Origin of the sequence: Thioclava sediminum (assembly GCF_002020355.1) — a bacterium.
Classification (GTDB): Bacteria; Pseudomonadota; Alphaproteobacteria; order Rhodobacterales; family Rhodobacteraceae; genus Thioclava; species Thioclava sediminum.
This window is the reverse complement of record NZ_MPZV01000001.1, coordinates 393,528-449,231: the sequence shown is the minus strand read 5'-3', so window position 1 is coordinate 449,231 and position 55,704 is coordinate 393,528. Positions and strand designations below refer to the sequence as shown.

Below are 55,704 nucleotides of genomic sequence, written 5' to 3'. Positions count from 1 at the left end.
CTTCGGGCTGAGCCTCGGCCGTCTTGGGGGTCTGCTCCTCCTGCTGCTCCTGCGGCGCGGCGCTTTGCGGCTGCTGCGTCTCTTCGCTGCGCTGGTCGCGTTTCGACCCACGCCCGCCACGATCCCGGCTGCGTCCGCCGCGCGAACGACCGCCCTTGGCGTCTTCGCGCTTGCGCGCCGGTTGCTTCGCACCTTCGGACAGCTCGAAATCTTCCGGCGGCTCGGCGCGCGGGATTTCCTGTTCGACGAGGCTTTCGATCTGGCCAAGGAACTTCTCGTCCGACGGCACAGCGATCGAGATCGCCGTGCCCTTGCGGCCCGCGCGACCCGTGCGGCCGATCCGGTGGACGTAATCCTCGGCATGCATCGGCAGGTCGTAGTTGAAGACGTGGCTCACCGAAGGCACGTCGAGACCGCGCGCCGCCACGTCGGAGGCGATCAGCAGCTTGAGCTTGCCATCGCGGAAATTCTCGAGCGTGCGCGTGCGCTGGCTCTGGTCGAGGTCGCCATGGATCGGGGCGGCGTCGAAGCCGTATTTCTGCAGGCTCTTGGCGACGATATCGACATCGACCTTGCGGTTACAGAAGACGATCGCATTGGTGCAGGCCTCGCCCTCGGCCGAGATCACCGCGCGCAGCAATTCGCGCTTGGCCTTGGCCGTCTGGTCGCGGCGCGCCGGTTCGATCTGGATCAGCTTCTGGGTGATGTTCGCACCGGTGGTCGCCTGACGCGCAACTTCGACCCGCGTCGGCGCATGCAGGAAGGTGTTGGTGATCCGCTCGATCTCAGGGGCCATCGTGGCCGAGAAGAACAGCGTCTGGCGCGTGAAGGGCGTCAGCTGGAAGATGCGCTCGATATCCGGGATGAAGCCCATGTCGAGCATCCGGTCGGCCTCGTCCACCACCATGACCTTCACATCGGTCAGGATCAGTTTGCCACGCTCGAAATGGTCGAGCAGGCGGCCCGGCGTCGCGATCAGCACGTCGACGCCCTTGTCGATCAGCTTGTCCTGCTCGCCGAACGACACGCCGCCGATCAGCAGAGCGCGGGTCAGCTTGGTGTTCTTGGCGTAGAGGTCGAAGTTCTCGGCGACCTGGGCTGCCAGTTCGCGCGTCGGGCAGAGCACGAGCGAGCGCGGCATCCGGGCGCGGGCGCGGCCCCGACGCAGTAGCGTCAGCATCGGCAGGGTGAAGCTGGCGGTCTTGCCGGTCCCGGTCTGCGCGATGCCGAGCACGTCCTTGCCTTCGAGCGCGGGCGGAATGGCGCCAGCCTGAATGGGCGTGGGCTCTTCGTAGCCAGCGTCGACAACGGCGGAAAGGACTTTCGGGTCCAGCTTCAGATCGGTGAATTTAGTCATGGGTTTCCTTGGTTTACCTTTGATCGCGTCCTGTCGCGACCCGCATCGGGCGGGGCCGCTGTCGGGCGCTTTAGGAACCGGGCGCCCAGGAGAAGCTCCGCCGGATTACGGAGCTTGACTGCGCCCTACCGGATTGCGACGCAAAGGTCAATCTTTTCAGGGGGTGACCCGGGGCTGCGCGCGGAACTGCGCGATATTCGGCCTCTTGCAAAAGGGCACGGAACCTGACCTCCTGAACGGGGTTTGATCCGGAAGCGTGACGAGGGACAGGTATGGCAGTTGCGGAATCGGCGGGTCTCGGCCCGGTATTGGCCTTTGCGCTGGTGGGTGTGTGCGGTGTCGGGGCGCAATGGCTGGCCTGGCGCCTGCGCCTGCCCGCCATCGTGATCATGCTGGTAGCCGGGCTCATCGCCGGGCCCGCGACGGGGCTTCTGAACCCGAGCCGGGATTTTGGCGACTTGCTCAGTCCGTTGATCGCGCTCGCCGTGGCGGTGATCCTGTTCGAGGGGGGCTTTTCTCTAGATTTCCACCGCTTGGGCGACGCTAAAACTGGCGTACGGCGGCTGGTCTTCATCGGCGCACCTCTGGGTTGGTTCCTATCGGTGCTCGCGCTTGTTTGGGGCGCGGGGCTCAGCTGGGAAAGCGCGGCTGTTTTCGGCGGCATCATGGTCGTCACCGGCCCCACGGTGATCGCGCCGCTTCTGCGCACGGCGAAACTTGCCCGCCGCCCCGCACGGCTGCTGCAATGGGAAGCGATCGTGAACGATCCGATCGGCGCGCTGGCGGCGGTTCTGGCCTTCGAGGTGGTGTTCACGCTGCGCTCCAATCTGCCGATGGGCGAGGCGGTGTGGCATCTCGCGCTCGGTATCGGGTTTGCGGCCGCGATCGGTGGCGCGGTCGGCTGGGGCATCGCGCGCAGCTTCTCGCGCGGCTGGGTGCCGGAATTCATGAAGGTGCCGGTGCTCTTCGCGACGCTTCTGGGCACCTTCGCGGTGACGGATCACGTGCTGCATGAAAGCGGGCTGCTGGCGGTCACCGTGATGGGGCTGGTGATCGGCAATGCCGACCTGCCGTCCTACGAGGAACTGCGCCGTTTCAAGGAACATGCGACGGTCTTGCTGGTCTCGGGCGTGTTCATCCTGCTCGCCGCGAATATCGAGATCGACCAGCTTGCCGCCCTCGATTGGCACGCGCTCCTCTTCGTTATTCTCGTGGTGCTGGTGGCGCGGCCGCTGACGGTGCTGATCTCGCTGATCGGCACAGCACTGCCGCGCAACGAACGGCTGCTGATCGCCTTTACCGGCCCGCGGGGGGTGGTGCTGGTCGCGGTGGCGGGCCTCTTCGGGCAGCGTCTGGCCGAGATCGGCGTCGCGGACGGGTTGCGGATCGGGCCGCTGGCCTTCGTGCTGGTGCTGGTGACGGTGATCGTGCACGGCTTCACGCTGGCGCCGCTCGCGCGGAAGCTGGGGCTCGCCAATGCCGACAAGCCGGGCCTGCTGATCGTGGGCGGCTCGCGCTTCACCACGGCGCTGGCCGAGACGCTGAACAAGGCCGAGGTGCCGGTGCTGATCACCGACCCGAACCACGCCCATTTGATCCGCCCGCGCGCCAATGGGCTCAAGACCTTCTACGGCGACATTCTGGGCGAGGCGGCGGAGGACAAGGTCGAGCTGATGGCCTATTCGACCCTGCTCGCCGCCACAGATAACGACGCCTACAACACGCTCGTCGCGACCGATCTCGCGCCCGAGCTGGGCCGCGACAAGGTCTGGCAGGTGCCGCGCCAGAAGGACGACCGCGAGCGTCACGCGCTGCCGACGCAACTGGGCGGGCGGCGCTTTGGCGAGGGGCGGACGCTGGAGAATTGGGAGAAGCTGCTATCCGAGGGATGGCGTTTCCGCGTCACCCGGATCACCGAGGAATACACGCTGACCCAGTGGCGTGAGAAACGGCCCAAGGCGAAGCCCGTGATGGTCGTGGCGAAAAGCGGCGATCTGCGCTTCGTGATCGATCCGGCCGAAATGAAGGTCGAGCCGGGCGGGCGGTTGATTTCGCTCCTGCCGCCCGAGGCCTTCGAGGAAGAGACCACGCAGAAGGCCAAGGCCGGGGAGAAGCCCTCGGGTCAGCCGGGGCCTGCCGCGCGGATTCCGTGAGGGCTAGTCGATCCGGGCGGTGAGGGTTCGACGGGCGATCACCGCGCCGTCGCGGCTGAGCGTGATCTGGCCGTCGTAGCGCCCCTTCGGCCATCCGCCCGGCGGGGCTTTCTTGCCGACATAGCGGAAGAACCGGGCTTTTGACGCGTCGACCTCGCTGGTCGTCCTGATGCTGATCCCGTCCGGGCCGGTGATCTCGAACCCGATCGTGTCCCCAGTTCGCAGGCCGAAGCCGTAGCCCCACAAGATAAGCGCGGGTGCGGTGTCGCGGGGCGGGGGCAGGGGAGCGCCGGCCAAGACTGCCTCGAAGCGTGGCACGGTGGCGGTGAGCCCGGCGTCGAGCCATCCGCTCGGCCGATAGGTGATGGGTGCGGACCAAAGTGTCTGAGTTGCATTGGTGGCGCAGGCGTCCTGTAGGTCAGGGGCGAACGGATCGATCACCATGTCGTCGTGGCGCAGCGAGAGATGCAGATGCGGGAATTCCGCTTGGCCCGATTGTCCGACGAGGCCGAGCGGTTCGCCGGCTTTTACCCGGTCGCCCCGGTTCACGGAAATGGAGCCTTCGCGCAGGTGGCAATATTGGGTCTGCCAGCCGTGTCCGAGATCGATGGTGATCCCGTTTCCGCATTCCTTGCCGGAAACCGTTAGCCCGCTGGCATAAGCCCCGTCGGGTTCCCCGTCGCGGGTGGCGATCACCCGGCCCGGGGCGGCGGCGATCACCTGCACGCCCGCCTGCATCTGCGCTTCGGTCAGCAGTGCGAAATCGGTGCCCTTGTGTCCGTCATAGGTCAGCCCGCCGCAGCCCGCATCGCGCACACCGGAGCCGGGGTCGCGGTCGACGTAGTTCTGGATGTAGCAGTCCTGGCCAAGCGTGCACTCGACAGGCATCTCCAACTTCGGCGCATCGGATAGAAAAGTCCCGGCCATGCAGGGCACGGCCGGGACGAGTAGGCTTATCAATACCGCGCGGAGCACGGTCTAGATCATTCGGCGGTCAGCAGGCGCGGCTTGGAGCCGGAAATCCGCTTCTTGCCCGGTTCCTCGACCTTGATGACGATCTTGTCGTCCTTGACCGAGACCTTGGCGACGCCGCCCTTGGTGAGCTTCCCGAAGAGCAGCTCTTCGGCGAGCGGCTTCTTGATATGCTCCTGAATGACCCGGCCAAGCGGACGCGCGCCCATCTTGTCGTCGTAGCCCTTCTCGGCGAGCCAGTTCGCGGCGGCCGGGGTGAGCTCAATATGGACGTTGCGGTCGATCAGCTGCGCTTCGAGTTGCAGCACGAACTTGTCGACCACCTGCAAGATCACCTCGCGCGGCAGCGGCGCGAAGCTGACCACCGCATCCAGACGGTTGCGGAACTCGGGCGTGAAGGTCCGCTCGATCGCGGCCGTATCCTCGCCCTCGCGCCGGTCGCGCCCGAAGCCGATTGCGGTCTTCGCCTGCTCGGCGGCGCCCGCATTCGAGGTCATGATCAGGATCACATTGCGGAAGTCGACGGTCCGGCCGTTATGGTCGGTGAGCTTCCCGTGATCCATCACCTGCAGCAGGATGTTGTAGACATCCGGGTGGGCCTTTTCGATCTCGTCGAGCAGCAGTACGCAATGCGGGTGCTGGTCGACGCTGTCGGTCAGCATGCCGCCCTGATCGAAGCCGACATAGCCCGGAGGCGCACCGATCAGACGCGAGACCGCGTGCTTCTCCATGTATTCCGACATGTCGAAGCGCATCAGTTCCACGCCGAGCGTATCGGCGAGCTGCTTGGCGACCTCGGTCTTGCCGACGCCGGTCGGCCCCGCGAAGAGGTAGTTGCCGATCGGCTTCTCCGGCTCGCGCAGACCCGCACGGGCCAGCTTGATCGCGGAGGACAGCGTCTCGATCGCCTTGTCCTGACCGAACACGACGCGCTTGAGGGACTTCTCGAGATCCTTGAGCACCTCGGCATCGTCCTTCGAGACCGATTTCGGCGGGATCCGCGCGATCTTGGCGACGACCGCCTCGATCTCTTTCGGGCCGATGGTCTTGCGCCGCTTGCTTTCGGCCACGAGATGCTGGGCGGCGCCCGCCTCGTCGATCACGTCGATCGCCTTGTCGGGCAGCTTGCGGTCATGGACATAGCGCGCCGACAGCTCCACCGCCGTCTTGATGGCGTCGTTGGTGTAGCGAATGTCGTGGTGCTTCTCGAAATAGGGCTTCAGACCCATCAGGATCTTGATGGAATCCGGCACCGACGGCTCGTTCACGTCGATCTTCTGGAACCGGCGGCTCAGCGCGCGGTCCTTCTCGAAGTGCTGGCGGAACTCCTTGTAGGTGGTGGAGCCCATGGTGCGCAGCTTGCCGCCCTGAAGCGCGGGCTTCAGGAGGTTGGACGCGTCCATCGCGCCACCCGAGGTCGCGCCAGCCCCGATCACGGTGTGAATCTCGTCGATGAAGAGGATCGCGTCGCGATGCTCTTCAAGCTCCTTCACGACAGCCTTCAGACGCTCCTCGAAGTCGCCGCGATAACGGGTGCCCGCGAGCAAAGCGCCCATGTCGAGCGAGTAGATCGTCGAATTGGCGAGGATCTCCGGGGTTTCGCCGCGCGTGATCTTCAGTGCGAGACCTTCCGCGATCGCGGTCTTGCCCACGCCGGGATCGCCCACCAGAAGCGGGTTGTTCTTGCGACGGCGGCACAGCACCTGAATGCAGCGCTCCACCTCGTGTTCGCGCCCGATCAGCGGGTCGACATCGCCCTTCTCGGATTTCGCATTGAGGTTCACGCAGTATTTCTCGAGCGCGGAATCCTTGGCTTCGGCCTGGGTCGCCCCTTCGGCCTTGGCCTCTTCCTCGGCCCCCGACACCGGGCGGGTTTCGCCGAACTCGGGGTCCTTCGCCACGCCATGCGCGATGAAGTTCACCGCGTCGTAGCGGGTCATATCCTGCTCTTGCAGGAAATAGGCGGCGTTGCTTTCGCGCTCTGCGAAGATCGCGACGAGCACATTGGCCCCGGTCACTTCCGAGCGGCCCGAGCTTTGGACATGGATGGCCGCGCGCTGGATCACGCGCTGGAAGGCGGCGGTCGGCACAGCTTCCGAGCCTTCGATTTCGGTCACGAGGGTGGACAGCTCATCGTCGATGAACTCCACCAAGGTCTGGCGCAATTCGTCGGTATCGACGGCGCAGGCCTTCATCACCCGCGCGGCGTCCGGCTCGTCGATCAAGGCGAGGAGCAGGTGTTCTAGCGTCGCGAGTTCATGCTTTCGGGCATTGGCGAGCGCCAGCGCCCCGTGGATTGCCTGTTCGAGCGTATTGGAAAACGACGGCATTATCTGCTCCTTTCCTCGGAGGGCGGCGCGGGAGGATACCCAGCCTAGTGTTGCCCTATAAGATTAAAGTTCGGTGGAAATCGCCGCGCTTCAAGTCTTTTCATGCCCAAAATCCGACCGGACTCCGATTCGTGCGGAAAAAACGGTCATTTAACGGGCGCGACGGTGCAGGGATACCGATGAGGCGCGCAATATCTTGGGGGGTTGCGTGTGACCTCTCCCATATGGGGAGGGTTTTCGCGCGTTCAAGCGTATTGCCGGTTACTTGGGCGACTCGCCGCGGCTTTCAGCGGTGTCGTGTTGCGTGTCCTCAAAGACCGGCGGACGGCGCGCGGTGCTTTGGTGCAATTCCGCCGCCAGTTCGGCCTCTTCAGGGTCGGTGTTGCCCGCGCGCGCAGGCGTGTCTTCGGCGCTCGCGGCGGGTGTCGATTTGGACGAGGGCTCCTCTGCGGAGGTGTCATCCTCTTCGTCGTCGTAGACTTCCTCGTCGAGCTCCGCCTCGCTATGGGCTGCGGGTGAATGTTCCAGCAGCAGCGCCATGATGTCGGTTCGGGTCAGAATGCCCACGAGCCGTCCGCTTTCGGTCACGGGGACGACGCGCGCCTCGCGCCGGGCCAGCCGTTCGAGCAATTCGCCCACCGGCGTGTCGCCCTCGACCGTCTCGATATCGGTATGGAAGATCGCGCGGACTTCTGCCTCGGGCGGGGCCGCGCGAAAGCGCAGCGGGCGGCGCAGGATGTCGAATTCCTTGAACAGTTCCTCGAGCGCGTCGTGCTGATCGACCACGCCGAGGTAATAGCCGGAATTATCGACCACCGGCAGCGTGTGCACGTTAAGCGCGGTCATCTTGCGCACAATCTCGGACAACGGCGCTTCAGGGCTGACGGTGACGGGGTTCTGCGTCATCAGATCGCGCACATGCGTATCGGCGAGAAGGGACTCGGCGGCGCGGTGTTCGGCCACCGCCATCAGCCGCGCCAGATCTGCCGGGTCCATATTGGCCGATTGGTTGAACTCGACCAGCAGGTTCGACAGGTCGCGCTGGCTCAGCGAGCGGGCGGGGCCGCGGGCACGTCCGACATGGGCCGGGGAATAAGCAAGCGGGCGCGTCGGATAGGAGATACCGAACAGCCGGTTCCAGATCATCGCGAACCCGATCATCAGCACGGTCATCACCGCGATCGGGAAGATTGCGAAATCGAAGCCGAGCCGTCGCCCGGCCTCATGTTCCAGCACCACCAGCAGCGCGATCCCCGCCGCTGGCGGGTGCAGAGCGCGCGCGGCCATCATCGCCGCGATCGACCCGCCCACCGCGAGCCCGTCCGCATAGGGCGGCGGCGTCACCATCAGTACCGCGACCGGCACCACGGCGGAGATCATCATCCCCATCATCGCGGACCACGGCTGTGCCAGCGGCGAATTTGGCAGAACGAACAAGAGCACGGCCATCGAGGCGAAGCTGGAGACGAGGTAGATCCCGGCCTGTCGCGAATGGGGCAGGGTGGCCACGATGAAGGTCACGACGAGGATCGCCACCCCTGCACCGACCGCGCCGCGCAGAATGTCGACCGCGGGCCTGCGCCCCATGGAGGGGCCGAAGCGGCGCAACTGGCGGCGGACATTCTTGGGCAGGTGTGAGATCGGCATCGGTTCGCTGGGTTGAAAAAGGTGCGACAGGTATCGCGCCTGCCACGCGCGGATGCAAGCGCGGGGGCGGTGAGAGGGCATGGCGGTTGATGGTCGGACGGCACCGCAAGGGCGTCTGACATCTTGCCATCATGCGCGGTGCCTCTATGGTGCGGCGCGACTTTACAGGCGGGACGCAAAACGGGGAGAGCGCGATGGCCGGACCGATAGACAAGACGCTGCGCGCGGCGAAGGCCCATGCGAAAAGCGGAGCCTTTGCCGAGGCCGAGGCGCTCTATCGCGAGGTGCTGGCGCGGTTTCCCGGCAACAAGCGCGCGCAGGCCGGGCTGGTCGAGATCGCGCAGACCCGCGCCTCCACCCGTCCGATGAACCCACCGCGCCCGGTGATCGACCAGCTCTTCGGCCTTAAGAAGTCGGGCCGTGACCGCGAGGCCGCCGAGGCCGCCGCCCGTGTCCTCAAGCAATTCCCGCGGGCTCCGGCTGCGATGGAAGTCCGTGCAGCGGCGCTCTCGGCGCTGGACGATCACGAGGGCGCGGCGGCGCTTTATCGCGAACTGGTGGGCATGTTTCCTGACGCGCCCGACGCGCATGGCAGCTACGGCAACGAGTTGATGGCGCTGAACCGCGACGACGAGGCCGTGGCCGAGTTCGAGCGCGTGTTGGAATTACGGCCCGGCGATCCGGTTTCGCTCAATAACATCGGCAATGCGAAACGCCGGGCGGGTGACGACAAGACCGCGCGCAAACTTTATCACGCCGCCCATGAGGCTGCGCCCGATTTCGCCGAGGCACAGCTGAATCTGGGGAATATGCTGGCGAAAGATGGAGAGCTGGAGGAGGCGGAATTCCACCTCAAGGCCTTCTTGCACAAAGTGCCCGATCACTATCTGACCCTGTCTTCGCTGGGAGATATTTATCTCGCAAAAGGCGACAAGCAATCGGCGCGCGAGAGCTACGAGCGCGCTTTGCACTACCGGCCCGGCTTCCCCGATGCGCTCGCCGGGCTCGCCCATATCCAGCGCGCCACGGCGGACGATCCGCTTTTCGATGCGCTCACGGCTTCGCTCGCGCAGCCGGGCCATAGCGCGAAGCAACGTGCGGGGCTCGAATTCGCGCTTGGCAAGCTGCGCGAGGAGTCGGGCGAGACCGAGGCCGCTTTCGGTCATTACACGCGCGGCAATGCGCTGCGCAAAGAGGCTCAGGGCTACACCATTGCGCGCGACGTCGAGCGTTTCGCTCAGATCAAACAGGCGTTTCCCGCTCCGCCCGCCGAAATTCCCGAAACCGCGCCTGATGGCCCCGAGCCGATCTTCATCGTCGGGCTGCCGCGCTCGGGCACGACCCTGACCGAGCAGATCATCTCGGCGCATCCGCAGGTCGCACCGGGCGGAGAGCTGACCGAGCTGAGCCAACAGTTCAACGAGTTCGACTGGACCGATCCCGATCTGCTGGCGCAGAAAGCACCCGAGATCCGCGCCGAGTATTGCGAGAAACTGCGCAAGCTCGGGCAGGGCGCGCCCTTCGTGACCGACAAGATGCCGCTCAATTTCCGTTGGTTGGGCGCGATCCGGGCGATCTTCCCGCAGGCGAAGATCGTCCACACCAACCGCGATCCGCGTGCGGTGATCTGGTCGATCTTCCGGCTCAATTTCAGCTCCGATGGCAATGATTACGCCTATGATCTGGATGATCTCGTTGCCTATCATGGCCTCTATCGCGACCTGATGGCGCATTGGCGCACGCTGTTCGGCGCGACGCTTTACGATCTCGATTACGAACAGCTGACCGCGACGCCGGAGCCGGTGATCCGCGACATGCTGGCCTATCTCGAACTGCCTTTCGACGAGGCGTGTCTTCGCCCGCAGGACAATACGCGCATCGCGCGCACCGCGTCGCGCGATCAGGTTACGAAACCGATCTACAAGGGCAGCTCGCAGGCGTGGGAGAAATTCGCGCCCCATCTGGAGGCAGCTTTCGCCAAGCTCGATTAAGCCTGGGCTTGTCCTCTGAAGACCCCGCCGATTCAGTCGGGCCTTGAGCCATGTCGCTGCGACCGGCTCTTGGCGGCGCTTGTCATCGTCCGGGTGCTCGCTATGGTCGGGACGATTTTGCGAAGGAGAGCCAATGGCCGGGTCCGTTGACAAGATTCTGCTTGCCGCGCGTGGTCATGCAAAGCGCGGGGAGATCGCGCAGGCCGAGGCGCTTTACCGCGAAGTGCTCGGGCGCTTTCCCGGCAACAAGCGCGCGAAAGCGGGACTTGAGGCACTGGGGCAGGCCAGTAAGGCGAAACCCGCCGCGGGGCCGCCGCGCGCGCTGATTCAGCAGTTGATGGGGCTGATGCAGACGGGGCGCAATCGCGAGCTGGTCGACCAGGCGAACCGCGCGCTGCGGATCCATCCTGACACCATACTGTTGCTCGAATTCCGCGCGGCGGGGCAGGGGGCGCTGGGCGATCATGCCGGGGCGGCCGAGACCTATCGCCGCCTGATCGCCTTGCGCCCGGATCATGCCGATACGCACGGCAATCTGGGCAATGAGCTGATGGAGCTGGGCCAGCACGAAGACGCGATCGCTCAGTTCGAGCGCGTGTTGGCGCTGCGTCCACGCGATCCGGTCGCGCTCAACAATCTGGGCAATGCGCTGCTCGCGCTCGGGCGCGAGGCCGAGGCGCGCACACGGTTCGAGGCCGCGCTCGAGGTCGCGCCGAATGATGTGCATATGCTCAATAATCTGGGCAATCTGCTGCTGAACGAGGGGGATTTCACCGGGGCGCGGCTCCGGTTGGAAAAGGGGCTGTCGCTCGATCCGCGCCATGTGTTGCTGTTGAACAATCTTGGCATCGTGCTTCTCGCACAGGGCGACATCGCGGGGGCGCAGGCACGGTTCGAGGCGGCGCTGGCTGCTGACCCGAGTTATGCCGAGGCCTGGTGGAACCTCTCGCCCCTGCATCGCTTCGTGCCGGATGAGCCGCTGCTTTGGCAACTCGAGACACAGGTCGCGGCGGAAGGGCATTCGGAGCATGACCGGATGCTGCTCGAATTCGCGCTGGCCAAGGCGCAGCATGATGTGGGCAGGACCGAGCGGGCCTTCGCGCTCTGGCACTCGGCCAATGCGCGGCGCAAGGCCGAGCTGGGCTATGACATCGCGCAGGACCGCACGCTGTTTGCGCAGCTTCGCGACCGGTTCGCCGAAGCTCATCCGCGGATCCCCGAGACCGAGGCCGACCGCGCTGCCCAGGTGCCGATCTTCCTGCTGGGTCTGCCGCGCTCGGGCACGACGCTGGTCGAGCAGATCGTCACCCAGCACAGTCAGGTTGCGCCGGGCGATGAGATCGCCACGCTCGATCGCGAGATGAGCGCGATCGACTGGAGCGACCCGGAGGCCCTGACCCGGGAGGCGGGGCGCATCCGCGCCGCCTATTACGAGACGCTCGCCGGGCTGGCCGATGGCAAGCCCTTCGTGACCGACAAGATGCCGCTCAATTTTCGCTGGATCGGCGCGATCCGGGCGCTGTTTCCGCGCGCGCTCATCGTGCATGTCCATCGTGATCCGCGCGCGACGCTCTGGTCGATCTATCGCAACTTCTTTTCCAGCGCGGGGAATGGCTACGCGCATGATCTCGACGATCTCGTAGCCTATCACGGGCTCTATCGCGATCTGATGGCGCATTGGGCGACGCAGCCCGGCACGATCGTCGATTGCGACTACGAGGCGCTGACGGAAGACCCTGAGGCGCGCAGCCGTGCGTTGATCGAGGCGCTCGGGCTGCCTTGGGAGGATGCCTGCCTGCGCCCTCAGGACAACGCCCGCACGGTTGCGACCACGTCGAACACGCAGGTGCGCAAGCCGATCTACAAAGGCAGTTCGCAGGCATGGGAGAAATACGCGCCCCATCTCGAGGCCGCTTTCGCAAATCTTGATTGAGCGCGGGCTTGCGGCGCGCAGGAGCCGCTTTAATCTGCACGGACCACTGAGAGAGCCCTCCGATGCCCGACCTGTCCCATATCCTCGCCTTCGGTGCCGTGGCGCTGGCCATGGTGCTGAGCCCCGGTCCGAACATGATCTATCTGGTCTCGCGCACGATCTGTCAGGGGCGCGGCGCGGGGATGATCTCACTCGGTGGGGTGGCGCTGGGTTTCGTCTTCTACATGCTCTGTGCGGCCTTCGGGATCACTGCGATCGTGCTCGCCGTGCCCTATGCCTATGACGCGCTGCGAATGGCCGGGGCGCTCTATCTGCTTTGGCTGGCATGGCAGGCCGTGCGACCGGGCGGGCGCTCGGCCTTCGAGACCCGCGAGTTGCCGGTCGACGGGCCGCGCAAGCTGTTCGTGATGGGCTTCGTCACCAACCTGCTCAATCCGAAGATCGCGGTGATGTATCTGTCGCTGCTGCCGCAATTCATCGACCCTGCGGCGGGATCTGTGCTGGCGCAGTCACTGGCGCTGGGCGCGGTGCAAATCGTTATCTCGGTGGGCGTGAATGCTGCAATCGTGCTGGGCGCAGGCGCAATGGCCCGGTTCCTCGCAGCGCGCCCGCTCTGGATGCGGGTGCAGCGCTGGGCGATGGGGACGGTTCTCGCCGCGCTGGCGCTGAGTGTGTTACGCGACGCGCGGCGGTGAGGCTTAGAACCGGTCCTTGCGGGCGCGCGCTTCGGTGAAAACCTCGACCGGCGTCGCGCTTTCGGGCAGGCCGAGGGCGTCACGCAGCTTCGGATCGTCGCCGCGCAGGAACGGGTTGGTCGCCTTCTCGAGACCCAGTTCGACCGGGACCGTGGGGCGGGCCTGAGCGCGAATGGCGCGGACATTCTCCATCCGGTCGATGAGGTTCGGGTTCTCCGGTTCGATCGAGAGCGCGAAGCGACCATTTGCCTCAGTATATTCATGCCCCGAACAGACCAACGTCTCGTCGGGCAACTCGCTGAACCGCGTCAGCGTATCGTACATCTGCTGCGCCGAGCCCTCGAAGAGACGTCCGCAGCCCCAGCTCATCAGGCTGTCGCCGGAAAACAGCAGACCGCCCTCGGGGAAGTAATAGGCGATATGGCCGACCGTATGCCCATCGGCGGGCAGAACCTCGACATGCTCCATCCCGATCGCGAGCTTTTCGCCGGGGCTGACCTCCTGATCGAGCTTGGGCAGACGATGCGCGTCCGCTTTGGCCCCGACGATTTTGGCCCCCGTTGCCGCCGACAGCGCCTGAACGCCATCGATGTGATCGGCATGGTGATGCGTCAGCAGGATCAGATTCGCTTTCCAGCCCCGTTCGTTCAGCGCCTTCAGGATCGGCGGCGCTTCGGGGACGTCGATCACGGTGGTTGTGTCCGTCGCCGCCTCGTGCACGACATAAGCATAGTTGTCGGCGAGACAGGGAATGATGAGAAGCTCAACGGCCATGGTGTTTTCTACCGCTTTGATTATCTTGCAACATAGGTAAGCCGAAGGAAGCGAAAGGCGCAATGCATCTCGACGTACTCGACCTGCGGAATTTCTACTACCGGACCCAGCTAGGCCGTGCGGCGCAGCGGGCAATCCGGGATCGCGTTGTTTCGATGTGGCCCGCGACGGGGCCGCAGATGGCGGGGCAGACGGTGGCGGGCTACGGCTTCGCGGTGCCGCTGTTGCGCCCGTACCTCGAGCCTGCGCGCCGGGTGATCGGGTTGATGCCGGCCGAGCAGGGCGTAATGCCTTGGCCTGCGGGGATGCCCAATGTCTCGGTCCTGTGCGATGAGGCGCGCTGGCCGCTGGAGACGGGCCGGGTGGATCGGCTGATCGTGATGCACGGGCTCGAGACCTCCGACAATTCCGAGGCCTTGATGCAGGAATGCTGGCGGGTGCTGGGGCCGGGGGGCAGGGCGCTGTTCATCGTGCCGAACCGCGCCGGGCTCTGGGCGCCGCGCGAAACCACACCCTTCGGGTTCGGCAAGCCCTACACGCTGGGGCAGCTCGATCAGCTCGCACGCCGGTCCGGCTTCGTGCCCGAGCGCCATACCGGTGCGCTCTACATCCCGCCGAGCCATCGCCGCTTCTGGCTGCGCTCGGCCGCGATGTGGGAACGGCTGGGCACCAAGGCGGCGGGCGTTCTGGCGGCGGGCGTCGTGATGCTCGAAGTCTCCAAGCAGGTCCATGCGCGCCATGATTCCGGCCTCGGCGCGCGGGTCCGCAAACCGCTGTCGATTCTCGAAGGGGCGGTGAAACCGGCGACGGACCCGGCCTGACACGGAGTTAATGCCTCCCGCGGGAAAAACAGTCGAGACGCAACAATCACGTTCGCGTACCGCCCGTCGCGCAACTCTCATGTGTTCCGTCGCGGGAGGCGGATAATTATCGAACTGCCAACGCGTATTGAGGTGAATCACCCCCGCGCGGCGTTCCGTGACCAACCGGTCCAAATTCCTGTTAGCGCCCACAAAATCCTCCCCTCCCTGTCACCTTCCCGCGACGAAGGGCAGATTGGAGGCCTTCTGCTCACATTCTCGTGCTCAAGATGGTTGCGAGGGGGGGATTGCTCTGCTAGTGACCTCCCCGATAAGCGGCGCGGAGGGCATGTCTCAAGCGCGCCGGGGGAGCGCCCCATGGCCTGTTCCGGGTCGGGGCAAAACGCATCGGAAGGGTGGACGTGTCCGAACCAGCTTCGATTTCCGCAAGCATCGCCGGCCGCTATGCGCTGGCCATTTTTGAACTCTCGCGCGAAGCAAATGCCCTCGCCGCGCTCGAAGCCGATGTCTCCGCGCTGTCGGAGGCGCTGGCTGGCTCTGACGAGCTGCGTGAGGTGATTGCATCGCCGGTCTACACGCGCGACCAGCAGGCAGCTGCAATCGGCGCTCTGGCAGCCAAGATGGGTCTGTCGGACCCGATGAAGAACGGCCTGCAGCTGATGGGCGCCAAGCGTCGTCTCTTCGTGCTGCCGCAGCTGCTCAAGGCGCTGTCGGATCTGATCGCGGACGAGAAGGGCGAAGTGACCGCAGATGTCACCTCGGCCAGCAAGCTCAGCGCCGCACAGGCCAAGAAGCTCGCCGAAGTGCTGAAGAACCAGACGGGCAAGACCGTCAAACTGAACACCGCCGTCGATGAAAGCCTCATCGGTGGCATGATCGTAAAGCTGGGCTCGCGCATGGTCGACACGTCGATCCGTTCGAAGCTCGCTTCTCTCAAGAACGCCATGAAAGAGGTCGGATAAATGGGCATCCAAGCAGCTGAGATTTCTGCGATCCTCAAGGAGCAGATCAAGAATTTCGGGCAGGACGCCCAAGTGGCCGAAGTCGGTCGCGTGCTGTCGGTTGGCGACGGTATCGCGCGCGTCTACGGGCTCGACAACGTCCAGGCCGGTGAGATGGTTGAATTCCCCGGTGGTATCCGCGGGATGGCGCTGAACCTCGAGACCGACAACGTTGGTGTCGTGATCTTCGGTTCGGACCAAGACATTAAAGAAGGCGACACCGTCAAGCGCACGAACTCGATCGTGGACGTGCCGGTCGGTGAAGCGCTGCTCGGCCGCGTGGTCGACGGTCTCGGCAACGCACTCGACGGCAAAGGCGCCATCGAAGCGAAAGAGCGTCGCGTCGCCGACGTGAAAGCTCCGGGCATCATCCCGCGTAAATCGGTTCACGAGCCGATGGCGACCGGCCTCAAGTCGGTTGACGCGATGATCCCGATCGGCCGTGGCCAGCGCGAGCTGATCATTGGCGACCGTCAGACCGGTAAGACCGCAATCGCGCTCGACACCATTCTGAACCAGAAGTCGTATAACGACGCTGATCCGTCCAACAAGCTGCACTGCTTCTACGTCGCGATCGGCCAGAAGCGCTCGACCGTGGCGCAGCTGGTGAAGAAGCTCGAAGAGACCGGTGCGATCGAATACACCACCGTGATCGCCGCGACCGCTTCGGACCCCGCGCCGATGCAGTACCTCGCGCCCTACACCGCGACCGCGATGGCGGAATATTTCCGCGACAACGGCATGCACGCGCTGATCATCTATGATGACCTCTCGAAGCAGGCTGTCGCGTATCGTCAGATGTCGCTGCTGCTGCGTCGCCCGCCGGGCCGCGAAGCATATCCGGGCGACGTGTTCTACCTGCACTCCCGCCTGCTGGAGCGTTCGGCGAAGCTGAACGAAGACTTCGGCGCAGGTTCGCTGACCGCTCTGCCGGTCATCGAAACCCAGGGCGGCGACGTGTCGGCCTTCATCCCGACCAACGTGATCTCGATCACCGACGGTCAGATCTTCCTCGAGACGGAACTGTTCTACCAAGGTATCCGTCCCGCCGTGAACACCGGTCTGTCGGTGTCGCGCGTTGGCTCGTCGGCTCAGACGAACTCGATGAAGACCGTGGCAGGCCCGGTTAAGCTGGAACTGGCACAGTATCGCGAAATGGCGGCCTTCGCTCAGTTCGGCTCGGATCTCGACGCCGCAACTCAGAAGCTGCTGAACCGTGGTGCGCGCCTGACCGAGCTGATGAAGCAGCCGCAGTATTCGCCGCTCACCAACGCGGAAATCGTGGCCGTCATCTTCGCCGGCACCAACGGCTTCCTCGATAGCATCCCGGTTTCCGAGGTCGGCAAGTTCGAACAGGGTCTGCTGGATTACCTGCGCAACTCGCGCAAGGACATCCTCGACTGGCTCACGAACGAGGATCCGAAGATCAAGGGTGACGCGGCCGACAAGCTGAAAGCCGCTATCGACGAATTCGCCAAGACCTACGCGTGATTGGCCTGAAAGGACAGGGACATGCCCAGCCTTAAGGACCTTAAAAACCGGATCGGAAGCGTCAAGAACACGCGGAAGATCACCAAGGCGATGCAAATGGTCGCCGCCGCAAAGTTGCGCCGCGCTCAAGAAGCGGCCGAAGCTGCGCGCCCCTATGCCGAGCGGATGCACTCCGTGATGGCGGGGCTCGCAAGTTCGGTCCAGGGCCGGGACAACGCGCCGCGCCTGCTTTCGGGCACCGGTTCGGACAAGGTGCAGCTTTTGGTGGTCATGACCGCCGAACGCGGCCTGTGCGGTGGCTTCAACGCCAATATTGCGAAGCTCGCGCGCCAGACGGCTGACAAGCTGCTGGCCGAGGGCAAAGAGGTGAAGATCCTCACCGTCGGCAAGAAAGGCCGCGATGCACTGCGCCGCGAATACGGTCAGTACTTCATCGGCCACGTCGATCTGAGCGACGTCAAACGCCTGAGCTATGACGACGCGCAGAAGATCGCCCGCGATCTGATCGGTCGCTTCGACAAGGGTGAATTCGACGTCGCGACGATCTTCTTCTCGATCTTCGAGAGCGTGATCGCGCAACGGCCGACCGCGAAGCAGATCATCCCCGCTTCCTATGAACCGGAAGAGGGCGAAGAAACGCCGAGCGTCAATTACGACTACGAACCCAGCGAGACGCAAATCCTTGAGGATCTGCTGCCGCGCGGGGTCGCCACGCAGATCTTCACGGCTCTGCTGGAAAACGGTGCCTCGGAACAAGGTGCGCGGATGTCAGCGATGGACTCTGCGACGCGCAATGCGGGCGATATGATCGACAAGCTGACGATCGAATATAACCGCACGCGCCAGGCCGCGATCACCAAGGAACTCATCGAAATCATTTCGGGCGCCGAGGCGCTCTGACGGAACCGGAGAAAGACAGACATGGCAAGCAATGGTAAAGTGACCCAGGTCATCGGCGCCGTCGTCGACGTGCAGTTCGACGGCGAGCTGCCTGCGATCCTCAACGCGCTGGAAACCGAGAACAACGGCAAGCGCCTCGTTCTCGAAGTGGCTCAGCACCTCGGCGAAAACTCGGTGCGGACCATCGCAATGGACGCGACCGAAGGTCTCGTGCGCGGCGCCGGCGTGAAAGACACCGGCAAGCCGATCTCGGTGCCGGTCGGCAACGCGACCCTCGGCCGCATCCTGAACGTGATCGGCGAGCCCGTGGACGAGAAAGGCCCCGTGGAAGCGGAAGAAACCCGCGCCATCCACCAGCCCGCGCCGAACTTCGAGAGCCAGGCGACCGCTTCGGAAATCCTCGTGACCGGCATCAAGGTCATCGACCTGCTCGCACCCTACTCCAAGGGTGGTAAGATCGGCCTGTTCGGCGGCGCTGGCGTCGGCAAGACCGTTCTGATCATGGAGCTGATCAACAACATCGCGAAGGTGCACTCGGGTTACTCCGTGTTCGCCGGTGTGGGCGAGCGGACCCGTGAAGGGAACGACCTCTACCACGAGATGATCGAATCCAACGTCATCAAGCCCGACGATCTGTCGAGCTCGCAGGTGGCTCTGGTCTACGGCCAGATGAACGAGCCTCCGGGTGCGCGTGCGCGTGTCGCTCTGACCGGTCTGACCCTGGCCGAGCAGTTCCGCGACCAGTCGGGCACCGACGTTCTGTTCTTCGTGGACAACATCTTCCGCTTCACGCAGGCGGGTTCCGAGGTGTCGGCACTTCTGGGCCGTATCCCCTCGGCAGTGGGCTACCAGCCGACGCTGGCCACCGACATGGGCGCGATGCAGGAACGCATCACCTCGACGAAAGCTGGTTCGATCACCTCGATCCAGGCCGTCTACGTGCCCGCGGATGACCTTACCGACCCGGCTCCGGCCACCACCTTCGCCCACCTTGACGCCACGACCGTTCTGTCGCGTGCGATCTCGGAACTCGGCATCTACCCGGCTGTGGACCCGCTGGACTCGTCCTCGCGTATCCTCGATCCGGGCATCGTCGGCGAAGAGCACTACAAGGTCGCCCGTCAGGTGCAGGAGATCCTCCAGCGCTACAAGGCTCTGCAAGACATCATCGCCATCCTCGGCATGGACGAACTGTCCGAAGAGGATAAGCTGACCGTGGCACGTGCTCGTAAGATCCAGCGTTTCCTCTCGCAGCCCTTCGACGTTGCGAAAGTGTTCACCGGTTCGGACGGCGTTCAGGTTCCGCTCGAAGACACCATCGAGTCGTTCAAGGCGGTTGTTGCAGGCGAATACGATCACCTGCCCGAAGCAGCCTTCTACATGGTTGGCGGCATCGAGGACGTGAAAGCGAAAGCCGAGAAACTCGCCGCTGCGGCGTAAGGAGGCATTATGGCCGACACGATGCAATTCGATCTCGTTGCGCCCGAGCGCAAGCTGGCCTCGGAAGAGGCGGCGGTCGAGGTCATGGTGCCTGGTGCGGATGGTGACCTCACGGTCATGCCCGGCCACGCGCCGATGCTGACCACGCTGCGTCCCGGCAAGCTGACGATGGTGACGCGGTCGGAAACCCAGAGCTACGCGGTAACGGGTGGCTTCGCCGAGATCACCCCCGAGGGGATCACGGTTCTGGCCGAGCGTTCGCTGCCCGCGGAAGAGTTCACCAAGGAGGTCCACGATCGCCTGATCGAGGAAGCCCGCCGCGTCCATGACGAGGCGCATCCTTCGGTGGCCGACATGACCGCGAAGCTGCTGGCTGACATGGAGGCCCTCGGCTCGCATATGCTGAGCTGAGACCTCTCGAGAAAAGATTTAGGAAGCCCCGGATTTTCCGGGGCTTTTTATTGTCCGCAGTTGCGGTAAGCTCTGCCTCAGGTTGAAAGAAAGAGGCCCTCTCGCGATGATCACGATCGAAAGCCACCGTCTGGGGATGCAACGCGGCTCGCTCGTGCTGTTCTCCGACTATCAGGATGGCGGCGCCATGTGGACGGGCGAGGGGCCGCGCGAGTTGCGCAAGAAGGTTGCCTTCCCCGAGCCGTTCCGCGCGACGCCGATGGTGCAGGTCTCGCTGTCGATGTGGGACGTCGACGGCAAGCACAATTCGCGGATGGATATCTCCAGCGACGGCGTCACGCCCGAGGGCTTCGTGATCGTCTTCCGCACCTGGGGCGACAGCCGTGTGGCGCGGGTGCGTGCGGATTGGCTGGCACTGGGCGGCGTCTCGCATGAGGATGACTGGGACATCGACTGAAGCGCGCCGACCTTCCCATGAAAAACGCCCCGTCCATCGGCGGGGCGTTTTCTTATGCGTGGGGAAGGGCGGTTCGCAAACCGCCTCACCGTAAGATCAGTCGAGCGCCTTGAAGTTCAGTGCCGCGCCTTCGTCCTTGATGCCCGAGAACCAACGCGCCGTGACGGTCTTGGTTTTGGTGTAGAAGCGGAAGGCGTCCGGGCCGTACTGGTTGAGGTCGCCGAAGGCCGACTTCTTCCAGCCGCCGAAGGTGTAGTAGCTCAGCGGAACCGGGATCGGGAAGTTGATGCCGACCATGCCGACATTGACGTTCGCCGCGAAGTCGCGTGCCACATCGCCATCGGCGGTGTAAATCGCGGTGCCGTTGCCGTAGGGGCTGTCGATGACCAGATCGAGCGCTTCGTCATAGGACTTCGTGCGCACCATCGACAGGACCGGGCCAAAGATTTCCTCTTTGTAGATGTCCATGTCGGGGGTGACGTTGTCGAAGAGCGACGGGCCGACAAAGAAGCCGTCCTCATAGCCCTGCAGCGAGAAGTCGCGGCCGTCGACGACAAGGTTCGCACCCTGATCGACACCCGAATTGATGAGCGACTTGATCCGCTCCTGCGCCTGCTTGGTGATGACGGGGCCGTAATCCACGTCGTCGCCGCCGGTATAGGGGCCGACTTTCAGCTTCTCGATCTTCGGCACGAGACGCTCAACGAGCGCATCCGCCGTGCCGTCGCCCACCGGAACCGCAACCGAGATCGCCATGCAGCGCTCGCCAGCGGCGCCGTAGCCCGCGCCGATCAGCGCGTCGGCGGCCTTGTCCATGTCCGCGTCGGGCATGATGATCATGTGGTTCTTCGCGCCGCCGAAGCACTGCGCGCGCTTGCCGTTGGTGGCCGCACGACCGTAGATGTATTGCGCGATCGGGGTCGAACCCACGAAGCCCACGCCCTGGATCGTCTCGTGATCGAGGATCGTGTCCACGGCTTCCTTGTCGCCGTTGACGACCTGCAGCACGCCATCGGGAAGACCGGCTTCCTGCGCCAGTTCCGCGAGCATGATCGCAGTGGTCGGCACGCGCTCGGACGGCTTGAGGATCATCGCGTTACCGGCCGAAAGCGCCGGGCCCATTTTCCACAGCGGAATCATGGCGGGGAAGTTGAACGGCGTGATGCCGGCCACGACGCCCAGCGGCTGGCGCATCGAGTAGAGGTCGATACCGGGGCCAGCGTCGCCCGTGTATTCGCCCTTGAGCATCGCCGGCGCGCCCATGCAGACCTCGATCACTTCGAGGCCACGCTGCACGTCGCCCTTCGCGTCGGGGATGGTCTTGCCGTGCTCTTTCGACAGAGCCTCCGCGAGCTTGTCCATGTCGCGCTCGATCAGCTGACCGAATTTCATCATCACGCGGGCGCGGCGCTGCGGGTTGACCTTCTGCCATTCCAGCTGCGCTTTCGCGGCGTCCGCGATTGCGGCATCCAGCTCGGCCGGGGTGGCCAGCGCGACCTTGGCGATCTGCTCGCCGGTGGCGGGGTTGAAGACTTCGCCGAAGCGGCCGGACGTGCCCGCAACGCGCTTGCCGTTGATCCAGTGACCGATTTCTTCCATGAGACGCTCCTCCTACAGATAATCTTGGCTTGGGCGCACTCTAGCCTTGCGAAATTGAGCATAAAAGAGGAAGTAGCTCAAAAGCGTTTTGCATTTTTGCAAAGAGGAGCGCGATATGGACTGGGACGACCTGCGGATTTTCCTTGCCGTCGCACGGGCCGAGAGCCTGTCGGGCGCCGGGCGGCGGTTGAAGCTGGACGCGGCCACCGTGGGCCGGCGCATCGCGCGGCTCGAAGAAGGGGTGGGGGCGAAACTCTTCGTGAAATCGCCGCAGGGCTATGCGCTCTCCGAGTCGGGCGACCGGCTCCTGCCGCATGCCGAAGCGGCGGAGCAGGTCTTCGCGGGCGCCGATGAGGAGCTCTCCGGCATCGCGGGCCAGTTGACGGGGCAGTTGCGGATCGGCGCGCCCGATGGCTGCGCGAATTACCTTCTGCCCCAGGTCTGCGCGAAGATCGCCGAGGACAATCCCGGGCTGGAGATCCAGGTCGTCGCCTTGCCGCGCGTTTTCAACCTCTCGAAACGCGAGGCGGATATGGCGATCGCGGTCTCGCGCCCGACCGCAGGCCGTCTGACCGTGCAGAAGCTGAGCGACTATCACCTCAGCCTCGCCGCCCATCGAGACTATCTCGCGAAGGCGCCGCCGATCACCTGCAAGGAGGATCTGCGCCATCACCGGATGATCGGCTATATTCCTGACATGATCTTCGACAAGGAGCTGGATTACTTTGCCGAGACCGAGGCCGAGGTGATGGGGCTCGCGTCGAATTCAGCGGCCGTGCAGACCCGGATGATCGAGGCGGGCGCGGGCGTTGGCATTGTCCACGACTTCGCGATCCCCTTCGCCCCCGGCGTTCAACGGGTGCTGGGCGACGAGATCCGGCTCAACCGCGCCTTCTGGTTGATCCGCCATGCCGATGACCGCCGATCCGAGCGCCTGACGCGCTTCGCCGAAGCGCTGGGGCAAGGGCTTCGCGACGAGGTTGCGCGGCTAGAACACGCTGCGGTTGAAACATAACTGGCGGCCCCGTGAACCGCAAAGCCGTTGACAAATCTATGAAAGCAGTGGGACGCTTGGGTTTAGACGACGTTTTTCAAGGAGACGCCGATGCAGGTTATGCAGATTCTCAAGAACAAGGGCGAGATGGAAGTTTTCACCGTCGCCCCCGACATGAAGCTGAGCGAGGTGATTGCCACGCTTTCTTCGAAACGCATCGGTGCGGTGATCGTCTCGCAAGACGGGGAAACCGTCGACGGGATCGTCTCGGAACGCGACGTCGTGCGTGAAATCGCGCGGCGCGGTGCGGATTGTCTGGTGATGACCGCCGGAGATGTCATGACCCGCGACGTCAAGCATTGCGCCCCGATGGACAGCACCGAAGAGGTGATGAGCCTGATGACCGAGGGCCGCTTCCGCCACATGCCCGTGCGCGAGAACGGCAAGATGGTCGGCGTGATCTCGATCGGGGACGTGGTCAAGGCGCGTCTGAACGAGCTCCATATGGAGAAAGAGTCGCTTCAGGGCATGATCATGGGCAACTGATGCCGCATTGCGGCACCTTCCCGCTTGCATTTAGCCACGCAATATAGTTGCGTGCGCTGAGCTTTTTGGCGGGCGACGAGGGAGGATGCCATGCGGATCGGTCTTTACCCCGGAACTTTCGATCCGGTCACGCTGGGCCACCTCGATATCATCGAGCGCGCGATGGCTCTGGTGGACCGGCTCGTGATCGGGGTCGCGATCAACCGGGACAAGGGACCGCTCTTCTCTCTCGAAGAACGCGTCGCCATGCTTCAGGACGAATGCGCGAAGATCACCGACCGTCGCGGCGGCGAGATCGTCGTCCATCCCTTCGAAAACCTGCTGATCGACTGCGCCAAGGATGTCGGCGCCAGCGTGATCGTGCGCGGCCTGCGCGCGGTGGCCGATTTCGAATATGAATTCCAGATGGTCGGGATGAACCGCGCGCTCGACGCCTCGGTCGAGACGGTGTTCCTGATGGCCGATGCTCGGCGTCAGGCGATCGCCTCGAAGCTGGTGAAGGAAATTGCGCGGCTCGACGGGGATGTCTCGAAATTCGTCACCCCCGCCGTGCGCGATGCCTTGGTCAAGGCTTACGCCAAGGCCTGATCAGCCGTTCGAGGCGGAGTTGCCCGACGTGCCGCTCTGCTGCGATTTCTGCTGCATCTGAGTGCTGCCGCTCGCATTTGCCGCGGATTTCGTGGCGTTGCCCGCCTGCTGCGGCAGGTTGTCGAGCCCCCATTGGTCGATCACCACCGAATCCTCGACTCCTTTCAACGCAAGGTTCGCCTCGTAGTAATTGCCCGACTTGATGAGCTTGGACGCGTCCTGCAGATGGGCGAGCGACGCCTTCGCGGGCACCATCGCCGCCGAGATCGACACGTCGATATCGTTGTCCTTCAGCGTCTTGGCTGCGGCTTTTGCGTTGCCCTGTGCCATCTGCTGATTGGCCTTGCCGACCGCTTTCTGGTTGTCCGGCGTCACCGTAAAGCTTTCGCCAAGCGCAATGGAGCTGTCGAAGGGCAGGTAGGTCACGCCTTTCTTGCCCGCTTTCGAGGGCACGCCCCATTTGCTCTCGGCCTTCTCGGCGGACTGCATTTTCGCAGTGGCGTCCTTGGTCATCTTGGTCGCCATGTCGGTATTGCCGTCGAAGATCGCCAGACGCGCCGCGCGCACTTCGCGCATCGCCGTGTAGGCGTCATTTACCGTAGTCAGCAAGTCCTTGTCGGTCGAACTTGCCGTGGTCTGCGAGACCGCGTCATTGCCTTGGCTCTGCGCGCTCTGCATCGCGGCGCCGCTTGAGTTGCTGTTGGAACTCGTGGTGGCGGCATTGGCCATCTCGAAGCTCGCGGGGCCCGCGATCAGCGCGGAGGAGAGGGCGAGGGCGAGAAATTTCTTGCTGCGTTCCATGGGATATTCCCTTTCGTGATGGGGTTCAGCTAAGGCGGAAGGCGCCGGGCGGCGCGCTCCATGGCCCTGAAACGTCCCGGATTTCAAAGGGTTCTATCACCATGCATCAAGGCTCGCGGCGCGCGTGAGAGGGTGCGTGCATGCTCTGCGAGCCGTGTGTGAGAGGCGAGCGCAAAAAGGGCGGCCCAAGATGGACCGCCCCTTTGGCTTTTTCGCAATCTGTGGGGCGGTGCCCCGATCACGCTCAGATCAGCTTGCCCATCGCGACGGCGGTGTCCGCCATGCGGTTCGAGAAGCCCCATTCGTTGTCGTACCAGCTCAGGATACGGACCATGCGGCCTTCCATGACCTTGGTCTGGTCCATGTGGAAGATCGACGAATGCGGGTCGTGGTTGAAGTCGCTCGAGACGTTGGGCTTGTCGGTATAGCCGAGGATGCCTTTCATCGGGCCGTCAGCGGCGGCTTTGATCGCGGCATTGATCTCTTCGACGCTGGTGTCCTTGCCGGCCTCGAAGACCAGATCGACGACCGAGACATTCGGGGTCGGCACGCGGATCGCGACGCCGTCCAGCTTGCCGTTGAGCTCCGGCAGCACCAGACCCACGGCTTTCGCAGCGCCGGTCGAGGTCGGGATCATCGACAGCGCGGCCGCACGGGCGCGGTAGAGATCCTTGTGCATCGTGTCCAGCGTCGGCTGATCGCCGGTATAGCTGTGGATCGTGGTCATGAAGCCCTTCTCGATCCCGATCGCGTCGTTCAGCGCCTTGGCGACGGGCGAGAGGCAGTTCGTGGTGCAGGACGCGTTCGAGACGACGAGGTCGTCCGCAGTCAGCGCACCGTCGTTCACACCGAAGACGATGGTCTTGTCAGCACCGCTGGCAGGGGCCGAGACCAGAACGCGCTTCGAGCCGTTCTCGAGGTGGAAGGCCGCCTTGTCGCGCGCGGTGAAGATGCCGGTGCATTCCAGCGCGACATCGACATCGCCCCAGGGCAGTTCTTTCGGGTCACGGATTGCGGTGACCTTGATCTTGCCGCGGCCGGCATCGATCCAGTCTTCGCCGGTCGTGACCTCATGGGGGAATTTGCCGTGTACGGAGTCGAATTGCAGCAGATGCGCGTTCGTCTCGACCGGGCCGAGATCGTTGATGGCGATCACTTCGATGTCGGTGCGCCCCGACTCGATGATCCCGCGCAGCACGTTGCGGCCGATGCGACCGAACCCGTTGATGGCAACTTTAACCGTCATATCCGTCTCCTCTGGCTGGCTGCCCGGCAGGGAGTTGCACGGGCAGGTCTTCCGTTAACGCTAACAAGCGCGTTCAGCGCCAAAGGTCAACGGGGTGCAGCCCGATGCTAGCGCCAGAAAGCGACATATTGAACGAGATCGGCAGTTTTTTTCGCCAGAAACAGCAGGATGCGGCCGTCATCGGCCAACACATCCGCCAAAATGAGCAAAATGAGGAGGCCCCCGAGCCAGAGCGCGATCCGATTGGTCATCTATCCCCTTCGCGCGCCCTTGTTTGGCGCGTCAGTGCACGAGTCGCCCCATCGCCCCGGCCACATCGGCCATGCGGCAGGAGAACCCCCATTCGTTATCGTACCAGGCCAGAACGCGGACAAGCTTGCCCACGACCTTGGTCTGGTCCGGCGCGAAGATAGAGGATTGCTGCGTGTGGTTGAAGTCGATCGAGACCTTCGGCTCGGGGTCGTAGCCCAGCACCATGCCCATGTAGCCGGCGGCGGCCTCGCGGACGATCTCGTTCACCTCGTCGCGGGTGACGGTCTTGCGCGCCTCGAAGGTCAGATCGACCGCGGAAACATTGGGGGTCGGGACGCGCAGCGCGGTGCCGTCGAGGCGGCCTTGCAGCTCGGGCAGCACCTCGCCCAGGGCTTTCGCGGCGCCGGTGGAGGTCGGGATCATCGCCATCGCGGCGGCGCGGGCGCGATAGAGATCCTTGTGGCGACGGTCGAGCGTGGGCTGATCGCCGGTATAGGAATGGATCGTCGTCATCACGCCCGATTCGATGCCGATCGTGTCATTGAGCACTTTGGCGAGCGGCGCGAGGCAGTTCGTGGTGCACGACCCGTTCGAGACGACGTGATGCGCGGGCGTCAGCTCGCGATGGTTCACGCCGTAAACCACGGTCTTGTCGACATCGGTGGCGGGAGCGGAGACCAGAACCCGCTTCGCGCCGCGGCCCAGATGGACGGCGGCCTTGTCGCGGGCGTTGAACTTGCCGGTGCATTCGAGAACGACATCGACGCCGTCCCAGTCGAGTTCTTCCGGGTCGTAGGTCGACATCACGTCGATCGGGCCGCGCCCGAGGTCGAGCGTATTGCCCGCAACCTTCACCTGCCCGCCGAAGCGGCCGTGGACGGAGTCATATTTCAGAAGATGCGCGTTGGTCTCGATCGGGCCGGTGGCGTTGATCTTGACGACCTGCACGTCATTGCGCGCGGCTTCCGCGATATGCGCGAGCGTGCAGCGCCCGATGCGGCCGAAGCCGTTGATCCCGATGGTGACGGTCATGATGATCTCTCCGAAGCGCGTGATTTCGGCGTTGGATACCATTGCATGCAATTCGGGAAAAGGTTTTGAAACAGTATGTTAGCGTAAACACGCGGTGTTTGCGATAACATTGCGGGGCAGGGTGCGGCTTTGGCGCGAAGAGTGGCGCCAAACGGGGCGCGGCGACAGAATCTTTCGCTCAATCGTCGTCCTCCGCGACGAGGAATATCTCTCCCGCGGCTTCCATCTCCCGGATTGCGGCGACGACCGCGCTCATCGCCTCTTCGGCGTCTTTCTCTTTCACCTTGCCCAGATTCGCCATCTCGTCGCGCAAGCTTTGCGCCATGCGCTGGGACATGTTGGCAAGAATGAACTCCGCCGCGGGCTGCAACGGGCCGGTCGCCCCGGCAAGCGCGACGGTCAGTTGCGTCTGATCGACCACGCGCAGCACTTTCGGGATGTCGCGTGTATCGATGCGGGCGGGGATATTGGCGAAGGTGAAGATCGCCTTCTTCACCTCGTCGGCGAAGGTCTTGTCCTCTTCCTCCAGCCCCTTGAGCACCGCGTCGCGCGTGGCCGAAGCCGAGTAGTTCAGGATCGCGCCCACCCGTTCCACCGGCCCTGAATCGAAGGCCTTGGGCGGGGCGGCATCCAGCTGCGCCGCGAGTGCCTGACCGATCCGCAGCACGGTTTCGGGCGCGACATTCCCGGTCAGCGAGACCGCATAGGCAATCCGCCGCGCTTTCTCACCCGGCAGCAGCCCAAGCAGTTCGGCAGATTTCGCGACCGACAACTTCGACAGCATCACCGCGCCCACTTCGACGCTTTCGCCTTCCAGCACCGGCAGAAGCACCTCGGCGGTGAGGCCCGCGATCCGCTGCCACGGATCGGCGCGCGAGGAGCCGGAGGCCAGCCTGCGCAACCGGTTCGAGGCCGAGGGCGAGAGCTGCCCGTCGAGCAGCGACAGCGCGCCTTCCAGCCCGCCGGGAAAAGCGATGCCGACAGCTTCCAATTCTTCGCAGAACTCTTCCACCACGCTAGCTATGGTAGCGCGGTCGACCAGACGCAGCTGTGCCACAGCCTCGGTCAGTTCGGTCTGATGATCGTCGCTCAGCTCCGTCAGCGGCAATTTCAGCCCTTCGGAGGCGAGCAGCCGCACGATGATCGCAGCTTTCTGGCGCCGCGTAAGCGGCCTTGGCCGGGCGGATTTGTCGCCAGCCGAGTCGGACCCGGCCATATGACCGAGCGCCATGGGCGCGATCGCATTCACCGCGAGAACCTCCGCGCTGGGCATCGGCCGCGCGGGCGGCCAATGCGGTTTCGCGGTCAGCTTTGCACGGAGGCCGTTAAGACGGGATTACCGTCTCAGCGGTTAGCTGGACTGCAGGACGCAGGCACTCGCGTCCTTGTCCCAGACCTGGCCCTGCGGGCAGGACATGGAAGCTTGGTGGCCGCTAAAGCACTCGGCCGACGCGGTCAGAGGGGCGAGGATCAGCACGGCGGCTGCAAGGATGGTTCGGGTCATCTGCAATCTCCCTTTGCTAGATGCCCTAGGGTAAGCCCGAATCGCACGCGCCGCCTATAGTCGGCTGACATAGGCGGCGCGGAACGGGCTTGTTTCTCGATTATTCGCCGAAAACGCGGGCGAAAATCGTGTCGACATGCTTGGTATGGTAGCCCATGTCGAACTTTTCGTTGATGCCGTCGACGCCAAGAGCGGCCACGACATCCTTGTCGGCGAGCAGCTGTTCGCGGAAATCGACGCGGTCTTCCCAGACCTTGAGCGCGTTGCGCTGCACCATCGCATAGGCGTCTTCGCGCGACACGCCGGCTTGCGTCAGCGCCAGCAGAACGCGCTGGCTCATCACCAGACCGGGGAACTTGTTCATATTCGCGAGCATGTTCTCGGGGTAGATGATCATCTTGTCGACGACGCCGGCCAGACGGTTCAGCGCGAAATCGAGCGTCACGGTCGCGTCGGGGCCGATGCCACGCTCGACCGAGCTGTGCGAAATGTCGCGCTCGTGCCAGAGGGCCACGTTCTCCATCGCCGGGATCACGGTCATCCGCACGAGGCGGGCAAGGCCGGTGAGGTTCTCGGTCAGGACGGGGTTCTTCTTGTGCGGCATCGCCGACGAGCCTTTCTGGCCCATCGAGAAGAATTCCGCACCTTCGAGCACTTCGGTGCGCTGCATGTGGCGGATCTCGATCGCGACGTTTTCAATCGACGAGGCGATGACGCCGAGCGTGGCGAAGAACATCGCATGGCGGTCGCGCGGGATCACCTGCGTCGAGATCGGCTCCGGCTTGAGGCCGAGCATCTTGCAGACATGCTCTTCCACGCGCGGGTCGATATTGGCGAAGGTGCCGACAGCGCCCGAGATCGCGCCGGTCGCGACTTCTTCCTTGGCGGCCTGCAGGCGCGCCTTGTTGCGGTCCATCTCGGCGTAGAAGCGCGCGAAGGTCAGGCCCATCGTGGTCGGCTCGGCATGGATGCCGTGCGAGCGGCCCACGCGAACCGTGTCCTTATGCTCGTAGGCGCGCTTCTTCAGCGCGGCCAGAACCTTGTCGAGATCGGCCAGCAGGATGTCGGCGGCGCGCACCAGCTGCACGTTGAGGCAGGTGTCGAGCACATCCGACGAGGTCATGCCCTGATGGACGAAACGGGCCTCTTCCGAGCCAACATGCTCGGCCAGATGGGTCAGGAAGGCGATCACGTCATGCTTGGTGACGGCTTCGATCTCGTCGATGCGGTCGACGTCGAACTCGACATCCTTGGCCTTCCAGACGGCCTCGGCATTCTCTTTCGGGATCACGCCCAGCTCGGCCTGAGCGTCGCAGGCATGCGCCTCGATCTCGTACCAGATTTTGAACTTGGTGGCGGGTTCCCAGATGTCGACCATCTCTTTGCGGGCATAACGCGGGATCATCGGCGGCCTCTTGATTGCGTGTGGTTGCGCGCTTGTTAGACTGCACCTGCCTTTGGGGCAAGGGAGAGCCAATGCCGCAGCTGTCGGATTTCGAGGGGAACTGGGTGCTGACGCGCCAAATCCTGCATAGCGACGGCAATAAAGCCCGTTTTGAAGGCCACGCCTGTTTCGCGCTCGAAGGGGTCGGGCTGCATTATCGCGAGAGTGGCGAGCTGGTGATGCCGGGCGGTCAGAGCTTTCATGCCGAGCGCAGCTATTTCTGGCGGGCCGAGGGCGGGCAGATCGCCGTGGCCTTCGAGGATGGGCGGCCCTTTCACAGTTTCGATCCGCTGAGCCCGGCCGCGAGCCATTGGTGCGATCCTGACGATTACCGGGTGAGCTATGACTTCGACGCGTGGCCGAAGTGGCGGGCGATCTGGCGGGTGCAGGGACCGCGCAAGGATTACGAGATGATCTCGGACTATGTGCGCAGCGCGGGGCAGCCCTGACGCGGGCGCTCTTGCCGCGGGCGGGGGCGCGCGGCAATCTGCGGGTATGAAAGACCTTGTCGCCACACCGATCCTGCAAAACCGCCTGAGCTTCGCGCCCTGGGCCGACCCGCGCACGCGGCGGCTGCCGGGGGTGATCCCGGTGACATATGAGGATTGGCTCGAGGTCGATGATGCCTACGCCGCCCAGATGGGCCTGCGCGACCGGCTGATCGGGGAGGCGCGCGATCTGGTGCTGGGCCTGTCGGATCACGGACGACCTGCGGCGGAAGAGCTCTACGATCTGGTGCTGCCGATGCTTCCGGCGCTGGGGTTTGCCTGCAGTGCGGAGACGGTCACGCGACCCGATGGGGCGGTGGTTGCGCTCGATCGCACGGACCCGCTGGCCACGCTCGGGCGGCTGCTGCAATGCGATCTGTGCCTGATGGAAGCTGATGAGGCCGCGTTCGGCCATGCCGAGCATGTGCTGACCGGTGGCGTGCTGTGTTTTCCCTCGGGCTGGACGCTGCGCGAGAAATTCATGCGCCCGATGATGCGCATTCACGAACCGATTGAGATCTACACCGACGATCTCGGCAAACGGGTGCAGCGCTTGCTCGATGGCGTGCGTGAGGGCAGGGGGCTGATGCGCGGGACTGCCTCGCGCTCTGCCGCGCATCTGCATGATCCGCGCTCGGAATACGAATTCGCCCACGCGCCCGCCGACGCCCCTTATATACGGGTGGAGCGGCAGTGCCTGTTCCGGCTGCCGCGCACGAACGCCGTGATCTTCTCGATCCACACGCAGGTCGTGCGGCCCGAAAGCCTGAGCCCGGATCAGGCGCAGGCCTTGGCCGAGCACCCGATCCGGCAGGCGGATTAAGCTTCCTGCATCAGCCGCCAGCGCGTCTCGGCCATATCCTGCGAGACCATGCCGGGGATCAGAAGCGCGTCGATCAGCCACCACAGGCCTGCGAGGCCAAGCGGAATGAAGCCGATCAGGATGGGCGAAAGAAGCGTGCCGATCCCGGTCAGCGCCAGCATCACCACGCCGGAGAAGACGCGACCCATATACATCCGGTGCACGCCAAGCATCGGCAGCATGAACCACAGCACATAGCCCAGAAGGGCGGACTTCTTCTCATTCGCGACGCGCTGCTCGATATAGAGGGCGCGGGCATCGTCTCGGGTCATGTTAATCTCCATAACATCTTCCCAGCCGATATGGGCAGTTGTGCCGTGGGATCAAGAGGGGCCGGTAAATCCACCCTGTCGGCGGGTCTGCGCGGGCGTCCGGTTTCATAACCTTTTAACCAAAAGTGACCTTAGGGAAGTTTTGGCGCTAATCGCCTTATGCGCGAGTGCCGTGAGGCTGCGGATTTCCGCAGTGCTGAAAAAATGTGACATAAAAAACAACAAGATAAATAACAGCGATCAACGACTTGTGATTTTTTTCCGTGATCTCTTTATAGCCCCGAGCCGCAACAATTGTCGGCTTTCGTCACAATTATGGACGAATCAAAGATGAAAACCGGGTTAAAGAAAAGCGGGCTCGAAGGTTCGCACTCTGAGGTAGGGTAATAGGGGCGAAAATGTCGGATCTCTCGACCAATTTCGAGCTTGCAAGTGTAACGGATGCCACCCAGGCGCGGTCGCGCATTCTGCGCTACGAGGGCATGGGCAAGCGTCTGTTCGACATTCTCGCCGTGCTCGCGATCCTTCCGGTTCTGCTGCCGCTGATCGCGCTTCTGGCTCTGGCGGTGCGCGCCGATGGCGGTCCCGCCTTCTATTCGCAGATCCGCGTCGGGCAGGGCGGCAAGCGCTTCCGCTGCTACAAGCTGCGCACCATGCATGTCGATGCCGAGGCGCAGCTTGTGCGTATGTGCAACGAAAACCCCGCGCTCGCGCTGGAATGGTCGGTGAACCAGAAGCTCGACGACGATCCGCGGATCACCCGCATCGGCCGCTTCCTGCGACGCACCAGCCTCGACGAGCTGCCGCAGTTCTTCAACGTGCTGTTCGGGACGATGAGCCTCGTGGGGCCGCGCCCCTTCATGCTCGATCAGGAAGCCAGTTACAAAGGCGCGATGGGCATGGCCTATTACAAGATGCGCCCGGGTATCACCGGGCTGTGGCAGGTCGCCGGACGTTCGACCACCGCCTTCGTGGACCGCGTGCGTTTCGACGAACGCTACTATGCGCGGCTGTCGCTGCTGAATGATCTGTGGCTCTGCGTGATGACCGTCGCCGTGGTGCTGCGCCAGACGGGCAAGTAATTCCAACACCGGTTGCGAGAGAGAGACGGCTTGTAACCTGCCAACGGGCGCTCCCTTCGGGGGGCGCCCATCATCGTTCAGCCTTCGACTTGCAGGAAGCGCAGCCCGCCCTTGTCGAGCCAAGCAGCACTCAGGAGCCCGGTCTCATAGGCGCCGGTATCGACCGCGATGCGGCCCTGATCGGCGACGGGTTGCTCCACGACCCAATGGCCGAAGGCGATCCAGACCCCATCGCGCCGGGTCATCTGCCCGAACCGGGGATGGCCCCAGAGCAGCGCATCGCGGCTCTGGCGTTCCATCGGGTGATAGGGATCGGCCCCGGCATGGGTCGCGGCGAAGCGACCCTCGCGCCACATCGCGGGGCGCGCATCGAGCCATGCCAGCAGGTCCGGCCCAAGCGCGCGAGCGAGATCCATGCGCAGCGCGTCCAGCACCTCCGGATCCGTCTCGCGCGGATCGGGCGGCGCGATGCCGTAGCTCTGCAACGTCTGCAATCCGCCCACGCGCAGCCAGCCGGCGGTGCGCGCATCGGGGGACAGAAGGAAGTCGAGCATCATCCGCTCGTGATTGCCCATCAGGCAGATCATCCGCGAGGGATTGGCAAGCTGCGCCGCATGAAGCGTCGCCAGCACCCGCGCCGAATTCGGGCCACGGTCGATCATGTCGCCCAGCGTGATGATCCGGGCCTTCGCGCCTTCCGGTTCCTGCCCGATCCGCTCGAACATCTTGCCCAAGAGATCGGCGCGGCCGTGAAGGTCCCCGATCACGCAGATCGGCGCCTCCGGACGGGGCAGCCCATTGGGTGCCGAGGAGGGAGCGGTCTCTGGTTTGAGACGGGAGAGTAGAGAGCGCAACATATGGGGAAATCCGGAGTTATGCGGGGTGGAAACCAACGCGTGGCTGCGACATAACCGTCGTAAGACGTGAGCGAAAGGGGCTCACATAAAAATGGGCGGCAAACCGCCCCCGTGGCAAGGGCGGGTCGTAAGGGGCATGGCGAGACGCATTCTGATCGTGGTGGAGAACCTGCCGGTGCCGCTGGATCGCAGGGTCTGGCTAGAGGCCACGACATTGCGCGGGGCGGGCTACGAGGTCTCGGTGATCTGTCCGATGGGGCGCGGCTGGGACGCGGCTTACGAGGAAATCGAGGGCATCCATATCTACCGCCACCCCGCACCGCCCGAAGCCCATTCCGGCGCGGTCGCCTATGCGCGCGAATACTGGCACGCGATCAAGGCGTGGTTCCGGCTGGCGAAACAGGTGAAACGCGAGCGCGGCTTCGACGTGATCCAGGGCTGCAACCCGCCCGATCTGATCTGGCTTCTGGCTTGGCGCTATCGTCTGTCGGGCGTGCGCTACATGTTCGACCATCACGACGTCTGCCCGGAGCTGTTCGAGGCCAAGTTCGGCAAAAAGGGGTTCCTCTGGGCCGTGATGCGCATCTGGGAGCGGATCACCTTCGCCAGCGCCTCGGTGTCGATGGCCACGAATGAGAGCTTCCGCAAAATCGCGATCACCCGCGGCTGCATGGCGCCCGAGGATGTCTTCGTCGTTCGCTCCGCCCCGCGTGTCGAGACCTTCCTGCCCGGACCCGGTGATCCCGCCTATCGCAAGGGCGCGAAGACCGTGCTTGGCTATATCGGCGTGATCGGCCAGCAGGAGGGGATGGACCTTCTGGTGCAGGCGGTCGAGCATCTGGTGCGCAAGCTCGGCTACAGCGATCTGCATGTGGTGATCGTGGGCTTCGGCCCCGAGTTGCCTACCGTGGAGGCCGATGTCGCGGCGCGGGGCTTGAGCGGTTATTTCACCTTCACCGGCCCGCTCTACGGCGAGGATATGCTGGCGGCGATGAATGCGATCGATATCGGCGTGGCACCCGATCCGAAAAACGCGATGAACGACATCTCCACGATGAACAAGGTCATGGAATACATGACGCTCGAGAAGCCCTTGGTGCAGTTCGAACTGACCGAAGGGCGGGCCTCTGCGGGGGAGGCCGCGCTCTATGCCCGTGCCAATGATCCGAAGGACTTCGCCGCCCGGGTCGCAGCCCTGATCGAGGCGCCCGAACGCGCGCGTTCGATGGGGCGACTGGGCCGGGCGCGGGTGCTCGATGCGCTGTCCTGGGATTTCTCGGCCCGACAGCTCCTTGCGGCCTATGATCGGATATTCTCCAAGCTGGGGAAATAAAGCCTGCAGATCGAGCGGAATTGTTTCTTATAAATATTTCTTTTCGCTCAATTTTCGCCAAGATTCCAGTTGCGCGCCGCCCCATTTGCGCCACAAACTCAAGAGGCGGACAGCGAGATGGTTCGCCCTATATCGTTAAGCATTCGGCTTGGAACTTGTATGGCGCATTGGAGGACATCGGCGGTGGCGTTTACCGCACTGGTTGTGACCGGTGTGGCCAGCTCTGCTCTCGCGGGTGATCTGCGTGAAGCCAAGCCTCATGCGACCGCTGATCTGACGGGCCGCGCGCTCTATGATCCGGTCGCCCATGCGCTCGCGATCGGGCTGACACCGGCGATGGCCGATGCGCGCGTCGATCGTGCGATCAAAGCCGTGGAAACCTGCCCGCTTGTCTTCGACACGCGCAACCCGATCCCGGGTTGCTGGGGCGGGACCGTCGCGCTGGGCTCGTAAGCCCGCTACTCCGGAATCGAGGCGCTCAGCCGGGGCAGCGACTGCCCGATGAAGCGCGTCAGGCGCCGGTCGGCAGCGCGGATATCCTCGTCGCGGCGGATCGGCGTGACATAGCGCACCAACGCGCCATCCGTCCGCCCGCGCGTGATCCCATCCACGATCACCGACAGCTTCGCGCGCCAGTCGCTCGTCATCGCGCGGCCACGTCCGTCGAACCAGTAATAGACCAGTTGCCGGTTGAGACCCTTGGTGATGATCGCGCGGTTGACCTCGAAGGGGGCACGGTGGGGCAGGGCAATGCGATGCGGGCGGAAGGCGCTGACTTCCCAGCCGCCGACCGGCAGGCAGACCTCGGGAGAATGGATGCCGTCGCCTTGGCTCTGATCGGCATACCACGCGACGAACAGGTTCACCGGCGCGTCCTGGCCGGGATCGGTATAAACCGCGTTGAGATAATCGCTGGCTGCCAAGACTTGCTCGGTCGCAGGCTCCAGCGTGCGGCGCGTGCCCTGCCAGCCATCGATCTGCGTCGGGAAGGACGACAGGGGCGCGCGCTCGGGCGGGAGCGTCGTCATCTGCGGCAGGCCGGACCAGAGCGCAAGTGCCACCCCCGTCAGGACGACCGCCAGCCCCAGATCGCGCGACGGCGCGAGGTTGCGCAAGCGTCGTGCTTCCGGCGCGAAACGGCGATAGTCCAGATCGAGCGCCTCCGAGAGCGGTTTCGGCTCGGCCACCAGCCGCTGCAGCCCGATCGCGGTGAGGCTGAGGATCGCAATCGCCGCGCCGAAGATGACCCAGCCCTCGAAGACATGCAGGAAGCCCTCGGCCTGCTCGATGCCGTAAGCATCGACGAGGATCGCGACCATACCGATGCGCAGCGAATTCAGCAGAACCGTCAGCGGCGCGGCCATCGCGAAGAGCACGACCTTATGCCAGAACGGACCGCGATAGAGGATGCCGAACAGGTAGGAGAAGCTGAGGATCGGGAAGAGATAGCGCAGCCCCGAACAGGCATCGGCCACCTGCAGCTTGTAGACGCCAAGGTCGATCACATTGCCGCTCAGATGCACCGGGATGTCGGCGGCGCGCACCAGCATCACGCCCAGCTCCGATGAGACGAGCTGTAGGGCGATGGTGAGTTTCCAGTAGAGGATCTGCGGCAGCGGCAGCATGAAGATCAGATGCAGCACCGGCTTCCAATGGCGTTTGCCCGCCTGCCAGCCCATGCTCAGCAGTACCGCGCCCATCATCCAGATAATCAGCGCATAGGTCACGAAATCGGCGATCTGCGCGCGGGTGCCGAAAACGGCGAGGGCGAGCGCCACTGCGATCACCGCGACGCCTCGCCAGCGCTGCGGGCGGGCCTCCAGCGTGAGCGGTGCGTGATGCAATTCTCGCGCGAAAAGATAGAGCGAAATCAGCGGGATCAGCGGCCCGTGGCTATATTCCGGCGTGGACCACGCGGCCCCGAGGCTCGCGAGCCCCAATGCGAAGAACGGATAGGAGAGGGCAGCCAGCGACAGCAGGCCGAGCGTCCCCCATGGCAGGGCACGCACCTCGCGCAGAGGGGGGCTCGTGGTGATCATCTCGACTGCTCGCTCATAGGCCGTCTGACGCGGCGCTTAACATTAGCTTACCCTGCGAGAGCTTTGATCCAAAGACAAAATCAGCGCTGGGCCGGGGCCGGGCGCGGGGTGTTGCCCGACGAGCCCTCTCCGGTCAGGGCGGCAAGCTGCGCCTTCGCGCCTTGCATCGCGGGCGGCAAAGGCTCGCCGGCCAGACGCAGCGCATCGCGCAGGGCCGCTTCGGCCAGATCGGTCTCTTCCAGCGCGATCAGCACGGCGGCGTAGTGATATTGCGCGAGCGGGTTCTCCGGCAATCCGGCGGCGGCAGCGGCGAGAAGGGGGCGCGCAGCCCCGTAATTGCCCAGCCGGTATTCCGCCCAGCCATAGGTGTCCTTGAAGGCGGGTTCGGGCCGCTCGCGGAAGCGTTTCGCGATCTGCGCCGCACGCTCGAGGCTGGGCCGGTCGTCGCGATGGGTGCTCAGCAGGCTCGCGAGGTTATTCGCCACGATCAGATCGCCGCTGTCGCGGGTGTAGAGATCGTCATAGGTTGCGATCGCTGCGTCGAACCGGCCCGATTTCTCCTCCGAGCGCGCCCGGTAGAGCAGCAGCAGCGGATCGGCCTGCGGCGCCTTTTCCAGCGCCGTCTGGATCACCGCAAGCGCATCGCCTTCACGCCCTTGGGCCGCAAGCAGGCGATAGAGTTGGCGGGCCGGGCGCGGATCGGCCGGGTCTTCATACATCAGCGTGCGCAGCCCGGTCTCAGCCCGGTCGGTCTCGCCCTGAATCGCGCAGAGGTTCGCCTCCAGCAGCCGCAAGCCGCGATTGTCGGGCTGCTGGGTCAGTTGCGCCTCCAGATAGGCGCGCGCCTCGCCGCCCCGCCCGGAGGCCAGTTGCGCCTGCACCACGGCCGAGACCGCCGCCGCCGAGACCGCAGGGGCCGTGGTGACGCCGTCTTCGCCGGTCCCGGGCGTCTGCACCAGGGTTTTCAGCGTCTCGATTGCGCTCTCGCTGCGTCCGCGCCCCATCAGGATCGCGGCGCGGATCGACTGCGCCAGCGCCTCCGTGCCCGGGGCCGAAGATGTGTCGAGCCGGTCTGCGATGCGATGGGCGAGCATCCAGTCGCGATCGGCCAGCGCCAGATCAGCCTGCCGCTTGAGCAGACCGGGGCTGTTGGGGGTGACCGCCACGGCCTCGGCCAGAACCGTCCGCGCGGCGCTGGCGCGGTCATGCGCGAAGAGGAAATCGACATAGCGGATCGCCTCGGGCGCGGCGCGCCCCGCCGCATCATAGGCTTGGCTGAAGCGGCCCATCGCCAGATCGGGCGCGCCCTCGCGCAGGTCGGCCTCGCCCAGCAGCGTCAGGGTCTGCGGGTTGTCGGGGGCCTGCTGCAGTGCGCTGCGCAGATCGGTGATCGCCAGATCGAGGCGATCCTCCTCGATCCGCCACGCCGCGCGCTGCTGCAGGGCCGGGACGTTGGTCGGATCGGTCTTCAGAATGGCCGCGATCTCGGTTTTCGCCTTATCGCGCTGCCCGTCATGGTCGAGCATCCGGGCGTAAGCAGAGCGCAGCTGTCGCATCTCCTCGCTGTCGGGATGGCTCTCGATCAGCGCCTGCATCCGCGTCAAAGCCGCCGCCCGGTCTCCGGCCTGAAAATCCAGATCGGCCCGCATCGCGGTGAAGATCGCCTCATTCGCCGCGCCCTTCGACTGCACGATCAGCGAGTCGAGTTCCGCCCGCGCGGCCTCGGCGCCTTTCGCGCGGGCCAGAAAACGCACGAGTTCCAGATAGCCGCCCGTCTGCTGCTCGCGATCGGTCGCGAGCTTGCGCAGGAAGCGCGCCGCCCCCGCCGGATCGTCGCGCAGCACATACCAAGCGATGAGGGCGGTGCGGGTTTTCGGGTCTTCGGGGAACAGCCCCTGCATCACTTCGAGCTGCGCGCCGATCTCTGCGCTCGTCCCACGCTTCGAGATCAGCTCCAGCTTGAGAACCTGCAGCCGGTATTGCGCCGGATCGCGGGCAAGCGCCGTATCGAGCGCGGCCAGTGTCGCGGCGTCGTCGCCTTGGGCGTTGCGCGCGTCGATCAGCACATGCCAGCCGGTCAGGACCTCGGGATGTGCCACGGTCAGAGCCTTGGCCTGCGCCGCGATTTCGGACTGGCGGCCCGTGTCGCGCGACAGGCTCGCCTGCCGCAGATCGAGTGCGAGCTGCACCGCCTGCGCGCCGGGATCGTCGGGCGCGAGTTCCAGCACCGCGTCGACCTGTTTTTGCGCGCGTGGCAGGTTGCCCGTGCGCAGCGACAGCTCCGCAAGGATGCGATGCACCTCGACCGTCTCGGGATATTGTTCGAGCAGACGCAGATATTGGCTGAAGGCTTCCTGCAGCCGTCCCTGCGCCAGCAGCAGATCGGCATAGGCGCGCCGCGCGGCCTTATGGGTGCCGTCATATTCGAAGACGTTGCGCAGCTCGACCATCGCGCGGACGGGATCGCCCTCGGCCAGAAGGGTCTGGGCCGATTGGTAATGGGCTTCGGCCTTGTCTGCGTCACTCTTGCAGCCGCTCAATGCGAGCGCCGCGCAAAGCGCGAAAAAGCTCGCGCGCGCATACTGGTATCGGGGCATCTGTCTTGCCTGCTCTGCTACTGCGCTCTGACTGGCGCTTGGCAGAAAGGCTAGCTGCTCCGACGTCATCTATAAAGAGATTTGAACAGCGCCCCCCTGTCTAAATAGCCAGTTTTCCTAGGAATAGACGCGTTTTTGCGACAGTTTCGCCTCAGCCACTCGCGAATTGCTCACGAATTCTTGCGTAAGGCGGGGAGATGCAGCTTACTGTCGCAAACAAATCCCAGAGGCCAAAGGCCCGGTACAGGCATGAACGAAATCTACACCGAATTCTTCGGCTTGGCAGAACGTCCTTTTTCGTTGCTGCCCGATCCCGATTTCCTGTTCTGGTCTCCAGAGCACAAGCACGCGGCGACCATGCTCGAATACGGGCTGTTCTCGCGCGCACCGATCACGCTGATCACTGGCGAGGTCGGGGCGGGCAAGACAACGCTGCTGCGTCACCTGATGGCGACGATCTCCGAGGATGTGACAATCGCGCTCGTGTCGAACGCGCGCGGCTCGCGCGATGACGTGATCCGCTGGATCATGCTCTCGCTCGGCCAGAGGGTGGAGGCGGGCGAGGATTACGTCCTGATCTACGACCGGTTCCAGCAGCTTCTGATCCAGGAGTATGCCGCCGGGCGGCGTGTAGTGGTTGTGATCGACGAGGCGCAGAACCTCGATGCGGGCGTGCTCGAAGAACTGCGCATGATCACCAATATCAACGCGGACAAGGACGAGCTGGTGCAGTTGATCCTGATGGGGCAGCCGGAACTGCGCGACCTGATCGCACGGCCCGAACTGCGCCAGTTTGCGCAGCGAGTGTCTTCCGGCTTCCATCTCGGGCCGATGCCCGCCGATTGCGCGCAGCCCTATATCGCCCATCGCCTGCAGGTCGCGGGGGCGACGCGCGAGATCTTCACCCCCGAAGCCGCGCAGAAACTGCACGCCCATTGCGGTGGCCTTCCGCGGCTGATGAACCAGCTGGCCGATCTGGGTATGGTCTATGCCTATTCGGCGCGTTCGGAGATCGTCACCGGCGAGATCATCGACAGGGTGATCGAGGACAACGTCTTCTATCTGCCGGTCGAGACCCAGCGCGCCAAGCCGCGCGTGATCGCCCCCGCGCCAACCGCTGCAGCATCCGCTGAGGCCGCGCCCGCCTTCCTCCACAGGGGAGGGCGCTGATGCGGGAGCTCCGCTTCTACGCAGCCTTGTTCGCCCGGCGGATCCACTGGCTTTTGCTGGCGGTGTTGCTGGGCGCGCTTGTCGGTCTGGCGGCGGGGCGGATGATCACGCCGATCTACGAGGCCAAGGCGCTTCTCGTCGTCGAAGGGGACCGCATCCCGGACGGTCTGGCGGCCTCGACCGTGCGCACCGACACCAATGCCAAGCTGCAGGTGATCCGCAAGCGGGTGCTCTCGCGGGAGAGCCTGCTCGACATGGCGCGGCGTATGGCACTGTTCCCCGATCTGCGCACCGAGTCCGGCGCGCGCAATGCCGATGCGGTCTTCGAGGCGCTTCAGAACTCGGTCGAGATCGAGATCTCCGAGCAGAGCAAGTCGCGCTCCGCCCCGAAGGACGCGACCTTCATGACGGTGTCCTTCCGCGCTGGTGCTCCGGCTCGCGCTGCGCGGGTCGCGAACGAGCTGGTGACGCGCATCCTCAAGGAAGACAGCGATATCCGCACCAAGGCCGCGCGCGACACGCTTGATTTCTTCTCGCGCGAGGTGGATCGGCTGGAAGGCGAACTGGCGAAATCCTCCAGCGCGATGTTGCAGTTCAGGCAGGAAAACGGCGACGCATTGCCCGAGGAATTGCCGCTGCTGCGCGACCGTCTCGCTGCCCTTCAGGCGGGCGCGGAGACCCGGCTCGCGCATGTGAACGAGACCGAGACGGAGATCGACCGGCTGGTGCGCCTGCGCGAAGCGGCGGGGCGTGTGGTCGACCGCGACGCGATCTATCCGCCCGCCGCGCGCGAACTGGCCCGGCTCGAGGCGCAGCGCGACGCGCTCAAGCCGCTACTGCCCGCCGATGATGCCCGCCTTGCGGCGCTGGGCGCGCAGATTCAGGAATTGTCGCAGCAGGTGGAACTGCCGCTGCCGAAAGCCAACTCCGCCTTCGAGAGCCGTCTGCGCGAATTGATCGATACGCTTTTCGTGGCGCAAGCCGCCGGGGATGCCGCCGATCTGAAAATCGCGCAACTCCGCGAGGCGATTGCGAAAGTGCCCGCCAACGCATCGGCGCTCGAGGCGCTGCGCCGCGATCACGACAATCTCGCCGATCAATACGACAGCGCCGTGAAAGCGCGCGCCGTGGCCGAGACGGGCGATACGATCGAGTCGCTGGCCAAGGGCGAGAAGCTGACCGTGATCGATCAGGCGGTCGCGCCGGGCGAGCCGGTGAAGCCCAATCGAAAGACGCTCGCGCTGGCAGGCGTCGGGGTGGGGCTGCTGTTCGGTCTCGTGGCGATTGCGCTGCGTGAATTGCTCAGCACCGGAATCCGTCGCCCCGAAGACCTGCAGCGCCATCTCGGTATCTCGGCTTTCGCGACGCTGCCCTATCTGAGCACGCCCGAAGACGCGCGCCGTCGTCGCCGCAAGGTGCTGGTCTCCGGCTCCATGGTGGGCGCGGCTTTCGTCGCGGTCGTGGTGCTGTTCGGCGCATTCTACATGCCGCTCGACCGGCTGTTCTGAGGCAAGGAGGCGAGAGATGGCGGAAAGATTGCGAGACGCGATTGCCAAAGCCCGCGCCGCCCGCTCGGGCCGCGCAGCCTCCGAGCCTTCGGTCCGGGCGCAGGTCGCCCCCGGCGTCGACGGTATCACGGCGGGCGCGTGGCAGGCGCTGACGCCGATCGCCCCGAATTTGGGGCGGCTGCGCGGCAAGCGCATCGTCAGCCCCGATGGCAGCGCCGAGAGCGCCCCGATCGACCTCATGCGCACCAAGATCGTGCAGCAAATGCGCGCCAATGGCTGGCGGCGGCTGGCGATCACCTCGCCCTCAGCGGGCTGCGGGAAATCGACCGTCGCGCTCAATCTCGCGCTCAGCCTCGCGCGGCAGCAAGAGCGGCACACGCTGCTCATCGAGGCCGATTTCCGCAAACCCTCACTGTTGAAGCTGCTCGACGCGCCGCGTGGGCCGCAGATCTCCGAAGTGCTCGCAGGCACGGCCGAGTTTGCCGATCACGCCTTGCGGTTGGGCGGCAATCTCGCGATTGGCGCGAATAGCAAACCGGTCGAGACCCCGGCCGAACTGATCCAGTCGCGCCGCGCCGCTGAGGCGCTGGAGCGGATCGAGACGATCTACGCCCCCGACCTGATGATCTTCGACACCGCGCCGGTGCTGGTCAGCGACGACACGCTCTCGCTCGCCGCCCATGTCGATTGCGTGCTGATCATCGCCGCGACCGAAGAGACCACGATTCAGGAAATCGACATCTGCGAGCGTGAGCTGGCCGAACGCACCAATGTGATGGGCGTCGTGGTCAACAAATTCCGCTTCGCAGCCCCCGAATATGGCTATGCCTATGGCTACGGTTACGGGGCCGCGACGGAGGAGGACTGAGCGGCCGACCGCTTTGCCTTCCGTCATGCCCGTGCCATATAGCTTCGGTAAGCGCGCGCCCCCCGCTTGCGGGGGCTCTGACCGCGCCAAACCCTGCTGACGAAAGGCCGCCATGACCCGCATCATCTCTTCGCTGTCCGAGATTTCCGCCCCCTATGACGCGCTGTTTTGCGACCTCTGGGGCTGTCTGCATAACGGGGTTAAGGCGTTTCCCGCGGCCGTCGAGGCGCTGCAGGCCTATCGTGCGAAGGGCGGCAAAGTCGTGCTTCTGACCAATGCTCCGCGGCCCGCGAAATTCGTGATGGAGTCGCTCGACAAGCTGGGCTGTCCGCGCGACGCTTATGACCTCGTCGTCTCCTCCGGCGATGCCGCGCAGGATGCGATGTTCGCGGGCGCCGTGGGCAAGAAGGTCTGGCATCTGGGCCCGTCCAAGGATGACGGGTTTTTCACCGAGGTGCCCGAGGAATGGCAGGGGCAGGCCGAGATCACCCGTGTCGATTTCGACGACGCCGAGGGCATCGTCTGCACCGGTCCCTTCGACGAGGTGAACGAAGTCCCCGAGGATTACCGCCCGAAGTTCCTGCTCGCGAAGATGCGCGAGCTGCCGATGCTTTGTGCGAACCCCGATATCGTCGTCGATCTGGGCGACAAGCGCATCTACTGCGCTGGCGCGCTGGCTGCGCTTTATGAGGAAATGGGCGGCGAGGCGATGTATTTCGGTAAGCCCCATCCGCCGATCTACGATCTCGCGCGGCGCAAGCTGAGCCGTCTGGGCGGCGCGGAGGATGCGCGCATCCTCGCCATCGGCGACGGGATCAATACCGATGTGGCCGGCGCTGCGGGGGAGGGGATCGATTGCCTCTTCATCTCCAGCGGGCTGGCGCATGACCAGTTCGGGGCCGATCCGCAGAACCCTGATCCCGAATTGCTGCGCACCTGGCTGGAGGCGCGTCAGCGCGACCCGCTCTACACGATGGGTCAGCTGACCTGAGCGGAGCGCAAAATTCAGGCGGTAACTTTGTTGCGCCTTTTGTTGCGGTAGGGTAAAAAAGTTGCGCAGGCGTCTTGCCTGTGCTCTGCCGCATGTGCTATGCCGCAGTGCAACATGAACTTCCGGCTGGGACCTATGGATATGCTCGACAACCTGCCCCGTGGCACGATCTGCATCGAAGATCTGGAAATCGGCATGGTGCGCTACCTCCGCAAGGAGGTCACCGACCGCGACATCGAGATGTTCGCGGAGGTCTCCACCGACCATAACCCGGTCCATCTGGACGATGCCTATGCGCAAGACACCATTTTCGAGGGTCGAATCGCGCATGGCATGCTGACTGCCGGCCTGATCTCGGCAGTCATTGGCGAGCAGCTTCCCGGTCATGGCACCGTCTATCTGGGCCAGTCGCTCAAATTCATGGCCCCCGTGCGCCCCGGCGATGTGGTCTATGCCGAGGTGAAGGTGACGGCGATCGATCATTCGCGTCGCCGTGTCACGCTTGAAACCCACTGCGCGGTGGGCGATACGGTGGTCGTGAAAGGCGAGGCGCTGGTTCTGGCGCCCTCGCGCAAGTTCGACTGACCCGGCGACCTCGCCGGAGGGCGGGGTGGATGAAACGCTTGACCACTTGGAAATCGCTGGAGAAATCCGCGCGCGGGGCTTCCGTCGCGATGGGCAATTTCGACGGCATCCATCTCGGCCATCAATCGGTGATCGATCAGGCACGTTGGAAAGATGCGCCGCTGGGCGTCATCACCTTCGAGCCCCATCCCCGCGAATTCTTCGCAGCCCGGGCGGGCAAGACGCTGCCGCCATTCCGGCTGATGAACCCCGAGGCGCGCGCCAACCGGCTGGCCAAGCTCGGCGTCGAGCGGCTCTATGAGCTGCCCTTCAACGAAGAGCTGGCCGATATGAGCGCCGACGCGTTCGCCCGCGAAGTGCTCGCCGAAGGTCTGGGCGTGACCCATGTCGCCGTTGGCGGCGATTTCCGCTTTGGCAAGGGCCGCGAGGGCGACACGGCCATGCTGACGGAGCTGGGCGCGAAATACGGCTTCGAGGTCACCGTCGCACCGCTTCTGCATGTCGAGGGGGTTGAGGCATCTTCGACCGCGATCCGCACCGCATTGGCCGAAGGCCGCCCCGAGGATGCCGCCGCGATGCTGGGCCACCTGCACCGGATTGAGGGTGCGGTGCTGCATGGCGACAAGCGCGGCCGCGATCTGGGCTATCCGACCGCGAATATGTCGATGGCCGGGCTGCATCTGCCCAAGCTGGGCGTCTATGCGGTGAAGTTCGACGTGCTTACCGGGCCGCATAAGGGCAGCTATACCGGGGCGGCGAGCCTCGGCGTGCGCCCGATGTTCGGCGAAAATACCCCGAACCTCGAGACCTTCGTCTTCGATTTCAAAGGCGACCTCTACGACGAGCATGTCTCGGTCGCGCTGGTCGAATTCCTGCGCCCCGAGATGAAGTTCGACGGGCTCGAGGCGCTGGTCGCGCAGATGGATGCCGATTGCGCCCGCGCGCGGGAGATACTGGCCGAGCGCTGAGGGCCGAACGCCGAATTCAGCTCCCGCCTGGGCGACCAGCCCGGGCAGCGCCCGACCTCCCCCCGGGAGGGCGCTTTTGTGCCCGCCACGCGCGCATCGACGTCGCTCGGTGACGGGACCATAAAGCGCAGACCATCAAAGTCGCGAACGCCCACCCGAGGTCGGGCGCAGCCCCCCCCGCCATGTCCAAATCGCAGATCCGCTCACGATCCGCCGATCTGCCCTTTCCATTTCCCCGCCGCTGCCCCATTTTCCGCGCCATGACCAAACTGCGCCCCGAGTTCTGGAAACTGCCGCTGAAAAAGCTCACCGCCCCCGAATGGGAGGCGCTGTGCGATGGCTGCGGCAAATGCTGCCTGAACAAGCTCGAATACGAGGATACGGGCGAGGTCGTCTTCACCCGCGTCGCCTGCCGGCTTCTCGATGGCGAGAGCTGCAGCTGCACGCAATATGACATTCGCCACCAGTTCGTCCCCGAATGCGTCACGCTCAGCCCGAAGACGATCCACAAGATCGCCTATTGGATGCCCGCGACCTGCGCCTATCGGCTGCGCTTCGAAGACAAGCCGCTCCATGACTGGCACTACCTGATCTCGGGCTCGCGCGAGACGGTCCACGAGGCCGGGGAAAGCGTGCGCGGCTGGACCGTGCCCGAATTCGAAGTGCCCGAAGAAGAATGGGACGAATACACGATCGAGGATCTCTCATGAATTTTGCCTCCGACAACACGTCCGGTGCCCATCCCGCCATTCTCGAGGGCCTCATGGCCGCGAATGAGGGGCATGTGCATTCCTATGGCGACGACCCGATCACCGAAGGCGTGCAGGCGAAGATCCGCGATATTTTCGAGGCCCCCAAGGCGCGCGTCTATCTGGTTGCGACCGGCACGGCGGCCAATGCGCTCTCCTGCGCGGTGCTGACTCAGCCCTGGGGTGCGATCTTCTGCCACCGCAACGCCCATATCGAGGAAGACGAATGCGGCGCGCCGGAATTTTACACGAACGGCTCGAAACTGGTTCTGGTCGACGGGCCGGACGCGAAGATGGACCCCGATGCGCTCGCGCGCACCATCGCCCATACCGGGCGCGGCGGCATCCATAACGTGCAGCGCGGCATGGTCTCGATCACCAACTCGACCGAGGCGGGCGCGGTCTATTCGCCCGAGGACGTCAAGGCGCTGACCGACGTTGCCCGCCGCTTCCATCTGCCCGTGCATATGGACGGCGCACGCTTCGCCAATGCGCTTGTGTCCGCGGGCTGCACCCCCGCGGAAATGACCTGGAAGGCGGGCGTCGACGTGCTCAGCTTCGGCGGCACGAAGAACGGCTGCATGGGCGTCGAGGCGGTGGTGATTTTTGACCCCAAACGCGCCTGGGAGTTCGAGCTGCGCCGCAAGCGTGGCGGCCATCTCTTCTCGAAGCACCGTTTCCTCGCGGCGCAGATGCAGGCCTATCTGGCCGACGATCTGTGGTTGAAGACCGCGCGCCATGCCAATGCAATGGCACGCAAACTCTCGGAAGGCATCGGCCAGATCGAGGGCGCGAAGCTGATCCACCCGACGCAGGCCAACGCGGTCTTCGCCGCCTTGCCGCGTGGGGCGCATAAGCGCGCGAATGCGGCGGGGGCCTATTACTACCTCTGGCCGTTCGACCAGTCGCTGGAAGGGCCCGAGGACGAGCTTCTGGCTGCGCGACTGGTCTGTTCCTGGGCCACGACGCCTGAGGAAATCGACGCCTTCCTCGGCCATCTGGCGTAATCAGAGCCGAAGTTCAGCGCCGTCCGGGCAGGTCGCGGAATGCGATCTTCTCGGGTGGGCCGTCCCATTCCGGATGCTCCTTTTGCGCGGCTCTCAAGGCCGCGCGGAACCTGCGTATCGCACCAAGGCCTGGAATGCGCGGGATATGCGCCAGTTCCCAGTGAATGCCGTTGATCGGATCGTCGAAGAACACCGCGTAATAGCCCGGGGCATAGACGGGATATTCCTGCGGCGCTTCCGTGACCGACAGCCCGCGCGGGATCAGGAAATCGCGGTGAAACGCATCCACCTCGGCGCGTGATTTCGCCCAGAGCGCGATGTGATGGATGCCCACGGCGCGCGCCGCGTGGTCCAGTTTCTCGCCCGAGCGCGCAGGCTGAATGCCGATATAGGAATGCGGCATCGGGAAGCGCGCCATGTAATAGGTCGAGCGATTGCCGATATCGAGCGTCCAGAAGCTCTCATATCCAAGCCATCCGAACATCGCATCGTAGAAGGCGATCGACTTGTCATAGTCGAGCACCGAGAATTCGACGTGATTGACCCCGCGCCAGCGCATGAGCGGCCTCCTCCTGATGGTCTTAACCCTAGAGGAGCCGCGCGACGGTGCAATGGCGTCTCACACAGATGGGATGGGGTAGGGCGGGTGCCACGGTTGCGCAGGGCCGGCCTGCCGCACTGTTGCGGACGAGACCGCGAACAGCACCAGATGGCTCAGATCAGGGCGTGAGCGCGAGGCGTAGATCAGCCCCTGTGCGCCACCTTTGCGTGCCCGATCCGAGAAGCGCCAGGTGGGCGAGGGCGTGCCGCTCGCTCTCCCATCTTGCCAGACCACAGACGCCGCCGCCTGATCGGCTGTGCCCCGCAGATCGTCCATCGCCTCTGTCATGATCTCCAGCGGCATGATCACCCGCGGCGGGTCACCGGCTCGCACATAGCGCCGAAGCGCCACGGCAGCCCCTTCGGCACTCAGTGAGGCATAGAGTGCCACCTGTCCGGAATAATGAAACCGGCCCTCCGGATGGCGGGCCGGTTCGCAAGCATCATCAGCGCGGTCGGCGAAGAGGATCCGCCAGACCGCGCCGTGGAAAGGGATCACTCGGCTTCGCCCTGCTCGGCGAGGAATTTCTCGGCGTCGAGCGCGGCCATGCAGCCCATACCGGCGGAGGTGACCGCCTGACGATAGGTGTGATCGGTCAGGTCGCCGGCGGCGAAGATGCCGGGGGTGGACGTGCGGGTCGAACCCGGCTCCACCCAGACATAGCCGCCCGATTGCATCTTCAGGCTGTCCTTCACCAGCTCGGACGAGGGCGCGTGCCCGATCGCCACGAAGAACCCATCGCAGGGGATGACCTTCTCGGACCCGTCGGCGGTGGATTTCACCCGCACACCGGTCACGCCGAGCGGGTTTTCGTCGCCGAGGATTTCCTCGACCGTGTGATTCCACTCCACTTCGATCTTGGGGTTCTTGAACAGGCGATCCTGCAGGATCTTCTCCGAGCGCAGCGTGTCGCGGCGGTGGATCAGCGTCACCTTGGAGGCGAAGTTGGTCAGGAACAGCGCCTCTTCCACGGCGGTGTTGCCGCCGCCGATCACCACGACTTCCTTGCCGCGATAGAAGAACCCGTCGCAGGTCGCGCAGGCCGAGACGCCGAAGCCCTTGAACTTCTCTTCCGAGGGAAGCCCCAGCCATTTCGCCTGCGCCCCAGTGGCAAGGATCACTGCTGCTGCCTCGTAGGTCGTGCCCGAATCGCCTTTCGCCACGAAGGGACGCTTCGAGGTGTCGAGCTCGGTGATCATGTCCATGATGATCTCGGTGCCCATCGCGCGGGCATGCTCTTCCATCTTCACCATCAGGTCGGGGCCCTGAATCTCGCTCTCGCCGGGCCAGTTCTCGACCTCGGTCGTGATGGTCAGCTGGCCGCCCGGCTGCATGCCTTGCACCAGAACCGGCTCGAGCATCGCACGCGACGCGTAGACCGCCGCCGTGTAGCCCGCAGGGCCGGAGCCGATGATCAGAACCTTGGTTTTCTTCGTCTCGGACATGCCTGCCTCCTTGGAATTCTGCCCGACGGATATAGTCGGAGCGAGGCGCGCCGAAAAGCCCCTGCTTGCCGCGACAAATAGCACTTGCGGAGCAGTCCGCGAAATATTATTGCGCATCCTCTCTTCCAGCGGTAAGTTCTGCCGCAACCCACGAAGGATTGTTTCAACATGCCCACCTCCCGGCTCGACGACATCGACCGCAAAATCCTCGCTGAACTGCAGGCGGACGGGCGGATGACGAATGTCGAACTGGCCAAGCGTGTGGGCATTTCGGCCCCGCCCTGCCTGCGCCGCGTGCGCACGCTCGAAGAAGCGGGCTACATCCGTGGCTACCATGCCGATGTGAACCCGCGCGAGCTGGGATTCGAAGTGCAGGTCTTCGCGATGGTGCGCCTGCACAGCCAGGCCGAAGCCGATCTGTCGAACTTCGAGTCGCGCTGCCGCGAATGGCCGCTCGTGCGCGAATGCCACATGCTCAATGGCGAGATCGATTTCGTGCTGAAATGCGTGGCGCCGGACCTCTCGAGCTTCCAGAGCTTCCTGACCGGCCAACTGACGGCTGCCGAGAACGTGGCCAGCGTGAAGACCTCGCTGGTGATCCGCTGCGCCAAGGACGAGCCGGGCGTGCCCTTCGACGTGCTCGAAGAGCGCATCGCCAAGCTGGCCTGAGCCTTACCCTGGATTGAGACGTTGTCGGAGGGGCGCTGCCCCTCCCTTCGCTGTCGCGAATTCCCACCCCGGGATATTTTCGCCAAGCCGAAGGGCGGGCGGCGCCCCCTTTAGCGGGTCTCTTTCGGGCGCAGCACCAGCCAGATCAGCGCGGCGCCCGCCAGCGTCAGGAAGGGGATCATCGCGAGGTTGACCGCCTGCCAGCCCGCTTGGGCATTGCCGCTCTGGGTGCAGTTCATCAGTCCGCCCGAGGCGAGCGAGGCGAGGAAGACGCCACCGAAGACCACGAAATCGTTCATCCCCTGCACATGGCCGCGCTCTTCAGGGCTATGGGCGGAGGCGAGCATCGAAGTCGCGCCGATGAAGCCGAAGTTCCAGCCGAGACCGAGAAGGATGAGCGTGGCATAAAACTGTGCGAGATCGACGCCGCTCAGCGCCATTGCACCCGCCGCGGCCAGAATCACGAGGCCGGTGCCCACGATCACTTCTTTGCCGAAGCGCGCGATCAGGTGGCCGGTGAAGAAGCTCGGCAGATACATCGCCAGCACGTGAGCCGAGACGATATTGGCCGCGTCTGCCTGCTCGAACCCGCAGCCTACGACCGCGAGCGGCGTCGATGTCATCACGAGGTTCATCAGCGCGTAGGAGACCATGGCGCAGATCATCGCCACGAGGATCACCGGGTCTTTCAGCAGCTCGCGGCGGGTGCGGCCCTCGTGATGTTCATGTTTCTTGCGGCGTCCCGGGGCGGGGATGTCGAGGAAGGAGAACAGGATCGGCCCGAGCGCATTGATCCCGATGATCGCGAGATATGTCGCCATGAAGGGCACGACCATCGCCTCGCTCGTGACCTTCACCAGCTGCGGGCCAATGATCGCGGCCACAAGCCCGCCCGCCATCACATAGGAAATCGCCTTGGGCTGGAACTCCGCGCTGGCGGTATCAGTCGCCGCGAACCGGTAAAACCCCTGCGCCGACATATAGGTGCCGGTGAAGAACGACCCCAGCATGAACAGCGCAAACGACCCGTGATAGAGTGCATAGGCCGCGGTCGCCGCCCCCAGCGCGCCCATCGCATTGGCGAGGATGAAGCCCGCGCGGCGGCCTTTCGCGGCCATGAATTCCGACATCGGCTGCGCCGAGAGGACCGAACCCAGAATTATCAGCGACAAGGGCAGCGTCGCGAGGCAGGGATTGGGTGAGAGCATCTGACCCGCAAGACCGCCCACCGTGAAGATCATCGGCATCTGCGCGCCCAGAAGCGCCTGGGCCAGGACCAGCACGATCGTATTGCGCTTTTCGCGAGAGGCGGGAGGGGCGGTCATGTCACTCATGACAGCTTGCTAGCGTGGCGATTGGGGGCTGGCAAGCGGGCGCGGCATGAGGCAGGGTGTCGCGCATGGTTGGACGTATCATTACCTGCGAAGACGATATCGCCGAGGGCACCGAATTTCTCTGCCGCGCCGAGCCGCGTTTTGCCGAGGTTTGCGCGCTGACGGGGCCGTGGCCTCTGCGCCGCCGCGAGGACGGGTTCGAGGCGCTGCGCGACGCGATCATCGGCCAGCAGGTCTCCGTCGCCGCCGCCAATTCCATCCGCAACAAGGTGATCGGCGCGGGCTATGGCGATCCGGTCTCCATCGCGGGCGCCTCGGAAGAGGATCTGCGCGCCTGTGGCCTCTCGCGCCAGAAGGTGCGCTACCTGCAGGCGCTCTCCAATTCCGGCGTCGATTTCGAGGGTCTGCGCGCGATGCCCGACGAGGAGGTGGTCGCCCAGCTTCTGCCGATCCCCGGCATCGGGCGCTGGACGGTGGAGATGTATCTCATCTTCGCTCTGGGCCGCGCCGATGTCTTCGCGGTGGACGATCTCGCGCTGGCCGAGGGGGCGCGGCTGCTGTTCGATTTGCCCGAACGTCCCAAGCGCAAACAATTCAATGAGCTATCGGCAGCCTGGTCGCCTTGGCGCGCGGTTGCGGCGCGCGGCCTCTGGGCCTATTACGCGGCCTGTAAAGATCGTGAAGGAGTTGCCCCATGACCCGCAAGCTGGAAGCCGGACGCAAAGAGCCGCAATCGGGGGTGGTGAAATCCGCCGTGGTGTTCCTGCATGGCTACGGCGCGGACGGGGCGGACCTGCTGGGCCTCGCCGATCCGCTAGGCCAGCACATGCCCGACACGTTGTTCCTCGCGCCCGATGCGCCCGAGCCCTGCCGCGCGGCGCCTTACGGCCGTCAATGGTTCCCGATCCCCTGGATCGACAATTCCAGCGAAGCGGAATCCGCTCAAGGTCTCAAGGACGCGGCAGCCGACGTGGATGCCTTCCTCGATTCCGTGCTGGAAGAGCAGGGGCTGACGCCCGCGCAGCTCGCCGTGATCGGCTTCTCGCAAGGCACGATGACCGCGCTCGAAGTGCTGCCGCGCCGGGCCGAGCCTGTCGCGGGGCTGGTGGCTTTCTCGGGCCGTCTTCTTCGCCCGGAAGCCTTGGGCAATGAGGCGATCTCGAAGCCGCCGGTTCTGCTGATCCATGGCGATCAGGACCCGGTCGTGCCCTTCGCCGATATGGGCAAGGCGGGCGATGCGCTGGTCTCGGCGGGGTTCGACACCTATGCCCATGTGATGAAGGGCACCGGCCACGGGATCGCGCCCGACGGGCTCTCGGTGGCGCTGTCCTTCCTGCAAGACAAACTGCCGGGCTGAGATGCCCGCGGCCGCCGATCGCCGCGGCACCTGCAACCTTGCCAAACGCTCGCGTAGCGTCATTTCTTTGTCATGGCTGTTTGCTACCCATGCCGCATGGCAGCAATCGCGAGATCAAGAGGCTTGCCAGATCGCGAACGCCATATATAGTCATGGATAAGGCAGGGGCGGACCCCGCCCCTGAGCCGAGGCAGGCGACAGGGCGAGGACGGAGTCACCCATGCTGGACGAGTGCGACAGGACGAATTTTCGAACCCAATTCACCCGCGAACCGGCGGCGCTGAGACAGCACCCGGCACTGGTGCTCAACGCCGATTTCCGGCCGCTTTCCTATTACCCGCTCTCGCTATGGCCTTGGCAGGAGGCGATAAAGGCGGTCTTCCTCGACAGGGTGACGATCCTCGCCGAATACGAAGAAGTGGTGCGCAGCCAGAGGCAGGCCTTCAAAATCCCCTCCGTCGTCGTCCTCAAAGAATATGTCCGACCCCAGAAGCGCGTGGCTTTCACGCGCTTCAATCTTTTTCTGAGGGACGAATTCAAGTGCCAGTATTGCGGAAAACGGGGCGATCTGACCTTCGACCATGTGATCCCGCGCTCGCGCGGTGGAATCACCAGTTGGGAGAATGTCGTGGCCGCCTGCGCGCCGTGCAACCTGCGCAAGGCCAACAAGCCGCTGGAGCGCTCGGGGATGCATCTTCTCAAACCCGCGCGCCAGCCCCAGCCCGAGGATATGCTGCGCATCGGGCGTCGCTTCCCGCCAGGCTATCTGCACGAAAGTTGGATGGACTTCCTCTACTGGGACACCGAGCTGGAAGCCTAAAGAAAAGGGCGCGCCGTCTCCGGCACGCCCTTCTTCGTATTGGTGAAAATATCCCGGGGGGCTTGCGCAGCAAGCGGGGGCAGAGCCCCCTCAGTGCCCCGCCGCGACCTGACCGCCATTCGACAGCTTGTCGATGATCGTCTCGGTCGCGTGGTTCATGCCCACGACCTTCACATCCGTGCCGGACATCCGGAATTTGCCCACCGCCCGGTCGAGCGCCGAGACCGATGAGATGTCCCAGATATGGGCGTGGGTCAGGTCGATCACCACGCGGTCGAGCTTCTCTTGGAAGTCGAAGGCGCGGTTGAACTCTTCCACGGTCGCGAAGAAGATCTGGCCCTTGATGTAATAGGTCCGCAGGTGATGCGCCTCGTTGTAGCGCGAGGAGATCTCGGTCATCCGCGCGATCTTGCCCGCGAAGAAGATCCCCGAGAGCAGCACGCCCACCAGCACCCCGATCGCGAGGTTATGGGTGGCGACGACGAAGGCGACGGTGGCCAGCATCACCACGTTGGACGACATCGGCATCGTGCGCAGCTGACCCAGCGAGGCCCAGCTGAACGTGCCGATCGACACCATGATCATGATCGCCACCAGCGCGGGCATCGGGATGCGGCCCACCCATTCGCCCAGCACCACGCAGAAGATCAAAAGCGCGATCCCCGCGGTGAGGGTCGACAGGCGCGTGCGGCCTCCCGAGGTGACGTTGATCACCGACTGGCCGATCATCGCGCAGCCCGCCATGCCCCCGATGAAACCGGTGCAGAAATTGGCGATGCCCTGACCGAAGCATTCCTGACGGCGGTCCGAACGCGTGTCGGTCATCTCGTCGACGATGTTCTGCGTCATCAGGCTCTCCAGCAGGCCGACGACCGCCACGCCCACCGAATAGGGCAGGATGATCTGCAGCGTCTCGAAGGTGAACGGCACGTTGGGGATCAGCAGCGAGGGCAACTGATCGGGCAGGGCGCCCATGTCGGACACCGTGTGCACGTCGTTGAGCCCCAGCCCCATCGAGACCGCGCTGAGAACGAGGATCGCGATCAGCGGCGAGGGGATGGCGCGGAAGAAGCGCGGCAGCAGGTAGATGATCGCAAGGCCGAGTGCCACCAGCGCATAGGTCGCCACCACCGGTACGTTGGCCGGGTTCAGCTCGGGCCATTGCGCCATGAAGATCAGGATGGCGAGCGCGTTCACGAAGCCTGTCATCACCGATTTCGACACGAAGCGCATCACGGTCCCGAGGTTCAGCGCGCCGGCAATCACCTGCAGCACGCCCGCCAGCACCGTCGCGGCCAGCAGGTAGTCGAGCCCGTAGCTGCGCACCAGAGTGCCCATCAGAACGGCGGTCGCGGCGGTCGCGGCCGAGATCATGCCCGGGCGGCCACCGAAGAAAGCTGTGATCGTGGCGATCATGAAGGAGGCGTAGAGGCCCACTTTCGGGTCCACGCCTGCGATGATCGAGAAAGCGATGGCCTCGGGGATCAGCGCGAGCGCGACCACGAGACCGGAAAGAATGTCGGCGCGGTAGTTGCCAGTCCACTGGCTGCGCCATTGCGACAAGGTCATACGGTTGTCCTGCAATTAGAAAGGCCCGCGACCAGGGAGGGGCGGGCCGGAGGGATGTGAGATTTGGCGAAGCCAATACCCGGGTGACGTAGCGATGCCAAGCCCCGCAGGTCGGGTTTTGAGAAAAATTCAAAGAGGATTAAGCCGGATTGCC

Annotated in this window: 54 protein-coding genes (2 of these 54 running past the window's edge); 31 read left to right on the top strand and 23 right to left on the bottom strand. The window is 64.4% G+C overall.

What is annotated here, in order from left to right; all coding sequences use genetic code 11:
• Nucleotides 1-1,357 carry the 5' portion of a DEAD/DEAH box helicase gene (locus BMI91_RS01930; RefSeq protein WP_078603793.1) on the bottom strand. It extends 227 nt beyond the left edge of the window, so only the first 1,357 of its 1,584 coding nucleotides appear in the window; the start codon lies at nt 1,355-1,357; its stop codon lies beyond the left edge, outside the window.
• Between the two features lie 272 nt (nt 1,358-1,629).
• Here BMI91_RS01930 and BMI91_RS01925 point away from each other — a divergent pair, with 272 nt between their 5' ends.
• Nucleotides 1,630-3,510: a cation:proton antiporter gene (locus tag BMI91_RS01925; protein WP_078603792.1), complete on the top strand. Its 1,881-nt coding sequence runs from the start codon at nt 1,630-1,632 to the stop codon at nt 3,508-3,510.
• Between the two features lie 3 nt (nt 3,511-3,513).
• Here the strand turns inward: BMI91_RS01925 and BMI91_RS01920 are convergent, their stop codons facing one another.
• The 3 genes from BMI91_RS01920 to BMI91_RS01910 form a co-directional block, all read right to left on the bottom strand.
• Nucleotides 3,514-4,398 (bottom strand): M23 family metallopeptidase, encoded by an 885-nt coding sequence (locus tag BMI91_RS01920; protein ID WP_158522067.1) that lies wholly within the window; start codon nt 4,396-4,398, stop codon nt 3,514-3,516.
• A 95-nt stretch (nt 4,399-4,493) separates the two neighbouring features.
• Nucleotides 4,494-6,812 carry an ATP-dependent Clp protease ATP-binding subunit ClpA gene (gene clpA, locus BMI91_RS01915; RefSeq protein ID WP_078603790.1) on the bottom strand — a complete coding sequence of 773 codons (2,319 nt, stop codon included), beginning with the start codon at nt 6,810-6,812 and terminating at the stop codon, nt 4,494-4,496.
• 261 nt (nt 6,813-7,073) lie between these two features.
• A complete protein-coding gene (locus BMI91_RS01910) occupies nt 7,074-8,459 on the bottom strand; it encodes an HPP family protein (protein ID WP_158522066.1) in 1,386 nt (461 codons plus the stop codon).
• Nucleotides 8,460-8,653: 194 nt separating this feature from the next.
• Between BMI91_RS01910 and BMI91_RS01905 the strand changes: the two genes are divergently transcribed.
• From BMI91_RS01905 to BMI91_RS01895, 3 genes are all read left to right on the top strand, one after another.
• Entirely contained in the window at nt 8,654-10,450 is a 1,797-nt protein-coding gene (locus BMI91_RS01905) for a tetratricopeptide repeat-containing sulfotransferase family protein (protein WP_158522065.1), read from the top strand.
• Nucleotides 10,451-10,583: 133 nt separating this feature from the next.
• On the top strand, nt 10,584-12,383 hold the full coding sequence (locus tag BMI91_RS01900; protein ID WP_078603787.1) for a tetratricopeptide repeat-containing sulfotransferase family protein: 1,800 nt from the start codon (nt 10,584-10,586) through the stop codon (nt 12,381-12,383).
• A 62-nt stretch (nt 12,384-12,445) separates the two neighbouring features.
• Nucleotides 12,446-13,078, top strand: a complete 633-nt coding sequence (locus tag BMI91_RS01895) for a LysE family translocator (RefSeq protein WP_078603786.1) — start codon at nt 12,446-12,448, stop codon at nt 13,076-13,078.
• A 3-nt stretch (nt 13,079-13,081) separates the two neighbouring features.
• On the opposite strand, the gene gloB is transcribed toward BMI91_RS01895, so the two are convergent.
• Complete coding sequence (gene gloB / locus BMI91_RS01890) at nt 13,082-13,852, bottom strand: hydroxyacylglutathione hydrolase (protein WP_078603785.1); 771 nt, start codon at nt 13,850-13,852, stop codon at nt 13,082-13,084.
• A 62-nt stretch (nt 13,853-13,914) separates the two neighbouring features.
• Between gloB and BMI91_RS01885 the strand changes: the two genes are divergently transcribed.
• The 7 genes from BMI91_RS01885 to BMI91_RS01855 all read left to right on the top strand — a co-directional run bounded on the left by BMI91_RS01885 (nt 13,915) and on the right by BMI91_RS01855 (nt 20,373).
• Nucleotides 13,915-14,673 (top strand): class I SAM-dependent methyltransferase, encoded by a 759-nt coding sequence (locus BMI91_RS01885; RefSeq protein ID WP_078519404.1) that lies wholly within the window; start codon nt 13,915-13,917, stop codon nt 14,671-14,673.
• Between the two features lie 401 nt (nt 14,674-15,074).
• Nucleotides 15,075-15,635 carry a F0F1 ATP synthase subunit delta gene (locus BMI91_RS01880; protein WP_078546650.1) on the top strand — a complete coding sequence of 187 codons (561 nt, stop codon included), beginning with the start codon at nt 15,075-15,077 and terminating at the stop codon, nt 15,633-15,635.
• The gene (gene atpA / locus BMI91_RS01875) at nt 15,636-17,165 is read left to right on the top strand and encodes a F0F1 ATP synthase subunit alpha (RefSeq protein ID WP_078539506.1); all 1,530 of its coding nucleotides are present in this window, start codon (nt 15,636-15,638) and stop codon (nt 17,163-17,165) included. It abuts the gene before it with no gap.
• A gap of 21 nt (nt 17,166-17,186) precedes the next feature.
• Entirely contained in the window at nt 17,187-18,065 is an 879-nt protein-coding gene (locus tag BMI91_RS01870) for a F0F1 ATP synthase subunit gamma (protein ID WP_078539505.1), read from the top strand.
• 21 nt (nt 18,066-18,086) lie between these two features.
• Nucleotides 18,087-19,505, top strand: a complete 1,419-nt coding sequence (gene atpD / locus BMI91_RS01865) for a F0F1 ATP synthase subunit beta (RefSeq protein WP_078546654.1) — start codon at nt 18,087-18,089, stop codon at nt 19,503-19,505.
• A 9-nt stretch (nt 19,506-19,514) separates the two neighbouring features.
• The gene (locus tag BMI91_RS01860; protein WP_078519400.1) at nt 19,515-19,916 is read left to right on the top strand and encodes a F0F1 ATP synthase subunit epsilon; all 402 of its coding nucleotides are present in this window, start codon (nt 19,515-19,517) and stop codon (nt 19,914-19,916) included.
• A gap of 106 nt (nt 19,917-20,022) precedes the next feature.
• Nucleotides 20,023-20,373, top strand: a complete 351-nt coding sequence (locus BMI91_RS01855; RefSeq protein WP_078546656.1) for an H-type lectin domain-containing protein — start codon at nt 20,023-20,025, stop codon at nt 20,371-20,373.
• Between the two features lie 96 nt (nt 20,374-20,469).
• On the opposite strand, the gene BMI91_RS01850 is transcribed toward BMI91_RS01855, so the two are convergent.
• Nucleotides 20,470-21,972: a CoA-acylating methylmalonate-semialdehyde dehydrogenase gene (locus BMI91_RS01850; protein WP_078519398.1), complete on the bottom strand. Its 1,503-nt coding sequence runs from the start codon at nt 21,970-21,972 to the stop codon at nt 20,470-20,472.
• 115 nt (nt 21,973-22,087) lie between these two features.
• Between BMI91_RS01850 and BMI91_RS01845 the strand changes: the two genes are divergently transcribed.
• The 3 genes from BMI91_RS01845 to coaD all read left to right on the top strand — a co-directional run bounded on the left by BMI91_RS01845 (nt 22,088) and on the right by coaD (nt 24,100).
• A complete protein-coding gene (locus tag BMI91_RS01845; RefSeq protein ID WP_078570275.1) occupies nt 22,088-22,987 on the top strand; it encodes a LysR family transcriptional regulator in 900 nt (299 codons plus the stop codon).
• Between the two features lie 90 nt (nt 22,988-23,077).
• Nucleotides 23,078-23,512, top strand: coding sequence for a CBS domain-containing protein (locus BMI91_RS01840; protein WP_078519396.1), 435 nt, complete (start codon nt 23,078-23,080; stop codon nt 23,510-23,512).
• A gap of 90 nt (nt 23,513-23,602) precedes the next feature.
• Complete coding sequence (gene coaD, locus BMI91_RS01835) at nt 23,603-24,100, top strand: pantetheine-phosphate adenylyltransferase (RefSeq protein WP_078599280.1); 498 nt, start codon at nt 23,603-23,605, stop codon at nt 24,098-24,100.
• Here the strand turns inward: coaD and BMI91_RS01830 are convergent, their stop codons facing one another.
• The 7 genes from BMI91_RS01830 to purB all read right to left on the bottom strand — a co-directional run bounded on the left by BMI91_RS01830 (nt 24,101) and on the right by purB (nt 30,340).
• Nucleotides 24,101-24,901, bottom strand: a complete 801-nt coding sequence (locus tag BMI91_RS01830) for a YfdX family protein (protein ID WP_078603784.1) — start codon at nt 24,899-24,901, stop codon at nt 24,101-24,103.
• A 244-nt stretch (nt 24,902-25,145) separates the two neighbouring features.
• Entirely contained in the window at nt 25,146-26,147 is a 1,002-nt protein-coding gene (gap, locus tag BMI91_RS01825) for a type I glyceraldehyde-3-phosphate dehydrogenase (RefSeq protein ID WP_078519393.1), read from the bottom strand.
• 107 nt (nt 26,148-26,254) lie between these two features.
• Complete coding sequence (locus BMI91_RS20120; protein WP_093476853.1) at nt 26,255-26,398, bottom strand: hypothetical protein; 144 nt, start codon at nt 26,396-26,398, stop codon at nt 26,255-26,257.
• Nucleotides 26,399-26,429: 31 nt separating this feature from the next.
• Nucleotides 26,430-27,431 (bottom strand): type I glyceraldehyde-3-phosphate dehydrogenase, encoded by a 1,002-nt coding sequence (gene gap, locus BMI91_RS01820; RefSeq protein WP_078547294.1) that lies wholly within the window; start codon nt 27,429-27,431, stop codon nt 26,430-26,432.
• A 178-nt stretch (nt 27,432-27,609) separates the two neighbouring features.
• The gene (locus tag BMI91_RS01815) at nt 27,610-28,662 is read right to left on the bottom strand and encodes a flagellar motor switch protein FliG (RefSeq protein ID WP_093476914.1); all 1,053 of its coding nucleotides are present in this window, start codon (nt 28,660-28,662) and stop codon (nt 27,610-27,612) included.
• 120 nt (nt 28,663-28,782) lie between these two features.
• Nucleotides 28,783-28,935, bottom strand: coding sequence for a chitin-binding domain-containing protein (locus BMI91_RS19780; protein WP_146683984.1), 153 nt, complete (start codon nt 28,933-28,935; stop codon nt 28,783-28,785).
• Nucleotides 28,936-29,035: 100 nt separating this feature from the next.
• Nucleotides 29,036-30,340 (bottom strand): adenylosuccinate lyase, encoded by a 1,305-nt coding sequence (purB, locus tag BMI91_RS01810; protein WP_078519391.1) that lies wholly within the window; start codon nt 30,338-30,340, stop codon nt 29,036-29,038.
• A 71-nt stretch (nt 30,341-30,411) separates the two neighbouring features.
• On the opposite strand from purB, the gene BMI91_RS01805 reads away from it, so the two are divergent.
• Together BMI91_RS01805 and BMI91_RS01800 are read left to right on the top strand one after the other, a co-directional pair.
• Nucleotides 30,412-30,828, top strand: coding sequence for a DUF6314 family protein (locus tag BMI91_RS01805; RefSeq protein ID WP_078603783.1), 417 nt, complete (start codon nt 30,412-30,414; stop codon nt 30,826-30,828).
• 46 nt (nt 30,829-30,874) lie between these two features.
• Nucleotides 30,875-31,690 (top strand): heme-dependent oxidative N-demethylase family protein, encoded by an 816-nt coding sequence (locus BMI91_RS01800; protein ID WP_078604444.1) that lies wholly within the window; start codon nt 30,875-30,877, stop codon nt 31,688-31,690.
• On the opposite strand, the gene BMI91_RS01795 is transcribed toward BMI91_RS01800, so the two are convergent.
• Nucleotides 31,687-32,001, bottom strand: coding sequence for a TM2 domain-containing protein (locus BMI91_RS01795; RefSeq protein ID WP_075774515.1), 315 nt, complete (start codon nt 31,999-32,001; stop codon nt 31,687-31,689). The genes BMI91_RS01800 and BMI91_RS01795 overlap by 4 nt on opposite strands.
• Before the next feature lie 398 nt (nt 32,002-32,399).
• Between BMI91_RS01795 and BMI91_RS01790 the strand changes: the two genes are divergently transcribed.
• A complete protein-coding gene (locus tag BMI91_RS01790) occupies nt 32,400-33,083 on the top strand; it encodes a sugar transferase (protein WP_244176532.1) in 684 nt (227 codons plus the stop codon).
• Nucleotides 33,084-33,160: 77 nt separating this feature from the next.
• Here the strand turns inward: BMI91_RS01790 and BMI91_RS01785 are convergent, their stop codons facing one another.
• Nucleotides 33,161-33,850: a metallophosphoesterase gene (locus tag BMI91_RS01785; RefSeq protein ID WP_244176531.1), complete on the bottom strand. Its 690-nt coding sequence runs from the start codon at nt 33,848-33,850 to the stop codon at nt 33,161-33,163.
• Nucleotides 33,851-34,076: 226 nt separating this feature from the next.
• Here BMI91_RS01785 and BMI91_RS01780 point away from each other — a divergent pair, with 226 nt between their 5' ends.
• Together BMI91_RS01780 and BMI91_RS01775 are read left to right on the top strand one after the other, a co-directional pair.
• Entirely contained in the window at nt 34,077-35,273 is a 1,197-nt protein-coding gene (locus tag BMI91_RS01780; protein WP_078603782.1) for a glycosyltransferase family 4 protein, read from the top strand.
• Between the two features lie 183 nt (nt 35,274-35,456).
• Nucleotides 35,457-35,726, top strand: a complete 270-nt coding sequence (locus BMI91_RS01775) for a hypothetical protein (protein ID WP_078603781.1) — start codon at nt 35,457-35,459, stop codon at nt 35,724-35,726.
• A gap of 5 nt (nt 35,727-35,731) precedes the next feature.
• Here BMI91_RS01775 and xrtD read toward each other — a convergent pair whose 3' ends face one another.
• The gene (gene xrtD / locus BMI91_RS01770) at nt 35,732-37,312 is read right to left on the bottom strand and encodes a VPLPA-CTERM-specific exosortase XrtD (RefSeq protein ID WP_078603780.1); all 1,581 of its coding nucleotides are present in this window, start codon (nt 37,310-37,312) and stop codon (nt 35,732-35,734) included.
• Between the two features lie 80 nt (nt 37,313-37,392).
• Nucleotides 37,393-39,909, bottom strand: a complete 2,517-nt coding sequence (locus tag BMI91_RS01765; RefSeq protein ID WP_158522064.1) for a tetratricopeptide repeat protein — start codon at nt 39,907-39,909, stop codon at nt 37,393-37,395.
• 249 nt (nt 39,910-40,158) lie between these two features.
• Here BMI91_RS01765 and BMI91_RS01760 point away from each other — a divergent pair, with 249 nt between their 5' ends.
• From BMI91_RS01760 to BMI91_RS01725, 8 genes are all read left to right on the top strand, one after another.
• A complete protein-coding gene (locus tag BMI91_RS01760; RefSeq protein ID WP_078603778.1) occupies nt 40,159-41,079 on the top strand; it encodes an ExeA family protein in 921 nt (306 codons plus the stop codon).
• A complete protein-coding gene (locus BMI91_RS01755; protein WP_078603777.1) occupies nt 41,079-42,587 on the top strand; it encodes a GumC family protein in 1,509 nt (502 codons plus the stop codon). The genes BMI91_RS01760 and BMI91_RS01755 overlap by 1 nt, the downstream gene beginning before the upstream one ends.
• A 16-nt stretch (nt 42,588-42,603) precedes the next feature.
• Nucleotides 42,604-43,455: a CpsD/CapB family tyrosine-protein kinase gene (locus BMI91_RS01750; protein ID WP_078603776.1), complete on the top strand. Its 852-nt coding sequence runs from the start codon at nt 42,604-42,606 to the stop codon at nt 43,453-43,455.
• 112 nt (nt 43,456-43,567) lie between these two features.
• Nucleotides 43,568-44,446 carry a TIGR01459 family HAD-type hydrolase gene (locus BMI91_RS01745; protein WP_078603775.1) on the top strand — a complete coding sequence of 293 codons (879 nt, stop codon included), beginning with the start codon at nt 43,568-43,570 and terminating at the stop codon, nt 44,444-44,446.
• Between the two features lie 141 nt (nt 44,447-44,587).
• Complete coding sequence (locus BMI91_RS01740) at nt 44,588-45,031, top strand: MaoC family dehydratase (protein ID WP_075774735.1); 444 nt, start codon at nt 44,588-44,590, stop codon at nt 45,029-45,031.
• Nucleotides 45,032-45,060: 29 nt separating this feature from the next.
• Entirely contained in the window at nt 45,061-45,999 is a 939-nt protein-coding gene (locus BMI91_RS01735) for a bifunctional riboflavin kinase/FAD synthetase (RefSeq protein WP_078603774.1), read from the top strand.
• Between the two features lie 260 nt (nt 46,000-46,259).
• Nucleotides 46,260-46,709 carry a YcgN family cysteine cluster protein gene (locus BMI91_RS01730; RefSeq protein ID WP_078599267.1) on the top strand — a complete coding sequence of 150 codons (450 nt, stop codon included), beginning with the start codon at nt 46,260-46,262 and terminating at the stop codon, nt 46,707-46,709.
• Complete coding sequence (locus BMI91_RS01725) at nt 46,706-47,755, top strand: threonine aldolase family protein (protein ID WP_078603773.1); 1,050 nt, start codon at nt 46,706-46,708, stop codon at nt 47,753-47,755. The genes BMI91_RS01730 and BMI91_RS01725 overlap by 4 nt, the downstream gene beginning before the upstream one ends.
• 13 nt (nt 47,756-47,768) lie before the next feature.
• Here BMI91_RS01725 and BMI91_RS01720 read toward each other — a convergent pair whose 3' ends face one another.
• From BMI91_RS01720 to trxB, 3 genes are read right to left on the bottom strand one after another with little or no spacing between them, the layout of a single operon-like run.
• Nucleotides 47,769-48,314 carry a VOC family protein gene (locus BMI91_RS01720; RefSeq protein WP_078603772.1) on the bottom strand — a complete coding sequence of 182 codons (546 nt, stop codon included), beginning with the start codon at nt 48,312-48,314 and terminating at the stop codon, nt 47,769-47,771.
• Between the two features lie 60 nt (nt 48,315-48,374).
• Complete coding sequence (locus BMI91_RS01715; RefSeq protein WP_078603771.1) at nt 48,375-48,854, bottom strand: RES family NAD+ phosphorylase; 480 nt, start codon at nt 48,852-48,854, stop codon at nt 48,375-48,377.
• Nucleotides 48,851-49,801, bottom strand: coding sequence for a thioredoxin-disulfide reductase (gene trxB, locus BMI91_RS01710; RefSeq protein WP_078603770.1), 951 nt, complete (start codon nt 49,799-49,801; stop codon nt 48,851-48,853). Before trxB ends, BMI91_RS01715 begins: the two co-directional genes overlap by 4 nt.
• Before the next feature lie 168 nt (nt 49,802-49,969).
• On the opposite strand from trxB, the gene BMI91_RS01705 reads away from it, so the two are divergent.
• Entirely contained in the window at nt 49,970-50,470 is a 501-nt protein-coding gene (locus tag BMI91_RS01705) for an Lrp/AsnC family transcriptional regulator (protein ID WP_078519374.1), read from the top strand.
• A gap of 110 nt (nt 50,471-50,580) precedes the next feature.
• On the opposite strand, the gene BMI91_RS01700 is transcribed toward BMI91_RS01705, so the two are convergent.
• Nucleotides 50,581-51,795, bottom strand: a complete 1,215-nt coding sequence (locus BMI91_RS01700) for an MFS transporter (protein ID WP_078603769.1) — start codon at nt 51,793-51,795, stop codon at nt 50,581-50,583.
• A gap of 74 nt (nt 51,796-51,869) precedes the next feature.
• On the opposite strand from BMI91_RS01700, the gene BMI91_RS01695 reads away from it, so the two are divergent.
• The 3 genes from BMI91_RS01695 to BMI91_RS01685 all read left to right on the top strand — a co-directional run bounded on the left by BMI91_RS01695 (nt 51,870) and on the right by BMI91_RS01685 (nt 53,981).
• Nucleotides 51,870-52,502, top strand: a complete 633-nt coding sequence (locus BMI91_RS01695; protein ID WP_078603768.1) for a DNA-3-methyladenine glycosylase family protein — start codon at nt 51,870-51,872, stop codon at nt 52,500-52,502.
• Nucleotides 52,499-53,161, top strand: coding sequence for an alpha/beta hydrolase (locus tag BMI91_RS01690; RefSeq protein ID WP_078603767.1), 663 nt, complete (start codon nt 52,499-52,501; stop codon nt 53,159-53,161). The genes BMI91_RS01695 and BMI91_RS01690 overlap by 4 nt, the downstream gene beginning before the upstream one ends.
• A 220-nt stretch (nt 53,162-53,381) precedes the next feature.
• Nucleotides 53,382-53,981: an HNH endonuclease gene (locus BMI91_RS01685; RefSeq protein WP_078519371.1), complete on the top strand. Its 600-nt coding sequence runs from the start codon at nt 53,382-53,384 to the stop codon at nt 53,979-53,981.
• A 90-nt stretch (nt 53,982-54,071) separates the two neighbouring features.
• Here the strand turns inward: BMI91_RS01685 and BMI91_RS01680 are convergent, their stop codons facing one another.
• Nucleotides 54,072-55,550 (bottom strand): SulP family inorganic anion transporter, encoded by a 1,479-nt coding sequence (locus BMI91_RS01680; RefSeq protein WP_078539480.1) that lies wholly within the window; start codon nt 55,548-55,550, stop codon nt 54,072-54,074.
• Between the two features lie 139 nt (nt 55,551-55,689).
• Nucleotides 55,690-55,704, bottom strand: partial view of a DUF1638 domain-containing protein gene (locus BMI91_RS01675; RefSeq protein ID WP_078603766.1) — the 3' portion only. The gene runs 663 nt beyond the window's last position; only the last 15 of its 678 coding nucleotides appear in the window; the start codon falls outside the window, past its right edge; its stop codon occupies nt 55,690-55,692.

Excerpts from the sequence above, each read along its gene's own strand:
- BMI91_RS01925 (WP_078603792.1), top strand. The coding sequence starts at position 1,630 with ATGGCAGTTGCGGAATCGGCGGGTCTCGGCCCGGTATTGGCCTTTGCG.
- BMI91_RS01920 (WP_158522067.1), bottom strand. The coding sequence starts at position 4,398 with ATGCCTGTCGAGTGCACGCTTGGCCAGGACTGCTACATCCAGAACTAC.
- clpA (WP_078603790.1), bottom strand. The coding sequence starts at position 6,812 with ATGCCGTCGTTTTCCAATACGCTCGAACAGGCAATCCACGGGGCGCTG.
- BMI91_RS01910 (WP_158522066.1), bottom strand. The coding sequence starts at position 8,459 with ATGCCGATCTCACACCTGCCCAAGAATGTCCGCCGCCAGTTGCGCCGC.
- BMI91_RS01905 (WP_158522065.1), top strand. The coding sequence starts at position 8,654 with ATGGCCGGACCGATAGACAAGACGCTGCGCGCGGCGAAGGCCCATGCG.
- BMI91_RS01900 (WP_078603787.1), top strand. The coding sequence starts at position 10,584 with ATGGCCGGGTCCGTTGACAAGATTCTGCTTGCCGCGCGTGGTCATGCA.
- BMI91_RS01895 (WP_078603786.1), top strand. The coding sequence starts at position 12,446 with ATGCCCGACCTGTCCCATATCCTCGCCTTCGGTGCCGTGGCGCTGGCC.
- gloB (WP_078603785.1), bottom strand. The coding sequence starts at position 13,852 with ATGGCCGTTGAGCTTCTCATCATTCCCTGTCTCGCCGACAACTATGCT.
- BMI91_RS01885 (WP_078519404.1), top strand. The coding sequence starts at position 13,915 with ATGCATCTCGACGTACTCGACCTGCGGAATTTCTACTACCGGACCCAG.
- atpA (WP_078539506.1), top strand. The coding sequence starts at position 15,636 with ATGGGCATCCAAGCAGCTGAGATTTCTGCGATCCTCAAGGAGCAGATC.
- BMI91_RS01870 (WP_078539505.1), top strand. The coding sequence starts at position 17,187 with ATGCCCAGCCTTAAGGACCTTAAAAACCGGATCGGAAGCGTCAAGAAC.
- atpD (WP_078546654.1), top strand. The coding sequence starts at position 18,087 with ATGGCAAGCAATGGTAAAGTGACCCAGGTCATCGGCGCCGTCGTCGAC.
- BMI91_RS01860 (WP_078519400.1), top strand. The coding sequence starts at position 19,515 with ATGGCCGACACGATGCAATTCGATCTCGTTGCGCCCGAGCGCAAGCTG.
- BMI91_RS01855 (WP_078546656.1), top strand. The coding sequence starts at position 20,023 with ATGATCACGATCGAAAGCCACCGTCTGGGGATGCAACGCGGCTCGCTC.
- BMI91_RS01850 (WP_078519398.1), bottom strand. The coding sequence starts at position 21,972 with ATGGAAGAAATCGGTCACTGGATCAACGGCAAGCGCGTTGCGGGCACG.
- BMI91_RS01845 (WP_078570275.1), top strand. The coding sequence starts at position 22,088 with ATGGACTGGGACGACCTGCGGATTTTCCTTGCCGTCGCACGGGCCGAG.
- BMI91_RS01840 (WP_078519396.1), top strand. The coding sequence starts at position 23,078 with ATGCAGGTTATGCAGATTCTCAAGAACAAGGGCGAGATGGAAGTTTTC.
- coaD (WP_078599280.1), top strand. The coding sequence starts at position 23,603 with ATGCGGATCGGTCTTTACCCCGGAACTTTCGATCCGGTCACGCTGGGC.
- BMI91_RS01830 (WP_078603784.1), bottom strand. The coding sequence starts at position 24,901 with ATGGAACGCAGCAAGAAATTTCTCGCCCTCGCCCTCTCCTCCGCGCTG.
- gap (WP_078519393.1), bottom strand. The coding sequence starts at position 26,147 with ATGACGGTTAAAGTTGCCATCAACGGGTTCGGTCGCATCGGCCGCAAC.
- BMI91_RS20120 (WP_093476853.1), bottom strand. The coding sequence starts at position 26,398 with ATGACCAATCGGATCGCGCTCTGGCTCGGGGGCCTCCTCATTTTGCTC.
- gap (WP_078547294.1), bottom strand. The coding sequence starts at position 27,431 with ATGACCGTCACCATCGGGATCAACGGCTTCGGCCGCATCGGGCGCTGC.
- BMI91_RS01815 (WP_093476914.1), bottom strand. The coding sequence starts at position 28,662 with ATGGCGCTCGGTCATATGGCCGGGTCCGACTCGGCTGGCGACAAATCC.
- BMI91_RS19780 (WP_146683984.1), bottom strand. The coding sequence starts at position 28,935 with ATGACCCGAACCATCCTTGCAGCCGCCGTGCTGATCCTCGCCCCTCTG.
- purB (WP_078519391.1), bottom strand. The coding sequence starts at position 30,340 with ATGATCCCGCGTTATGCCCGCAAAGAGATGGTCGACATCTGGGAACCC.
- BMI91_RS01805 (WP_078603783.1), top strand. The coding sequence starts at position 30,412 with ATGCCGCAGCTGTCGGATTTCGAGGGGAACTGGGTGCTGACGCGCCAA.
- BMI91_RS01800 (WP_078604444.1), top strand. The coding sequence starts at position 30,875 with ATGAAAGACCTTGTCGCCACACCGATCCTGCAAAACCGCCTGAGCTTC.
- BMI91_RS01795 (WP_075774515.1), bottom strand. The coding sequence starts at position 32,001 with ATGACCCGAGACGATGCCCGCGCCCTCTATATCGAGCAGCGCGTCGCG.
- BMI91_RS01790 (WP_244176532.1), top strand. The coding sequence starts at position 32,400 with ATGTCGGATCTCTCGACCAATTTCGAGCTTGCAAGTGTAACGGATGCC.
- BMI91_RS01780 (WP_078603782.1), top strand. The coding sequence starts at position 34,077 with ATGGCGAGACGCATTCTGATCGTGGTGGAGAACCTGCCGGTGCCGCTG.
- xrtD (WP_078603780.1), bottom strand. The coding sequence starts at position 37,312 with ATGATCACCACGAGCCCCCCTCTGCGCGAGGTGCGTGCCCTGCCATGG.
- BMI91_RS01765 (WP_158522064.1), bottom strand. The coding sequence starts at position 39,909 with ATGCCCCGATACCAGTATGCGCGCGCGAGCTTTTTCGCGCTTTGCGCG.
- BMI91_RS01760 (WP_078603778.1), top strand. The coding sequence starts at position 40,159 with ATGAACGAAATCTACACCGAATTCTTCGGCTTGGCAGAACGTCCTTTT.
- BMI91_RS01755 (WP_078603777.1), top strand. The coding sequence starts at position 41,079 with ATGCGGGAGCTCCGCTTCTACGCAGCCTTGTTCGCCCGGCGGATCCAC.
- BMI91_RS01750 (WP_078603776.1), top strand. The coding sequence starts at position 42,604 with ATGGCGGAAAGATTGCGAGACGCGATTGCCAAAGCCCGCGCCGCCCGC.
- BMI91_RS01745 (WP_078603775.1), top strand. The coding sequence starts at position 43,568 with ATGACCCGCATCATCTCTTCGCTGTCCGAGATTTCCGCCCCCTATGAC.
- BMI91_RS01740 (WP_075774735.1), top strand. The coding sequence starts at position 44,588 with ATGCTCGACAACCTGCCCCGTGGCACGATCTGCATCGAAGATCTGGAA.
- BMI91_RS01735 (WP_078603774.1), top strand. The coding sequence starts at position 45,061 with ATGAAACGCTTGACCACTTGGAAATCGCTGGAGAAATCCGCGCGCGGG.
- BMI91_RS01730 (WP_078599267.1), top strand. The coding sequence starts at position 46,260 with ATGACCAAACTGCGCCCCGAGTTCTGGAAACTGCCGCTGAAAAAGCTC.
- BMI91_RS01725 (WP_078603773.1), top strand. The coding sequence starts at position 46,706 with ATGAATTTTGCCTCCGACAACACGTCCGGTGCCCATCCCGCCATTCTC.
- BMI91_RS01720 (WP_078603772.1), bottom strand. The coding sequence starts at position 48,314 with ATGCGCTGGCGCGGGGTCAATCACGTCGAATTCTCGGTGCTCGACTAT.
- trxB (WP_078603770.1), bottom strand. The coding sequence starts at position 49,801 with ATGTCCGAGACGAAGAAAACCAAGGTTCTGATCATCGGCTCCGGCCCT.
- BMI91_RS01705 (WP_078519374.1), top strand. The coding sequence starts at position 49,970 with ATGCCCACCTCCCGGCTCGACGACATCGACCGCAAAATCCTCGCTGAA.
- BMI91_RS01700 (WP_078603769.1), bottom strand. The coding sequence starts at position 51,795 with ATGACCGCCCCTCCCGCCTCTCGCGAAAAGCGCAATACGATCGTGCTG.
- BMI91_RS01695 (WP_078603768.1), top strand. The coding sequence starts at position 51,870 with ATGGTTGGACGTATCATTACCTGCGAAGACGATATCGCCGAGGGCACC.
- BMI91_RS01690 (WP_078603767.1), top strand. The coding sequence starts at position 52,499 with ATGACCCGCAAGCTGGAAGCCGGACGCAAAGAGCCGCAATCGGGGGTG.
- BMI91_RS01685 (WP_078519371.1), top strand. The coding sequence starts at position 53,382 with ATGCTGGACGAGTGCGACAGGACGAATTTTCGAACCCAATTCACCCGC.
- BMI91_RS01680 (WP_078539480.1), bottom strand. The coding sequence starts at position 55,550 with ATGACCTTGTCGCAATGGCGCAGCCAGTGGACTGGCAACTACCGCGCC.